Origin of the sequence: Nocardiopsis sp. CNT312, assembly GCF_000515115.1 — a bacterium.
Taxonomy (GTDB): Bacteria; Actinomycetota; Actinomycetes; order Streptosporangiales; family Streptosporangiaceae; genus Nocardiopsis.
On sequence record NZ_KI911537.1, the window covers coordinates 1 to 57192 of the forward strand.

Below are 57192 nucleotides of genomic sequence, written 5' to 3' on the forward strand. Positions count from 1 at the left end.
CCGCGCCGCAGGCGTCCGTTGAGGGTGGTGGAGGGCGACGGGCAGGAGGGAACCGCGCCGCAGGCGTCCGTTGAGGGTGGTGGAGGGCGACGGGCGGGCCTGTGAAGCGGCGTGAACGCTAGAACGCCATCCCCTGCGCCCTTCTGCGCACCTCGGTCCCGCGGTTCTCGCGCATGGCCTGGATGGGGGTGCCCGGCAGTGAGTCGTCGGGGGTGAACAGCCAGCGCAGCGCCTCCTCGGTGGAGAAGCCCGCGTCGGTGAGCAGCACCAGGGTGCCCGGCAGCCCCTTGACGAGGTCGGTTCCGTCGATGAACGCCGCGGGGATGGACAGTTCGCCGCCCCGGACCAGCCCCATCATCCGGTTCTCGCGGATCAGTGTCTTGATCCGGTTGGGGCTCACTCCCAGCGGCCCGGCCGCCTCCTTGAGCGTCAGCCACTCGCCGATCAGTGCGTCGATGTCGGGTTCGCTTCGTGTCACCCCTCCAATCTGCCACACGCGCCGCGAAGGCGCGCACCGTCGCGGCGAGGGGCGGGCGTTCGCGGGGGGTGAACCGCCTCGCAGCGCTGTCCCACGGCGTGTCGACTACGATGAGGTGGCAGAACACGAACGTCCCGCGGGAGCCGGGTGGACCCGGCTGAGAGGGAGGCCGGTCCGCCTCCGACCGCACGAACCTGATCCGGGTCATACCGGCGAAGGGAGTGGCACCGAAACCATGCCCACCTCCGATTCCGGCGTGGTCGTGGTCGGCGGCGGCCTCATCGGGCGCGTCACGGCTTGGCGCGCCGCGCGGCGGGGCCTGCCGGTCACCGTCGTCCAGCCCGCGGCCTCCGACGCGGGCGCCGCCTCCACGGTCGCGGCGGGCATGCTCACTCCAGCCACCGAGGCGGCCTTCGGGGAGGAGCCGCTCATGGAGTTCGGCCTCCGTTCGGCGGGTCTGTACGCCGACTTCGTCGCCGAACTGGAGGCCGCCAGTGGTGTGGAGGTGGGCTACCGCACCAGCGGGACCCTGCTGGTCGCCTTCGACCGGGACGACCTGGCCGTCCTGGCCGACCTCCGGGACCTCCAGGAGCGCCTGGGCGCGGCGGGCGAGCGCCTGACCGGCCGCGAGTGCCGCCGGCTGGAGCCGATGCTCGCGCCCTCGGTGCGCGGCGGTCTGCTCTGCCTCGACGACCACTCCGTGGACCCCCGGCGCCTGCTTCGGGCGCTGTCGGTGGCGGGCGGACGCGCCGGTGTGTCCGAGGTCGCCGACCGCGCCGTGGAGGTCCTCTCAGCCGGCCCGGGCGGGGCCCGGCTGGGTGTGCGCCTGGCCGGGGGGCGGACCCTGCCCGCGGACCAGGTGGTCCTGGCCGCCGGGTGCTGGGGCGAACGAATCGCCGTCCCCGAACCGGTGGTGCCGCCGCTGCGCCCGGTCAAGGGCCAGCTGCTGCGCATGCGCGGCCCGGAGGGCGAGCCGCCGATCGTCGGGCGGACCGTGCGGGGGCTGGTGCGGGGGTTCCCCGTCTACTTCGTCCCGCGCGGGGACGGAGAAGTGGTGGTCGGTGCCACCCAGGAGGAGCTGGGGCACGACACCGCGCTCACCGCCGGGGGGCTGTGGCAGGTGCTCAGGGACGCGCGCGAACTCGTGCCCGGGGTGAGCGAGCTGGAGGTCGCCGAGACGTGTGTGGGGCTGCGCCCGGGTTCGCCGGACAACGAACCGCTGCTGGGCCCCACCCGGGTCCCGGGGCTGCACCTGGCCGCCGGGCACTTCCGCCACGGCGTCCTGCTGACGCCGGTGACCGGTGCGGTGATGGCCGAGGTGCTCACCGGCGGGGCGCTGCCCGGCTACGCGCGCCGGTTCGCCGCAGACCGTGCGGACCGGGCTTCGACAGGGGAGGGACAGTGGAACTGATCGTCAACGGGGACCGGAGCGAGGTCCCCGAGGGTACGACCGTCGCGGACGTCGTGCGTGGCCTGACCGCCCCCGGCGGGGGCGAGGTCCCGGGCGGTATCGCCGCGGCCGTCAACGACGAGGTGGTCCGCCGGGCGGCGTGGGGGTCGACCCCGCTGTCCCCCGACGACCGCGTGGACGTGCTGACCGCCGTACAGGGGGGTTGAGGATGACCGACGCGTTCGACGACCCGCTGGTGATCGCGGGCACCGCCTTCGGCTCCAGGCTGATCACCGGCACCGGTGGCGCTCCGTCGCTGGAGGTGCTGGAGGAGGCGCTCACCGTCTCGGGTACGGAGCTGACGACCGTGGCGATGCGCCGGGTCTCTCCCGGCACCCGCGGTTCGGTCTGGGACGTGCTGGAGCGCAACAAGATCCGGCCCCTGCCCAACACCGCGGGCTGTTTCACCGCGGCCGACGCCGTGCGCACGGCCCGGCTGGGCCGGGAGGCGCTGGGCACCGACTGGGTCAAGCTGGAGGTGGTGGCGGACGAGCACACACTGCTGCCGGACCCCGTGGAGCTGCTGGAGGCCGCCGAGCTTCTGGTGGACGAGGGCTTCACCGTGCTGCCCTACACCAACGACGACCCGGTCCTGGCCCGGCGGCTGGAGCAGGCCGGGTGCGCGGCGGTGATGCCGCTGGCGGCACCGATCGGCTCCGGCCTGGGCATCCGCAACCCGCACAACCTGGAGCTGATCGTGGAGGGTGCGGGGGTCCCGGTGATCGTGGACGCCGGGATCGGCACCGCCAGCGATGCCGCGCTGGCGATGGAGCTGGGCTGCGACGCCGTGCTGCTCGCCACCGCCGTGACCCGTGCCCGGGAGCCCGTCCTGATGGCGGCGGCGATGCGCGACGCGGTCCGCGCGGGCCGGGCGGCGCGCCTGGCGGGGCGGATTCCGGTGCGCCGCCACGCGCGGGCCTCCTCGCCGACGGTGGACTGACGCCCGGCGCCTTGCGCCCGTCCTCTACCGTGGGTGGAGCGTGCGGCCGTCTCGGCGGCGCACGCCCGATGACAACCCAGGCGCGAGCGCCTCCCACGAGCGTGGTTCGGGCGACGCGACCGTGATCCGCGGGGCGGACGGGTACGTGCTTTCCGCTATCGTGTCCGTTCGACACCCGGTGTCGTGTACGCGCCTTCGGGCCGCGACCGCCCGTGCTCCCCGCAACAAGGACACTCTACCGCCGTGGACATGACGACTTCCGATCCCCTTGTAGGCGCGACACTGGACCGACGCTACTTCGTCGAGTCCAGGATCGCCGGTGGCGGGATGGCGACCGTCTACGTCGCCCACGATCTGAGGCTCGACCGGCGACTGGCACTGAAGGTCATGCACGCGTCGCTCGCCCAGGACCCGACGTTCGTCCAGCGCTTCATCAATGAGGCGCACTCCGTCGCCAAGCTCTCCCACCCCAACGTCGTCCAGGTCTTCGACCAGGGTGAGGACCGGGGGCACGTCTTCCTGGCCATGGAGTACGTTCCGGGGCTGACCCTGCGCGAGCACCTGAGGTCGCGCGGCCGCCTGCCGACGCGCGAGGCGCTCCAGGTGATGGCCCCGGTGCTGGCGGCCCTGGGCGCCGCCCACCAGGCCGGGATGATCCACCGCGACGTCAAGCCGGAGAACGTCCTCATCACCGAGGACGGCCGGGTGAAGGTGGCCGACTTCGGTCTGGCACGCGCCGTGGAGCAGTCGCAGCAGGGCCTCACCCGCACCGGCACCCTGATGGGCACGGCCGCATATCTGGCGCCCGAGCAGATCGAGCAGGGTGTGGCCGACGCGCGCACCGACGTCTACTCCGCGGGCATCATGCTCTACGAGCTGCTCACTGGCACACAGCCGCACACCGGTGAGACGCCGATCGCCATCGCCTACCAGCACGTGAACGAGGACGTCCCGCGCCCGTCGCAGTACCTGCCTCGGCTGTCCCAAGACGTCGACGATCTGGTGACCAAGGGCACCGAGCGCGATCCGCGGTACCGGCCAAGCAACGCGGGCCAGTACCTGGCCAAGCTCCTGGAGGTACTCGGCCGCATGCCGGAGCGCTCCGAGCCCGCCGCGGGGCCGATGCCGCCGGTGGGCCGACCCGGGGCACCGGGGTCCTCGATCACCGCGCCCGAGCTGATCGCGGGCGGCGCCGGGCCCGGTACGGAGAACGCCACGATGGTGGTGGACATGGGCGCGGCTCCCCCTCCCGGCGACTACGGCGACGGCTACGACGAGGAGGCCGACGACGGCCTGCGGCGGCGGCGCAACCTCCTGCTCGGTATCGGCGGCGCGATCGTGGCGATCGTGGTGTTCGTCGCCGGGTGGTGGCTGTTCTTCGGCCGATTCGAGCAGGTACCGGACGTGACGGGGTCGACGCTCAACTCCGCGCGGGAGCAGGTCCGCACCGAGGGCCTGGTGCTGGTGGAGGCCGAGGAGCGGGTCTACAGCGACGGTATCGAGGCGGGGCGGGTCGCCCGGACCGAGCCTGCGGCCGAGGAGCGGATGCTGCCGGGCGAGGAGGTCACGGCCTACGTCTCCCTGGGTCCGCGGGTCGTGGAGATGCCCGACCTGGAGGGCGAGGACATCGTCGACGCCCTCGCCGAACTGGAGGACCTGGGCTTCGGCGAGGACGCCGTCGAACAGGTGGACCAGGACGCCGAGGGGGTCACCCCCGGTGAGGTGATCTCTACCGAGCCCGCGCCCGGGGAGGAGGCCGACCGCGAGGAGGGCGTCACCGTCACGATCAGCCGCGGCATCGAGGTGCCTCCGCTGGTGGGCCAGGAGCAGGAGGAGGCCGAGCGGACGCTGCGCCAGCTCGACCTGAACATCGAGGTCGTGGAGCAGGACAGCGAGGAGGTTGAGAAGGGCCTGGTGATCAGCCAGAGCCCCGACTCCGGCCGCACGGTGGGGGCCGCGGGCACCATCACCATCACCGTCTCCACCGGCCCGCCCGGGATCGAGGTGCCCGACGTGGTCGGCATGAACGTGAACGAGGCGCGCCGGGCCCTGGAGGAGGCCGGGTTCAAGGTGAAGGTCGAGCGCATCGCGGGCGGCCGGACCGTGGTGCACCAGTCCCACGAGGACCAGGCACCCGAGGACACCGAGATCACGATCACCGCCACGCCGGGCGGTATCGAACTTCCCGGGATCGGTGGCGGCGAGGACGACGACTGACGACCGAGGGGGCCGCCGCGGTGTCGGAGGCGGTGCGGGTACTGGTGGTGGACGACCACCCGATGTGGCGCGACGCGGTCGCCCGCGACCTGGAGGAGGCGGGGCTCGACGTGGTCGCCACGGCGGGGGACGGCGCCAAGGCACTGCGGATCGCCCCGGCGGTGCGGCCCTCCCTTGCGGTGGTAGACCTCAACCTGCCGGACATGAGCGGGGTCGAGCTCACCGCCGGGCTGCTGGCGCTGGACGCGCCGCCCCGGGTCCTGGTGCTGTCCGCGAGCGGGGCCGGTGACGACGTCCTGGCGGCCGTGAAGGCGGGGGCCACCGGATACCTGGTCAAGTCCGCGAGCCGGGACGAGCTGCTGGAGGCGGTGCGCCGCGTGGACGCGGGGGAGGCCGTGTACACGCCCGGGCTGGCCGGTCTGGTCCTGGGCGAGTACCGGCGGCTGTCGGCCGCGGAGGTGCCTGCTGAGCCCGAGCCCGCCGCACCGGAGCTCACACCGCGCGAGACCGAGGTGCTGCGCCTGGTCGCCAAGGGCCTGGCCTACAAGCAGATCGCGCGGCGACTGGAGATCTCCCACCGGACGGTGCAGAACCACGTCCAGAACACGTTCACCAAACTCCAGCTGCACAACCGGGTCGAGCTGGCGCGCTACGCGATGGAGCGGGGCCTCGAAGAGGACCGGTGAATTCACCGGTTCAGGGTGGCCCCGGCCCGCCCCGGCCACTATGGTCTAGACCATATGGCGCTGTGCGCCCCGTCACCCAACACTCAACGTCGAGGAGAGTCGCATGCGAGTCGGTGTGCTGACCGGTGGAGGAGACTGTCCGGGCCTGAACGCGGTCATCCGGGCCGTGGTGCGCAAGGGGATCAAGGACCACGGGTACGAGTTCGTCGGCTTCCGGGACGGCTGGCGCGGCCCTCTGGAGGGCGACACCGTGGCGCTGGACGTGGAGTCCGTCCGCGGCATCCTGCCCCGGGGCGGGACCATCCTGGGCTCCTCCCGCACCAACCTGATGAAGATCGAGGGCGGCGTCGAACGGGTCAAGGACAACATGGCCGGACTGGGTGTGGACGCGCTCGTGGCCATCGGCGGCGAGGACACCCTGGGTGTGGCCCGCCAACTGCACGACCGCGGCGTCAAGGTCGTGGGCGTGCCCAAGACCATCGACAACGACCTCAACGCCACCGACTACACCTTCGGGTTCGACACGGCCGTCAACATCGCCATGGAGGCGATCGACCGCCTGCACACCACCGCCGAGTCGCACCACCGCGCGCTCGTGGTGGAGGTGATGGGCCGCCACGCCGGGTGGATCGCCCTGCACTCGGGCATGGCTGCGGGCGCCAACGTCATCCTCGTCCCCGAGCGCCCCTTCGACATCGAAGAAGTGGTGGGGCACGTCGAGAGCCGGTTCCGCACCCAGTACGCGCCGATCATCGTCGTCGCCGAGGGCGCCCACCCCAAGGAGGGCCAGATGGAGCTGGCCACCGGGGAGACGGACGCCTTCGGGCACGTGCGCCTGGGCGGTATCGGCCAGCGCCTGGCCGACGAGATCGAGCAGCGCACCGGCAAGGAGGCCCGTTCGGTGGTACTCGGCCACGTCCAGCGGGGCGGCACCCCCTCGGCCTTCGACCGCGTCCTGGCGACCCGCCTGGGCCTGCACGCGATCGACGCCGTCGCCGACGGGGACTTCGGACGGATGGTCGGCCTCCAGGGCACCGAGATCGTCCGTGTCGACCTGGCCGAGGCCACGGACACCCTCAAGACCGTCCCCGCCGGGCGGTACCAGGAAGCGGAGACCTTCTTCGGCTGAGCGCGGCCGGAGCGGTGGGCCCGGTGCTCGATACTGGAGGGTGCGGCGCGCGAACGGCGCCGCACCCGCACCAGACCCCCACCACCGGAGGTAGCCGCCATGCCCGCGCCGCTCGAATCCGTGCCGCCGCCCCAGGACCGGGACGGAGCCGGTTCCGGGCTGGGCGAGCTCTGCGTCCTGATGAAGCTCGGGGAGATCGTCCTCAAGGGCTCCAACCGCAAGCTGTTCGAACGGCGCCTGCACAACAACATCCGCAACTCCGTGCGGGACCTGGGGCAGATCCGCCTCTCCCAGCGCGGTTCGGGCGTGATCATCGTGCGCCGGCCCGGCGCCTCCGACGTCGAGGTGGCGCGGATCGCCGAGCGCATGGCCGACGTCATGGGCGTGGTGTGGGTCCACCTCGTGCGCCGGGTGGACAAGGACCTGGACACGATCACCGACGTGGCCGTGCGGTCCATGGCCGACCTGCAGGGCTCGTTCGCGGTCCGGGCCCGCCGCCGCGACAAGCGGTTCGCGATGACCTCCTCGGAGCTGGCCGGGCATCTGGGGTCGAGGATCGTCGAGGCGTACGGGTACCCGGTGCGCCTCAAGCGGCCCGACCACACCCTGTACGTGGAAGTGGACAAGGACGAGGCGTTCGTGTTCACCGACGGCACCCCCGGCCAGGGCGGGCTGCCCGCGGGGATGAGCGGCCGCGGGCTGGTGCTGATGTCGGGCGGGATCGACTCCCCCGTCGCCGCGCACCGGATGATCCGGCGTGGACTCAAGGTGGACTTCCTGCACTTCTCCGGGATGCCCTTCACCGGTCCCGAGTCCATCTACAAGGCCTACAGCCTGGTGCGCCAGCTCGACCGGTTCCAGGTGGGTTCGCGCCTGTTCGTGATCCCCTTCGGCAAGGCGCAGCAGCAGTTGAAGAGCTCGGGGGCCGAGCGCCTGCAGATCGTCGCCCAGCGCCGCCTGATGCTCAGGACCGCCGAGGCCCTCGCCGACGACCTGGGGGCGGAGTGCCTGGTCACCGGAGACGCGCTGGGCCAGGTGTCGAGCCAGACGATGGCCAACATCACCGCCCTGGACGACGCGGTGGACCTACCGATCCTGCGTCCGCTCATCGGCATGGACAAGACCGAGATCATGGACCAGGCGCGCAGGATCGGCACGCTGGCCATCTCGGAGCTGCCCGACGAGGACTGCTGCACCATGCTGACCCCCCGCCAGGTGGAGACCGCGGCCAAGATCGGTGACCTGCGCCAGATCGATCGGCGCCTGGACGCCGACGAGCTGGCCGAACACCTGCTCACCACGGCCCAGGTGCACAAGCCCAGCTTCCTGGGTGAGGCAGCCCCCGCCCGCGTCCGCGCCGCCGGGGCCTGAGTGAGCGGCCCCGCGGCGCGGACGCGCCCTACAGGGCCGCTGGTACGCGTTCGGGCGCGGGGGTGAGTGTGCGGCCGCTCAGTGTGGCCAGGGTGCCTGCCAGGTCCCGCAGCTCGTCCAGGTCTTCCTCGACCAGGGCCTGGGGGCCATCGCACAGGGCGCTTCCGGGGTCGGGGTGCACGTCCACGATCACGCCGTCCGCACCCACCGCGACGGCCGCGCGCGAGAGCGGCAGGACGAGGGAGCGCTTACCGCCCGAGTGGGAGGGGTCCACGATCACGGGCAGGTGCGACAGGTTCTGGGCGATTGGCACCGCGCTGATGTCGAGGGTGTTGCGGGTGGCCTTCTCGAAGGTGCGGATGCCGCGCTCGCACAGGACGATGTCGAGGTTGCCGCGCTGGGCGATGTACTCGGCAGCCATCAGCCACTCCTCGATGGTGGCGCTCATGCCGCGCTTGAGCAGCACCGGTTTGCCCGCGTCGCCCGCCGCCTGCAGCAGGGCGAAGTTCTGCATGTTGCGGGTGCCGATCTGGAGCATGTCCGCGTAGGAGGCGACCAGGTCGACGTCGGCGGCGTCCACGACCTCGGTGACGATCGGCAGGCCGGTCTCCTCGCGCACCTCGGCGAGGATCCTCAGGCCCTGCTCGCCCAGCCCCTGGAAGGCGTAGGGGGAGGTGCGGGGCTTGTAGGCACCGCCCCGCAGCAGCGCGGCGCCTGCCCTGGCCGCCATCCGGGCGGCCTCCAACGTCTGCTCGGGCGTCTCCACGGCGCACGGGCCGGCGATGACCGCCACGTGGTCGCCGCCGATCGGCACGCCGCGCACACTCACCACGGAGCGGCTGTGGTGGTTCTCCCGGCTCACGAGTTTGTAGGGGGCGGAGATGCGCAGGACGTCGGCGACGCCGGGCCTGGCGGCCAGGCCGAGGTCCCCGAAGCGCTCCACGTCCCCGACCAGGCCGATGATGGTGCGGCTCACACCGCGTGTCACGTAGGCCTCCCCGCCCGCGGAGGAGACGAGTTCGACGAGAGCGTCGATGTTGTCGGCGGTGGCGTCCGGCGCCATCACGATGACCATGTGTGCAGTCCCTGTTCGTCGGTGTGCGGCGGAACCACCGGGACGGTCGGGCCGGGGAACGACAGGAGCCCCGGGCCGTCCGGCCCGGGGCTCCTGGGAAGTCGTCCTTGTCAGCGCAGCACTGGCGAGGCGACCGTCCGGGAATCGGGCCGGTAGCCATAGAAAAAGCGCCAGGTGTTCCGCTGCATGGGGCGACTATAGCGCACCCGTGCCGCGCCGTCACGCACCCGGGTCCCGTGATCTGGCTCATGTCGCACCTGACAGGATGTCCCCATGCCGATCTTTCCCAGACGAGCGGGAGGCGCGTTGTCCTACGGAGCGGGGAGCGGTGATGGAAAAGGCGCCGACCGGGCACGGCTGCCTCCGGGGCAGGCCCTGCGCCACGAGCACAAGGCACTGCACTACGGCCCGGTACCGACCTTCCGCCCGCGCCGGTGGGACTTCCGGGTCATGGGGGTCACGGAGAGCCTGGGAACACACCGGTGGACCTGGGAGGAGTTCGAGGAGCTGCCCAGGAGCGACGCGGTGAGCGACTTCCACTGCGTGATGCGCTTCAGCGTGCCCGACGTGCGCTGGCGCGGCGTACGGGCGGTGGACCTGGTGCGCGCCGCGCCGCCCTCACCCGAGGTGACCCACGTGATGGCCTGGGGCGAGTACGGGTACAGCGCCAACCTGCCCCTGGAGACCTTCCTGTCGGAGGACGTCGTCCTGGCCACCCACCGCGGCGGGGAGCCGCTGCCCCCCGAGCACGGCTTCCCACTGCGGCTCGTGGTGCCCCGGCTGTACGGCTGGAAGAGTGTGAAGTGGCTGCGCGCGGTGGAGTACATGACCGCGGACCGGCGGGGCTTCTGGGAGGAGCGCGGCTACCACAACCGCGCCGACCCCTGGAGCGAGCAGCGTTTCTCCCACCAGGAGGAGCCGGGCCACGGCCCGCCCCTGTGACCACCCCTCAGGGGTGCCTCCGGGGCAGTCTCAGCTCCACCTCGGTGCCCTCCCCGGGCAGGCTCGTGACCTCGGCTGTGCCCCCCAGGTCCCTCAACCGCCCCTGAAGTGACTGGGCGACCCCCAGGCGGCCCTCGCGCCGGGCTTCCTCCAGGCGGCCGGGCGGGATGCCGGGCCCCTCGTCGCGGACGGAGACGGTCACCGCGTCGCCCTCGTCCTCCAGCAGAACCCACACGGGGGTGCCCTCGGGGCAGTGCCGGGCGACGTTGTCGAGTGCGGCCGAGGCCGCGGCGGTGAGACCGGCCGCTGCGGGCGCGGGCAGCAGGACGGGGGTTGCGGGGGCGGCCACCGACACGTGCACCGACTCCATGCGCCGGAGCCCCTCGCGCAGGTCGGTCCCCTCCTCCGGCCGGGGCGGTCCGGGACCGTCGGGGAGCCCGCCGCCGATGAGGGTGCGCAGCCGCATCTCCTGCTCCCCCGCCATCCGCCCCAGTTCGGCCGCTTCTCCCCCGGCTTCGGCACCGCGCCTGCTCACCAGGGAGAGCACTTGGAGGACGGAGTCGTGGATGGACCGCGCCAGCCGTTCTCGCTCGCGGATCCGCGCCTCCAGTGCCACGGCCCGCGCGAACCTGTGCTCGGCCCGCTCGGCGACCCCGGCCATGTACCCGACGGCCAGGCCCGCCAGCAGCAGGAGCACCACGCCCCGGGCGGTCGCCGAGGTGACGGGGGCACCCATCGACGAGCGCAGGACGATGTCGGCGCAGCCGTAGAGGAGGGCGACCGTGACCGCGCCGCGGCGCCGCCAGACGATGCCGGCCGACAGCGCCGCCCCGGCGAACCAGTAGCCGCTCAGCGGGGGCGCCTGGGAGAGGTAGAAGGGGGAGACGGCTGCGGCCGTGACGAACAGGCAGGCGAAAGCCGCACCGAGGTCGGCGGCCACGAAGGGGCCGGTGCGCCATCGGGGACGGGCATAGGCGTAGACGGTGAGTGCGGTCCACGCCCCCATGGCCACGAGCACGGTCCAGACCAGCCAGGGCCTGGCCAGGTGCTCTTGGTACTGGGCGGCCAGGACGAGGGAATAGACCAGGGAGGCCGCGCGGAAGACGGCGACGGCACGCCAGAGGGGGACGTCGAAACCCAGGGCTCAGACCACCGCCCCGTCGTCGGGGCCGTCTCCGTCGGAGCCGCCGTCGGCCATCCGCAGGATCAGCACCACGAATCCGGCCAGGAACGCCACGGTCACCAGGAGCATCAGCCAGCCGGGCAGGGGGATACCCGCGAAGAAGGAGCCGAAGATCAGGGCCGGCGCCCCCAGGGTGCCGCACCAGGCGGCGATGCCCACGCGGTCCCCTTGGAGCAGCGGCGGCGGAGGGGGCGGTTCGTAGTGGCCCTCCTGCTCGGCCCCGGACCTGCGGCGCGCCGCCTCGGCCGCGCGGTCGCGGTCGTCGGGCTCGCCGCCGGGCGGTCCGTCGGCGAGCAGGTCGCCGCCGCGGACACCCTCCTCGGACGGGTCGAGGTTCTCCGCGTCGGGCCAGTGGACGCGCCCGCGCTCGGCCGCGGTCTCGCCGTAGAAGCGGGCGACCAGGTCGTTGAAGACCTCGTCCTCGGGGAGGTGGCCGGCGGGGCCCTCCAGCAGGTCCCCGCCGGACGGCGGGCGGGGGGGCCGGGGCACCTCCCCGTCCGGGGCGAGGAGGCCGTCGGGGCCGGGCAGTTCCGTTCCCAGGAGCCGCTCGGCGGCGGCCCTCTCCTCGGCGTCCACGTACAGGTGGTCGGTGGGGGGTTCCCCGGCCCCGCCGGACGGCTCCAGGACGTCCTCCTCCAGAGGGACGGCGTAGGCGGCGATCCCGCTGCGCCGCAGCGCCTCCAGCATCCGGTCTGCCTGCCCGGGCGCGAGCATGGCCAGGGGGACGTAGGCGTCGGCGAGCAGTCCGTTTCCCCGGCGTCGTTTCATCGGATGGCCCCTTCCCCGCTCCTCCTCCACTCTCGTACGAAGGCGAGGCTTCCCTCGAGGATCACGTCCGCGTCGTGGTCGAGGGTGGCCACGTGGTAGCTGCGGTACAGGGGGTGGACCACCACCCGTGTGGCACCGGCCCCGCGGACGAGCAGGCGCAGGCTCCGAGGGCCGACGACGTGGTCCTCCAGGCTCCGGTAGGCCAGCACCGGGGCCCGCAGGTCGGGCAGGCCCGCGCGCACGGCGCGCCACAGCTTCGGGAGCGTGGCCGCGGCAGCGGTGGGCACCCGCGAGTACCCGCCCTCGACCACCCCGGTCTTGGCGACGTCGCTGCTCAGGCCGGGGGTGGAGGGCAGGATCCGCGCGACCAGCTTCCGGACCGGAGCGATGAGGGGGAGCCTGGGGTCCTCCAGTGCCAGCGACGGGTTGACGACCACGACGCCGCACACGAGATCGGGGTACTCCTGGGCCGCGCGGAGCGCGAGGGCGCCCCCCATGGACAGCCCCATGACGAACACCTCGTCGCACCTCGAGGCCAGTTCCATCAGCGCCAGTTCCACCGCCTCGTACCAGTCGTCGCTGGTCGTGAGGTTCATGTCCCGCCAGTGGGTGCCGTGCCCGGGAAGGAGCGGCACCTCCACGCTGTACCCGGCCGCGGCCAGGTGCTCGGCCCAGGGGCGCATGGAGTGCGGGGAACCGGTGAACCCGTGGCAGAGCAGGACACCGACCTCGGAGCCCCGGTGGCTGTAGGGCTCCGCGCCGGGGATCGGGGGAGTGTCGGCGGTCGGTCTCACTGAGCGGCTCCAGGGACTCGGGGCTGTGTGGGCGCGGGTGGCGGCGGTCCCGGCTCCAGGCGTGAGGTTAGCCGTTCGAAGGGGCCGTTGGCCATCACGCCCCCCGGAGGGCGGGCGGGTGCCGTGCGCCCGGCTCCGCCGACCGAACGGTATCCTCTACACGTGCCGGGCGCAGCCGTCCGCGGGGGGCGCTTCGGTGGCCGCCCTCGTACGATGCGAGGATGCGGGATGTCCGCGATGTTGTCGACCGAGCGGGACAGTGAGGCGTGGCAGACCCTGCCCAGATCTCCCCGCACGTGCAGGGGTGAACCGAGCAATGTTCTACTGGGTGGTCAAGGCGATCCTCGGGCCGATCATCGCGGTCCTGTGGCAGCCGCGTGCCGAGGGTGTGGAGAACGTGCCCAGGCGCGGTCCGGCGATCCTGGTCGGTAACCACCTGTCCTTCTCCGACCACTTCTTCGGCCCCCTGCCTCTGCCGCGCAAGATCACCTTCCTGGCCAAGTCCGAGTACTTCACCGGCACCGGGGTCAAGGGGCTGGCCAGCCGGGCCTTCTTCAGCGGTGTGGGACAGATCCCGATCGACCGCTCGGGCGGCAAGAAGAGCGAGGCGGCCCTGCGCACCGGACTGCGCGTGCTCAAACGGGGCGACCTCCTCGGTATCTACCCCGAGGGCACCCGCTCCCCCGACGGCAGGCTCTACCGGGGCCGTACGGGCGCGGCCCGGATGGCGCTGGAGGCGCGGGCCCCGGTGGTGCCCATGGCGATGATCAACGCCGACAAGATCATGCCGCCCGGCCGCACCGTCCCCAAGCTGGGCATCCGTCCCAAGGTCGTGTTCGGCAAGCCGCTGGACTTCTCCCGCTACTACGGGATGGAGCGCGACCCCCGGGTGCTGCGCGCCGTGACCGACGAGATCATGTACGCACTGATGGAGCTGTCCGGCCAGGAGTACGTGGACCGCTACGCCCAGACGGTCAAGGCCGAGCTGGAGGCCGAGGCCAAGGAGGCCCGGCGTGAGCAGGCCACCGATGAGAAGGACCGCAGGCGCGCCGAGCGGGCCCGCCGCAAGGAGGAACGCCGCGCCCGCAAGGATGGGGGGAAGGACCAGCGCTCCTCCGAGGCGTGACCTCAGCGTCGGGCGAGGTCGCCGGCGCCGACGATGCCGGCCTCGCCCCCGAGTTCAGCGAGCCGCACCCGCGCCATCCTGCGGTAGGGGCGCCCGGAGACGTGGCGGGCGAACGAGGAGCGGACCGGGTCCAGGAGTACGGACCCGGCGTCGGAGACGCCTCCGCCGATCACGAAGCACGCGGGGTCCAGGATCGCGGCGAGGTCGGCCAGGCCCAGGCCCACCCACTCCCCCACCGCGGCGAAGCACTCCAGGGCGGCGGCGTCGCCCTCCAGGGCCGCCTGGGTGACGACGGGCCCCTGGACCCGTTCGATCTCCCCCTCGGCGAGTTTGAGCATCCGCTCGGCGGCCTGGGGATCGGTCCGGGCGCGGTCCTGCGCCTCGGCGACCAGGGCTCGGCCGCTGGCGTACTGCTCCCAGCAGCCGTGGTTGCCGCACGCGCAGCGGCGTCCGTAGGGGACGACGCGGTAGTGGCCCACCTCCGCGGCGGCTCCGAAGTGCCCGCGGTACAGCTCCCCCGCCAGGACCACGCCACCGCCGATCCCGGTGCCGAGGGTGACGCACACGATGTGGTCGTTCCCGCGTCCGGCCCCGAACCGGGCCTCGGCCCACGCGGCGGCGTTGGCGTCGTTCTCCACGACCACGGGGAGGCCGACGCGGTCCTGGACGCTGTCCCTGAGGGGGTAGCCGTGCAGGCCCAGGTTGACCGCGACCTGGACCGTGGCCCGGTCCTCGTCCACGAATCCGGCGACGCCGACGCCGACGGCCCCGCACTCGTGTCGGCCGCGCAGCTCGTGGACGGCGTGCGCGACGACGTCGGCCAGGCCCTCCGGGTCGTGGGAGGGAGTGGGGTACTTGACCTTGTCCAGGATCCGGCCCTCGTCGTCCACGGCACCGGCGGCGACCTTGGTCCCGCCGATGTCCACACCGATGGTCAGCATGAGGGCCTCTCCTTCGCACTTACGCCCGAACTCTGACATAAGTGTCCGGGTTCGTGACAAGTATCTTCCTAATAGGTCGATTAAACCAGGCCACGACCCCCGGAGACAGCACTGCGGCCCCTACTCCCTCCGCGTGCGTTCGAGGGAGCGCTCGAATACGTCCCACGTGCGCCCGAGCGCGGACGCCGCGGCCACCCCCGCCCGCCCGAGGTGGCCGGCGACCTCGGGCACGGCGGTGCGCACGATGTCCAAGACCTCCTCGGCCGGCGGGCGTTCCCGCCCGGACTCCAGGCGTATCGCCTCTCCCCACACGTCGTCCCTCTTCGGCGGCGCGGTGACCGATTTGACCCCGGCAGCCAGCAGCCTGCGCTGGAGGGTGTCGACCAGGCGCAGTGCGTCGTCGACGATGTCGCCGTCCTTGTTCTCTGTCGTCATGAGCAGACCTCCTGGGAATCAAGGTAACCGGCGCACCACCGCCGGACTCCCCCCCCCTCAGGGAAGGACCAGGGGAGAACCAGGGAGTACCATCAAAATCAAACATTCACCCCACGGGGCACAAAAGATCACATAGTTCACTTGGATGGCGGCCCCGCCGAGCGCGGGGCGCGCCCCACGGTGCGCGTCCGCCCATGTCAAAGGCCAGATGCCGGTCACCGTTGGGTACCGAACGAGCCGTGACTCTACTCACAAGTAGCATGGTGTTGTTACGGTCATCACGTTTTCATCCTTCCGCAATCCGTCTATGCCCAGGAGACCCAACGTGCGCGAATACAGCTCTCCCCCCGTCACCGAGATCTCCGATGACGCGCGGCTGACCGACACGCTCTACGCGCGCGCGGCCGAGGAGCCCGACGCCGTCGCGGCCCGTCGCCAGGAGTCCGGCCAGTGGCGGGACGTCACCACCGCGGAGCTGCGCGGCGACGTCGCCGCGTTCGCCAAGGCACTGATCAACGCGGGCGTCGAGCACGGCGACCGGGTCGCCCTCATGTCGCGGACCCGCTACGAGTGGACCGTCGTCGACTACGCCATCTGGTCCGTCGGTGCGGTCACCGTCCCGATCTACGAGACCTCCTCGGCCGAGCAGATCGGATGGATCCTCTCCGACTCCGGCGCCAAGGCCGCCTTCGTGGAGACCACCGAGCACGCCGAGCGCGTGGAGTCGGTGCGCACCCCGGACCTGGCCCACCTGTGGACCTTCGAGGGCGATCTGGAAGAACTGCGCCCCACCGGCTCCGAGGTCTCCGACGAGACGCTGGAGGAGCGCCGCAGGGCGGTCAGGGTCGACGACCTCGCCACTCTCATCTACACCTCCGGGACCACCGGGCGTCCCAAGGGCTGCAAGCTCACCCACCGCAACTTCCTCTTCATCGCGCACCAGTCGCTGGAGGGCCCCGCCCGGCAGATCCTGCGCGAGCACCCCGACCCCTCCACCCTCCTCTTCCTGCCCCTGGCCCATGTCTTCGCCCGGTTCGTCCAGGTCATGGTCCTGGAGGGCAAGGGCGTCCTCGGCCACTTCCCCTCCACCGGCCCCGAGCTGATCGAGGAGTTCGCGGTCTTCCGCCCGACCTTCCTCCTCGCGGTCCCCCGCGTGTTCGAGAAGGTCTACACCAAGGCGGAGCAGAAGGCCACGGCCGAGGGCAAGGGCAAGATCTTCGCCGCCGCCGCGGACACCGCCATCGCCTACAGCAAGGCGCTGGACACGGGCCGGGTCCCCTTCGGCACCAAGCTCAAGCACGCCCTGTTCGCCAAGCTCGTCTACGGCAAGCTCCTCGCCGCTTTGGGCGGGAACGCGCAGTACGCGGTCTCGGGCGGCTCGGCGCTCGGCGCCCGCCTCGGCCACTTCTTCCGGGGCATCGGCTTCACCATCGTCGAGGGCTACGGCCTGACCGAGACCACCGCGCCCAGCACGGTGAACAGCACCGACTTCAACAAGATCGGCACGGTCGGCCAGCCGCTGCCCGGCACCTCCGCGAGGATCGCCGAGGACGGCGAGGTCCTCGTCAAGGGCGACCACGTCATGGTCGGCTACTGGAAGAACGAGAAGGCCACCGAGGAGGCCTTCTCCGAGGACGGCTTCTACCGCACCGGCGACCTCGGTTCCCTGGACGAGGACGGCTTCCTGAGCATCACCGGCCGCAAGAAGGAGATCATCGTGACCGCGGGCGGCAAGAACGTCGCCCCCGCGGTGCTGGAGGACCGTATCCGGGCCAACGCCCTGGTCAGCCAGTGCATGGTTGTCGGCGACAACCGCAAGTTCATCGCCGCGCTGGTCACGATCGACCCCGACTCCTTCGAGCAGTGGCGGGAGGCCAACGGCAAGAGCGGACAAATCGCCGACCTCGCCGAGGACCCCGACCTCAACGCGGAGATCCAGAAGGCCGTCGACCATGCCAACCAGGCCGTGTCCAAGGCCGAGGGCATCAAGAAGTTCCGTATCCTGTCGACGGATTTCACCGAGGAGAACGGGGCGCTCACCGCCTCCCTCAAGGTCAAGCGCCACGTGGTGAACAAGACCTGGAGTCAGGAGATCGAGGACATCTACGCCGGCTGACCCGCGCCCCCGGAGCGCCCGAAGGCCGACCACCGGCGGGTGGTCGGCCTTCGTCGTGCCCTGCGGCCTCCGGCGGCCGGGCCTCCCGGGCCGGCCCGGGAGGCCCGGTGAGAGAGGGGCGGGCCCGGGCCGCTGACCGCGGCCCGGGCCCGCCCCGGTGTCGGAGCGCTCCGGCGCCTAGTGTGCGCCCGAGCTCTCGCTCTCGGAGTGGTGCAGGTGGTGGCCGCTGTGCGGCTCCACGTCGTCCACCGACACGTTGTCCTTCGTGTACCAGTGCGCCAGGGCCCTGCGGAACCGCCCCTTGGCCTTGCGGGCCTCGGGGTTCTCCACACCCTTGTCGTCGGTGTCCTCGACCAGCGCGGTGGAGGTGATGGTGGGCTTGCTCTGGAGCACGTCGACCGTGTCCTGAGAGCTCTCCTTGTGCACCTCGACGAACTCACCGCCCGACAGCTGCCGGATGGTCCCGCTCTCGTACCCGTGCTCCAGGGTCTCGCGGTCGCGCCGCTGCAGGCCCAGACAGATCCGCTTGGTGACGATGAACGCCACGATCGGACCCACGATGAAGAGCACCCGGAAGATGTAGGTGGTCAGGTACAGGTTGATGGAGAAGGTCTCCGACAGGATGTCGTTCGACCCGGCCAGCCACAGGACACCGTAGGCGACGACCGCGGCGACGCCCAGCCCGGTGCGGACCGGGGCGTTGCGCGGACGGTCGGCGACGTTGTGCGCCCTCTTGTCCCCGGTGATCCACGCCTCCAAGAACGGCCACACGCCCATCACGCCGAACAGCAGGCCCATGGCCCCCAGCCCCGGCACGAGCACGGCCACCGGAACCGCGTACCCGAAGATCTGGAAGTCCAGGGTGTTCGGGAAGATGCGCAGCGCGCCCTCCATGAAGCCCATGTACCAGTCCGGCTGGAGGCCGGAGGTGATGGAGGTTGGTGTGAACGGACCGAACAGGTGGATCGGGTTGATCTGGACGAACCCGCTCAGCCCCGCGATGACGGCGAACGTAAAGAAGAAGAACCCGCCGGCCTTGATCGCGAAGCCCGGCCACATCGGCGTTCCCACGACCGTCCTGTTGGACTTGCCGGTCCCCGGGTACTGAGTGTGCTTCTGGTGCCACAGGATCATGAAGTGCGCCACGATCAGCGCCAGCAGAATCGCCGGGAGCAGCAGGATGTGCAGCATGTACAGGCGCGCGATGATGACGTCCCCGGGGAACTCGCCCCCGAACAGGAACATGGAGATGTAGGTCCCCACCACCGGCAGGGCCAGCATCACGCCCTGGAGGATGCGCACGCCCATACCGGAGGGCAGGTCGTCCGGCAGCGAGTAGCCGAACAGGCCCTCGATCATCGCGATGGCGAAGATCGCCACTCCGATGAGCCAGTTGATCTCGCGCGGCTTGCGGAACGCGCCCGTGAAGAACACGCGCAGCGCGTGCACCACGAGCGAGGCCACGAAGATGAGCGCGGCCCAGTGGTGGATCTGCCGGACGAGGAACCCACCGCGCACATCGAAGTCGATGTACAGGGTGGAGGCGTAGGCCTCGCTCATCTCCACGCCCTGGAGGCGCTCGTAGGAGCCGTCGTAGACGATCTCGGCCATGCTCGGCTTGAACCACAGCGTCAGGAAGACGCCCGTGAGGAGCAGGATGATGAACGAGTACAGCGCGATCTCGCCCAGCATGAACGACCAGTGGTTCGGGAAGACCTTGCGCAGGTTCTTCTCGCCGGTCTTGGCCAGGTGGAAGCGGTCGTCGATGAAGTTCCCGACGCCGCGCAGAGCCTTGGGTGCTTGCGTGGTCTTACTCATCGACTAGTCCTTCGCATAGTCCCAGAACGTCGGACCGGGGGCTTCGGGGAAGTCACCGGTCGCGATGAGGTAGCCCTCGTCGTCGACCCCGATCGGCAACTGCGGCAGCGGCCGGTGCGCCGGGCCGAAGACCACCTTGGCGCCGTCGGCGGCATCGAAGGTGGACTGGTGGCACGGGCACAGGATGCGGTGCGTGGTCCGCTCGTACAGGGCCGCCGGGCAGCCGACGTGGGTGCAGATCTTCGAGTAGGCGACGATCCCGTCGTAGGTCCAGTTGAGCCTCGACTGGTCGCCCTCGACGTTCTCGTTCATCCCCGGCTTGTAGTCGGCCTCGGGGATCTTGATCAGCAGGATGACGGACTTGGCCTTCTCGTTGAGGCTCAGGTGGTGGCCGCCGTCGCCGTGGCCCTCCTCCCCACCGTGCCCACCCGGGTCGGGCAGGGCGCTGATCATGCCGTTGGGGGCGTTCTCCAGGTCCTCCGCCTTGATCTGGCGGTCGGTGCCCTCCACCACCATCCGCATGCCGTCGGCCCAGATGGTGTTCTTCAGCTTGTCGCCGGGCAGGGGGCCCGTGTCGCGCAGCAGCACGATCGGGGCCAGGCCCAGCGGCAGCATGGCCGCGATGAGCGTCCGCCGCATCAGCGGGCGCTTGGTGATGCCGCTCTCGTCGGCCCCCCGCATGAAGAAGGCCCCGAAGGAGCCCTTCTCCTCCTCGCTGGAAGGCAGCTCGTCGTAGGGCGAGGAGACCTCGTAGTGGGGCATCACGTTGCGCGCCCACACGGTCATCCCGGCACCGATACCGAACATCGCCAGGGTGAGCGATCCGCCCAGGAGCATGTTCGAGTACTGGGCGATCTGCGGGTCCGCGATCGCCGGAGTGCCCTGCGCGTTCGGGGGGAACAGGAAGTAGGAGACCAGGAACCCGACACCGCCCAGGAAGGCGAGGACGAACCACACCGCGGCGATCCGCTCGCCCCGGCGCTGCTGCTCCTCTGGGTGCGCGTGGGTCTCCGACGCGGGGTAGGGCCCCTCGTGCGCGGCGTCCGTCGCGGACACGGCGGCGACCGCCCTCTCCTCGGAGGACTCGGAGGGGGTACCGAGCACGCGCTCGGGCCCCTCGGCCCGGTTCTTGTCGTTGCTGTTGTCAGTCATGTGCACGCTGCTTCGCGGTGATCCAGATCGCGCAGGCGACGATCAGGGCCAGACCGATGGTCCAGGAGATGAAACCCTCCGCGACCTGGCCGACACGCTCCAGGTCGAAGATGCCGCCGGCGTTGGGCTCGGCCTGCAGGGTCTTCACGTAGGAGATGAGCTCCTGCTTCTCGTCCGAGGTGATGACCATGTCGTTGAACATCGGCATGGCACCGGGTCCGGTGACCATGGCCTCGTAGATCTCACGGGGCGTGGCCTCGTGGATCTCGGGGGCCCACCGGCCGTCGGTGAGGGCACCGCCGCCGCCGGACCAACCGTGGCAGTGCGCACAGTTGGTCAGGTAGAGCTGCATACCCATCTCGGTGTCGTCGGCGCCCTCGATGTACTCGTCGTAGGCGGCCTCGTACTCGGCGAGCGCCGCCTCGTACTCGGTGTGGGCCTCCTCCTCGGCCTCGTCGAAGGCCTCCTCGGAGTCGTAGTCGGCCCGGTTGGGCTCGAAGTCCTCCGGCTGGGGGGCGGAGCCCGGGATGCCGTAGGGGACATCGGCCCCGCTCTCGCCGTCCCTGATCTCGGCGTTGTAGTACGCGATCAGATGGTCCAGGTCCTGCTCGGACATGACCATGTCCCGGCGCGGCATCTGGACATCCGGGTTCACCGACGGCATACGGCCGGTACTGACCTGGAAGTCGATCGCGGCGGAGCCGACCTCGCGCAGGTCCGGTCCGGTGTCGCTGCCGGAGCCGTCCAGGCCGTGGCACGAGGCGCACGTCTGGTCGAAGACGGTCTTGCCCTCGGCGATGTCCACGTCGTCGGGCGACGGGGCCTCAGCGGCGAGGGTCTGCGCTTGGGCCTGGTCGGAGGTGGGGGCCAGGGCGGCGTACCCCACCCCGAACAGGGCGAGCGCGAGGATGACGACGGCATACCCCGCGAGGGGATGCCGTCGCCGCGCGGTAATCCATTTCACGGTTTCCCCGTTCCGGGTTACTGGATGAAGTAGATGGTTGCGAACAGAGCGATCCAGACCACGTCGACGAAGTGCCAGTAGTAGGACACGACGATCGCACTGGTCGCCTGCTGGTGAGTGAAGCGCTTCGCGGCGTACGTTCGTCCCAGCATGATGAGGAACGCGATGAGGCCACCGATGACGTGCATCCCGTGGAAGCCCGTGGTCAGGTAGAACATCGACCCGTAGGCGCTCGACTGGAGTGTCAGCCCCTCGTGGACGATGAGCTCGTAGTACTCATAGGCCTGGCCCAAGACGAAGAACAGGCCCATGAAGAACGTCAGGAAGAACCACGCGCGCAGCTTCTTGACGTCACCGCGCTCAGCGGCCCAGACGCCGAACTGCGCGGTGAAGCTGGAAGCCACCAGGACGATGGTGATCGCGCTGGCCCAGGGCACGTTGAGGTGCGTGTCCGGCCACGCGCCGAGCTCCGGGTTGCCGTTGGTCACCGATCGGATGGTGAAGTACATCGCGAACAGCGCTGCGAAGAACATGAGTTCGTTGGACAACCAGACGATGGTTCCAACGCTCACCAGGTCAGGACGCTTTGCCGCACCATGCGCTGGTGTCGGTGCTGTTTTGGGGTTCGCGGTTGCTGTCGCCACGGGAGCATTATTACGGCATCTCGCGAAGACCCGTATCCGACCCCCCGTAAGGGAGCGGATCGGTACCGGTCATGGACCGTCAGGCCTGCCGGAGCGGGGCGTTCACCGTGACCCGGGCGTTACTGTAGCGGCTCGGGGCCCGTTCCCGGCCCCGCGACGCGCCCACGGGCGGCGGCGGGCGCTGTTTCCGGCGCGGGCACGGCGATCCCTACCCCCCTGCGGGCACCCGAACCCGACCCGTGTCACCCAGCGGCATCAAAAGTATCACTGTTGGGCAACGCACCCCCGAAGCGGCTGGAACACGGCAGCGCACGGTGCCGGCCTCCCCCGGACGGGGATGCCCCGCACCGCTGTCTGGGCAGCCGGGCCGCGAGGCAATAGAGTCGTGGGAACAACAGCCGACAAGGGCCCCAGCCGCATCCGCGGACGGCCCGGGACAGACGTGATGGGACGGTTGCGCGATGGTGGACAGCGGTACGGAGACGGGTTCCAGGATGCGCGTGCTGGTCTACAGCGACAAGGCCGACACCCGCGAGCAGGTCCGGCTGGCCGTCGGCCGCCGACCTGCCGCGGACGTGCCCAAGGTGGAGTTCGTGGAGTGCGCGACCGCCCCGGCGGCCCTGCGCCGACTGGAGTCGACCGACCGGGCCGAGCGGATCGACATCGCCCTCCTCGACGGCGAGGCCGCCCCGGTGGGCGGCATGGGCCTGTGCCGCCAGATCAAGGACGAGATCTACCACTGCCCGCCGGTGCTGCTGCTGGTCGGCCGCCGCGACGACGGCTGGCTCGCGACCTGGTCGCAGGCCGAGCAGGTGGTGAGCCACCCGATCGACCCGGTCGCCCTGGCCGAGGCCCTGGCCGACCTCATGCGCCGGCGCACCGCGGCCCTGAGCGGCTGACCCGGAGGACCGCCGACCCGCACCGGGCGGCCACGCGCCACCGCCCGCCCCGTCCCGCACCGTGGAGCCCGAGGAAACCATGAACACCGCCCCTGCCGACGCCCCCTCCGCCGTCACCGAGCGGAGTTGGCCCGCCCTGATCACCGCCCTGTTGGACGGCGTGACACTCAGTGCCTCCGACACCGGTTGGGCGATGAACGAGATCATGTCCGGCTCGGCGACCGACGCCCAGATCGCCGGGTTCGCCATCGCCCTGCGCTCCAAGGGGGAGGGCGTGTCCGAGGTGACCGGCCTCGCCCGCGGCATGCTCGACAACGCCGTCCGGATCTCCGTCTCCGGACCGACCCTGGACATCGTGGGTACCGGAGGCGACCGGGCCCACACCGTGAACGTGTCGACCATGGCCTCGATCGTGGCCTCGGCGGCGGGCGCGCGCGTGGTCAAGCACGGCAACCGGGCCTCCTCCTCCTCCTGCGGGACGGCCGACGTCCTGGAACGGCTCGGCGTGGTCCTAGACCTGGCACCGGAGCTGACCGCCCGGGTCGCCGAGGAGACCGGCATCACCTTCTGCTTCGCCCCGGTCTTCCACCCCTCGTTCCGCTTCACCGCCAAGCCGCGCCGCGAACTGGCGGTCCCCACCGTCTTCAACTTCCTGGGTCCGCTGACCAACCCGGCACAGACCACCTCCGCCGCGATCGGCGTGTTCGACGCGCGCATGTGCGAGGTCATCGCGGGCGTGTTCGCCGAGCGCGGCACCTCCGCGGTGGTCTTCCGCGGCGACGACGGCCTAGACGAGCTCACCACGGCGACCACGTCGACCGTGTGGGTGGTGCGTGACGGCCGCGCCCGCAGGGAGAGCCTGGACCCGCTGGAGCTGGGCATCCCCCGTTCGGAGCCCGACGCCCTGCGCGGCGGCGACGTGGAGTTCAACGCCCAGGCGGTCCGCGACATGCTCGCGGGGCGCGAGGGGCCGGTCCGGGACGCGGTGCTGCTCAACGCCGGGGCTGCGCTGGCCGCCGTCGAGGGCGTGGGCGGCTCCCTCACCAAGGCCGTACGCATCGGCTACGAGCGCGCCGCCGCCGCCGTCGACAGCGGGGCGGCCCGGCGCACGCTCGACACCTGGGTGGAGACCACCCAGGGCCTGGCCAAGGAGTAGTTGTGTTTATGGTCCCTCGCAGGCTCGGGACGTGCTCGCGGCGTGGAGAACCGGCCTCTTCGTCGTCGCTACCGCCCCTGCTCGTTCCTCGCAGCTGCGGAGACTCCTCCTGCAGACACCGGGGGCGCGCGCACCGGGCAGCGGTCTACCAGCCCAGGGCGAAGGCCGACTCCAGGTCGTGCCTGGAGTAGGCCTGGAACGAGATGTGGGTGTCGGAAGAGATCACGCCCGGGACCCTGTTCACGCGGCCGGGGATCACCTCGGCCAGCTCCTCGTGGCGGCGGACCCGCACCATGGCGACGAGGTCGACGCCGCCGGTCACCGAGTACACCTCGCTGACGCCGTCGATCCCGGCGATCGCCTCGGCGACCTCGGGGATGCGGTGGACCTCGGCCTTGATCATGACGATCGCGGTGATCACTGTTTCCTCCAGGAGCGGGTCTGGCACGGGCTGGCGCACCGGGCGCGGGCACGCTCAGTAGACGTCGGAGAGCCGCGTCCCGGAGCGCCATCGCAGCCGGTAGACCACCAGTCCCACGGCCGCCCCGGCGACGAACCCGTACACGTGCGCGGCGTAGGCGACGTTGGACCCGCTGCCGGGGGTGTTCGACGTGGTGACGTAGAGAAGGTACTGGAAGGCGAAGTAGCTTCCCACCACCGCCCAGCCGGGCAGCCGCAGCGGGACCAGGCCGAACACCAGCGTGGTGACCCTGCTGCGGAACTGCACGACGAGGTAGGCACCGAGCACACCGGAGATCGCACCGGAGGCCCCCACCATGGGTGCGGTGCCCTCGGTGGAGGTCAGCGCGTACCCGTAGGCCGCGGCCACCCCGGTGAGCAGGTACAGGACCAGGAAGCGGATCCGCCCGATCCGGTCCTCCACGACAGGGCCGAACACGAACAGGTAGACCATGTTGCCCAGCAGGTGGGCGGCGCCGCCGTGCAGGAACATGGAGGTGAACACTGACAGCCACACGGCCTTGCCGTCGAGGCCGCCGCACTCGGGCGTCGGCGGGGGCGCGAGGGCGGCCCGGCCGAGCATCTCGTCAGGGACCGCTCCCCAGAGCATGATGTAGTCGTCGATGGCGCAGTACCGGCCCACGACGTCGCTCGGGTACCACACGGCGGTCGTCGCCAGCGGGGAGGCGAGGTAGACGAGGACGTTCACCGCGATCAGCGTGAAGGCCACCACCGGGGCGCGGCGGACCGGGTAGTCGTCATTGAGCGGGAGCGCGGCCATGCGCCCAGTGTGTCATCCGGGGGTGCGCCTCGGCTCCGCGCAACGGGCAGGTCCACTCCCCTTCGATCTCGACGATCCGGACCGCGGGGTGTTCGAGCCAGGCCAGCACCGCCTCGGTCTCCTCGGCGGTGGCCCGCGGGACGGGACCGTACCCGGCGTCCACGCGCTCGGCGGTGGCGGTGAGGGAGGCGAGGAAGGCCGCCGGGTCGGTCCCCGGGGCCAGCACGGCGGCACCCGCGAGGCGGCCGTGGCGGACCACGCACGTCTCCCAGCCCGCGGTACCGGGGCGGGAGGCCACCAGGTGCGGGACGGCGGCGATGGCCGACAGGCGCTGGGCGCGCCGTGCTCCGCGCAGGAAGGCCGCGAGCCGGTCGCGGTGGCCGGCGGCCTCCTCGTAGCGCAGGTCGGCGGAGAGCGCGGTGATGCGTTCGGTGTGGGCGGCCACGACCGGACCGGGGTCGCCGGTCATGGCCGCCCGTGCGGCCTCGGCGTGGACGGTGTAGTCCTCCAGGGACTCGGTGCCGTCGCAGGGTGCCCCACAGCGCCCCAGTTGCGCGAGCACGCACGCCGCCACGGGTGCGGCGGCGGAGAAGGTGTGGGTGCACTGGCGCAGCGGGAAGGCGTGCAGCAGGGCCTCCTTGGCGCGTCCGGCCTCGTGGGCCGAGGTGTAGGGGCCCAGGTAGGGGGCGCCGTCGTCGTGGACCGTGCGCGCCACCGACACCCGGGGGTAGGCGTCGGTGGTGAGCGTGACCCAGAAGGCGCGCTCGGGGTAGCGCGACCTGCGGTTGAAGGGCGGTTTGCGCTCGGCGATGATCCGCAGTTCGCGGACGGAGGCCTCCAGTTCGGTGGTGCACACCAGGGGTGTGACCCCCTCCACGAGCCCGGCCATCTCCCGGATGCGCCGACGGTTCTCGGCCGCGGTGAAGTAGGACGCCACGCGGCGTCGGAGGTTGGCGCTCTTGCCGACGTAGAGGACGGTGCCTCGCGCGTCGGTGAACATGTACACACCGGGCTTCTCCGGCAGGCCGTCGGCGAGGTGGCGCCTGGCGCGCTGGGCGCGGCTGGCGGGTTTGGTGACCGCCCGCAGCTCCTCCAGGCTGTGCACCCCCATGGGTGCGGCGCGGTCGATGAGGCCGCGCAGCACGGCCACGGTGGCACGGGCGTCGTCCAGGGCGCGGTGGTTGGGCGCGGTGGGTGCTCCGAAGAACGCGGCGAGAGTGGCGAGCCTGTGGTTGCGCACCTGGGGACGAACCAGCAGGGCACGGGCCAGGCGCAGGGTGTCCACGACCGTGGGGGCGGGCCACTCCAAGTCCAGGCGTTCACAGGCGGCCTTGAGGAATCCGGTGTCGAAGGGGGCGTTGTGCGCGACGAGCGCGGTGCCGGGGCCGGTGGCTAGGAAGTCCAGCAGGCGGGGCAGGGCCTCCTCCAGGGGAGGGGCGGTGGCCACCATGGACTGGGTGATGCCGGTCAGGAGGGTGATCTCGGCCGGGATCGGGACCCCGGGGTCCACCAGGGTGGAGAACTCACCGAGGACGTCGGCGCCGCGCACCTTGACGGCACCGATCTCGGTGATCCGCGACCGCTGTGCGCTGGTGCCCGTGGTCTCCAGGTCCACGACCACGAAGGTCGTCTCGGCCAGCGGGGTACCGAGGTCGGTGATGCTGGTCTGGACGCCGGAGGGCCCGGCGGAGTCGGCAGCCACCCGACCAGGGTAGTCGGAGCCGATGACCGAACGGCTGGGGATCGGGGCTGACCTGCCCGGCATGGAAAGATGAGGGTGAGGGGGCGGAAGTGTCGTTGCGTCCCGAGTTGAGCGCGATCAGAGGAGGAAGCCGTGGGGATCACGAAGCCGGGTGACGGTGAACGGTGGCGGTGCGCCGGTTGCGGGAATCTCACGCGGTTCGACGTGACCCGCGCTGTCCGGTCCCGGGACTACGTCCACCAGGACCTGGCCGGCCACGGTGTGGTGGAGGAGCAGGCCGTGCTCACTGAGACCGTGGAGCGGGTCGCCTGCCGCTGGTGCGGCGCCACGGACAGCATGGAGGTCGTCGCCCGCCCCGGCGCCGGGGCACCGGACTCCGGTGGCGCGGCGGAGAGCACGACGGGTCGGTCATGAGCTCCCGCCCGGAGACGGGCGGCGACTCCGAGCCCGCCGGGGCCTCCGGCGCGGCCGACGGCGGCCCCGGCGCCGAGGGGCTGAGCCGCCCCCTGCCGGAGCAGGTGCGGGCCAGGGTGATCGAGTACGGCTCGGACGTGCTCGGCGGTATGCGCACCAATGAACTGCCCCCGCTGCTGCGCCGGGTGGCCCGGTTCGAGCCGCGCCGCCGGGCCCGGCTGGCCGGGCCCCAGATCGCCGCCCAGTTGGAGACCGACGCAGGGTTCCGGGGCCGGGTCGGGGAGCGGGTGGAGCGCGTGTGGCCCGAGCTGGCCGAGGGGCTGCGGTCGGGGGTGGTCCCCCCGGCCGCCGACCCCGTGGCCGTGGCGGCCTGCGCCTACCTGCTGCGGCCCCGGGGATGGCCGGGGATCATCGAGGGGGTGCGCGAGGAGCTGGAGCGCCGGACCAGCGCGAAGGAGGCCGACGAGGCCGTCGAGGAGCTGGACTCGGTCCGCAGGAGGCTGGACGAGAGCAGGCACGCCCACCGCGCCGACCTCGAACGCCTGCGCGCACGGGTCCGCGACCAGCGGGCCGAGATCACCGAGCTGCGGCGCAAGGTGCACGACGAGCGCCACCGCGCCAAGGAGGCCAGGGAGCGGGCCCAGCGGGTCCTGGAGGAGACCGCCGCCAGGGAGAGCGATTCGGTGAGCCAGGTGGGTGCCCTGGAGGCGGAGAACCGGCGGCTGCGCTCGCGGGTGGAGGCGGCCGAGGCGCAGGTGGAGAACGCGCGCCGGGCGGCACGTACGGGGCGCAACGCCGACGAGGCCCGGCTGCGGGTACTCCTGGACGTCCTGGTCGAGGCCTCCCACGGACTGCGCCGTGAACTGGCCCTACCCACGTCTCTGGAGGCACCCGCCGACCACGTGGCTGAGGCGGGGCAGCGCAGGGTGTCACTCGGAGGGCTGCCCGACGACGATCCGGGGCTGCTGGAGCGGCTGCTGACCGCTCCCCGCGTGCATCTGCTGGTCGACGGCTACAACGTCACCAAGACGGGGTACGGGACGCTGCCCCTGGCCGACCAGCGCACCCGGCTGCTGAACTCCCTGGAGGGCCTGGCCAGCCGCACCAAGGCCGAGATCACGTGTGTGTTCGACGGCGCGGACGTGGACACCCCTCCGGCGCTGGCCGCGCCCCGCAGGGTGCGGCTGCTGTTCAGCGCGCCCGGGGAGACCGCGGACGCACTGATCGTGCGCCTGGTGGGTGCCGAACCGCCGGGGCGTCCCATCGCGGTGGTGACCTCGGACCGGGAGATCGTCACGGCGGTGCGCCGCGCCGGGGCGCGGGCGGTGTCGTCGTCGATCTTCCTGCGGCGGCTAGAGTAGCCGCGGCCCGGTGCCGCCCTCCGCACCTCCCGGGACCTGGGGTGAGGCCCCTGTGCCTCGAGCGGTGGGGGCGCACGGCACGGTGCCGTGCGCCCCCACCGCTTGAGGTGCAGGGGCCCGTCCGCTAAGTTCTTCCCGAGCGTGAGTGATGTATCCGGATAAAACGGGACGGTTGTGTCTCCCATTCCGGTACGAACCCCTCGTTCACGCTGTGTCCGGCCTGTGGCACGGACCGTCTTGTCGACGTCCCCCGCACCCTCGCGCGGTGTCCCTACCCCAAGGAGCGTGGACCTCCATGAACGACGCCGGTGGTCGGCGCACAGCTCGCCGCCTCGCCTCGACCGGGCTCGGTGTGGCCATCGCCGGAAGCCTGGTCTCCCCCGGCACCGCCTACGCGGAGCCGACCCAGGACGAGGTCGAGGACCGCATCGCGGAACTCAACGAGCAGGCCTCCGACAAGGTCGAGGCCTACAACCAGGCGGAGGAGGACCACGAGGTCGCCCTCGCCCAGTACGAGGAGCTCGAAGAGCAGGTCGGCGACGAGGAGGAGACCTACAACGAGCTGCGCTCTCAGGTCCAGCGCTTCGCCGCCGCTGCCTACCAGTCCGGCGGCGTGGACGCGACCGCCAGCATCCTCACCTCCGACCGTCCCGAGGAGGTACTGGAGCAGGACGCCGACATGAACTACCTGTCGGAGAGCCAGCTCGCCCAGTTGGACGAGTTCGGTGAGTCCGCCGAGCGCCTGTTCGCCCTCAAGGACGAGGCGGAGGAGGCCCTGGAGGCCGCCGAGGAGGAGCTGGAGGAGGCCGAGGAGGCCAAGGAGGAAGTCGAGGAGGCGATCGCCGAGCAGGAGGCCCTGCTGGCGCAGTTCCCCTCGTCCGACCCCACGGCGGAGGGTGCCAGCAGCGCGGGCGGCGCGGACTACACCGGGAGCGCCACCGGGAGCGCGGGCGCCGCGCTGGACTTCGCCTACGCCCAGGTCGGCAAGCCCTACGTCTGGGGCGGCACCGGCCCGAACGGCTACGACTGCTCCGGCCTGGTCCAAGCCGCGTGGCGCGCCGGCGGCGTGAACCTGCCGCGCACCACCTACTCGCAGGCCAACGCGGGGCCGCGCATCTACGACATGAGCGCCCTCCAGCCCGGTGACATCATGTTCTTCTACGGCGGGCTGAGCCACGACGGCCTCTACGCGGGCAACGGGCAGATGGTCCACGCCCCGAGCAGCGGCCGCAACATCGAGATCGTGGGGCTGGCCGCCTACTGGGCGGGCCAGTTCCAGTTCGCGGTCCGTCCGTAACCCTGCTCCGTTCTCAGGGGCCGCCGCCGATCCGCTCGGCGAGCGGCCCCTTCCTGTTCTCCCCTGCGCAAAGCATCTGTGGAATTTCGGATCATTTGCTTTATCCCAACAAACGTAACGAACCAGTTGAGAGTCCACGAAGTCATGTACTAGGGTTCAGCACCGAACGTGGCCGTTCTCCGTACACCGCCCCGTGGCGGTGGCGGCCGCGTCCGGGTCGGGCGTTCCCCACACCCCGGCCGTTCCCGTTTCGGACGGCCCCGCGACCCACCCGGCGCAGTCCCTCGGCTCCCCCGACCTCCTCGGGCCGAGGGCAGGAAAGGTGGTACAGCGTGTCCTCTCCCCGTTCCCCCCGCAGGCGCAGCACGGCCGTCGTGGCCTCCCTGGCCGCGGGCTCGCTCCTCCTCCCCGCGTCCGCGGCCCACGCCGAGCCGACGATCGACGACGTCCGCGCCGAGATCGAGGCTCTGGAGGAGGAGTACGCCTCCCTCAACGCGGAGTACAACGAGGCCCAGGAGACCCACGAGGCCGCCGAGGAGAACCTGGAGGAGATCCAGGAGAACCTGGAGGAGGCCCAGGAGACCGTGGACGAGCTGGGGTCGAACGTGCGCACCCTGGCCAACCTCACCTACACCGGTGTCGACCTGACCTCCCCCGCCCACATCATCGGTGCCACCGGTCCCGAGGACGTCCTCTCCCACCAGGCGGACCTGACCTACCTCTCCGAGCAGCAGAACGCGGGCCTGGATCGCTACGTCGAGGAGCTGGCGCACCTGGAGAGCCTGGAGGCGGAGGCCGCCGACACCGAGGAGGAGGCGGCCGAGGCCCTGGAGGCCGCCGAGGAGGCCGAGGAGGAGGCCGCCGACGCCATCGCCGAGCAGGAGGCACTGCTGGCCGACCTGACCGCGGAGCAGGCGGCCGCGGCCACCGAGAACGTCTCCAACGACAGCGGCGGCACCACCAGCAGCGGGGGCGGGGGCGGTGCCACCTACACCGGCCCGGCCACCGGCAGCGCGCAGACCGCACTGAACTTCGCCTACGCCCAGGTCGGCAAGCCCTACGTCTGGGGCGGCACCGGCCCGAGCGGCTACGACTGCTCCGGCCTGACCCAGGCCGCGTGGGCCGCCGCGGGCGTGAGCCTGCCACGCACCACCTACAGCCAGGTCAACGCGGGCACCCGGGTCTCCTGGGACAACATGCAGCCCGGCGACCTCATCTTCTTCTACGGCGGGCCCGACCACGTCGGCATGTACGCCGGCGACGGCGTCATGGTGCACGCCTCCAACTCCTCCAAGCCGATCGGCACCGTCACCCTCAACAGCTACTACCGCCAGAACTTCTACGCCGCCGTCCGCCCGTAGCGAGGGACCCGTTCCCTGCCTCCCCACGGAGGCCGTGGGACGGCAGGGGTCGGGGTTCGTCCCACGGCGCGACCGAGCGCCGGAGCTCCCCCCACCCCCGGCCGCCGCGAAATCCGGGAGCCGCGCCGCACGCGTGCGTTGAGGCCGGTCCGGGAGGCCTTCTAGACTCACCCCGTGCCGCGAACCCTGATCATCACCAACGACTTCCCTCCCAAGGCCGGGGGCATCGAGTCCTTCGTGCACGCAATGGCCCTGCGCCGACCCGAGGGTTCGGTGATGGTGTACTGCTCCTCGCCGTCACCGCGTGAGGCCGCCGCCGACCCGGACTTCGACCTGCGTCAGCCCTTCCCCGTCGTACGCGACGCGGCGCGCGTGCTGCTGCCCACTCGGCGCGTGGCCGCCCGGGCCCGCACCATCGCCGAGCTGGAGGGGTGCGACTCGGTGCTCTACGGCGCCGCCGCACCGCTGGGGCTGCTCGCGCCCGGCCTGAGGGAGGTGGTGCGGCGGCAGGTGGCCATCAGCCACGGGCACGAGGCCTGGTGGGCGGCGCTGCCCGGTTCCCGGCAGGCACTGCGCCGGATCGGCGACTCCGTGGACACCGTCACCCACCTGGGCGACTACACGCAGCGCCGCCTGGCCCGAGCGCTCTCCCCCGAGGCCGCAGCCCGGATGCGCAGGCTCGCCCCGGGGGTGGACACCGACCTCTTCCGTCCCGGCTGCGGCGGAAGCGAGGTGCGGCGGCGGCTTGGCCTGGAGGGGCGCCCCGTGGTGGTGTGCGTGTCCCGTCTGGTGCCCCGCAAGGGGCAGGACACGCTGATCCGGGCCTGGCCGCGCGTCCTGGCTGAGGTACCCGACGCCGCCCTGCTCGTCGTCGGCGACGGCCCACACCGCGCGAGGCTGCGGGCGGCAGCGCGCGGCATGGACTCGGTGGTCTTCACCGGCTCCGTGCGCCACGACCGCCTGCCGCCCTACCTCGACGCCGGGGACGTCTTCGCCATGCCCTGCCGCACCCGCAGGGGCGGCCTGGAGGTGGAGGGACTGGGCATCGTCTACCTGGAGGCCTCGGCCGTGGGACTGCCCGTGGTGGCGGGCGACTCGGGAGGGGCCCCGGACACGGTCGCCGACGGCGAGACGGGGTACGTGGTCGACGGTTCGATGCCGGGCCCCGCCGCGCGGGCGATCCTGCGTCTCCTGCGCGACCCGGAACACGCCGCGAAGATGGGCGCACGCGGCCGTGAGCGTGTCGCCCGGGAGTGGACCTGGGAGAGCGCGGCAGAGCGCCTGGACGCGCTCCTGGCCGCCCCCTGAGGCCTCCCGGTACAGGACCCCGGACACGGGGAAGGCCCCGGCGTCCGGACCGCTCCCGTGGACACGGGAGGCGTCCGGACGCCGGGGCCGCAACGCTCGGGCGGGGCGCCCTCTAGTGCTGGAACTCCTTGCGGTAGTACTCGAAGACCCAGCCGATGGCGGTGAGGGTCACGGCCAGGGCACCGATGAACACCATCCACCAGCCGATCGCCACGCCCACCGCCATGAAGGCGACCGCCAGGGCCACGAACATCGGCCACCAACTGTGCGGGCTGAAGAAGCCGTACTCGCCCTCGTTGTCGTCGATCTCGCCGTCCAGGCGGTCCTCCGGCGGCAGGCCGTGGAAGTGCTCACTGCGGCGGGCGGCCTGCCAGAGCCAGAAGCCCATCATCCACCCGAAGCCGATCGCGACGATGAGCGCCGTGGAGCCGGCCCACTCGATACCGCCGGTGTCCTGGTAGGACCAGTACATGTACAGCAGGGCGGCCAGACCGAAGAAGGTCGAAACGCCCATGAACAGATAGGCCTGCATCTTCACGTGGTGTCCGCCCTATTCCTTCGTGGCGACCGCCGGGACGGCGCCCGGGGCCGCGGCGTGCGGGTGGTTGAGGTCGAAGGCCGGACGCTCGGACCGGATCCGCGGCAGCGACGTGAAGTTGTGCCGCGGCGGCGGGCAGGAGGTCGCCCACTCCAGGGAGCAGCCGTAGCCCCACGGGTCGTCCACGGTGACCTTCGGCGCCCTCTTCGCCGTGACGTACACGTTCCAGAAGAACAGCAGCGTGGACGCGGCGAGCACGAACGAGGAGATCGAGGAGAACTGGTTGAGCCCCGTGAAGCCGTCGCCCGGCAGGTAGTCGGCGTAGCGGCGGGGGAAGCCCATGGCGCCCAGCCAGTGCTGCACCAGGAACGTGCCGTGGAAGCCCAGGAACAGCAGCCAGAAGTGGATCTTGCCCAGCCGCTCGTCGAGCATCCGCCCGGTGAACTTGGGCCACCAGAAGTAGAAGCCCGCGAACATCGCGAACACCACGGTGCCGAACACCACGTAGTGGAAGTGGGCCACCACGAAGTAGGAGTCGGTGACGTGGAAGTCGATGGGCGGGGAGGCCAGCAGGACGCCGGTGAGGCCGCCGAAGAGGAAGGTCACCATGAAGCCGATGGTGAACAGCATCGGGGTCTCGAAGCTGAGCTGGCCCCGCCACATCGTGCCGATCCAGTTGAAGAACTTCACACCGGTGGGCACCGCGATGAGGAACGTCATGAACGAGAAGAACGGCAGCAGCACCGCGCCGGTCGGGAACATGTGGTGCGCCCACACGGTCACGGACAGGCCGGCGATGGCGATCGTGGCGCCCACGAGGCTCTTGTAGCCGAAGATCGGCTTGCGGCTGAACACCGGCAGGATCTCCGTCGCGATACCGAAGAACGGCAGCGCGATGATGTACACCTCGGGGTGGCCGAAGAACCAGAACAGGTGCTGCCAGAGGATGGCGCCGCCGTGCGCCGGGTCGAACACGTGGGTGCCGACCATGCGGTCGGCGCCCAGCGCGATGAGCGCGGCGGTCAGGACCGGGAACGCGATGAGGACCAGCAGGCTGGTGAGCATCGTGTTCCAGCAGAAGATCGGCATGCGGAACATCGTCATACCGGGGGCGCGCATGCACAGGCCGGTGGTGATGAAGTTGACCGCGCCGAGGATGGTGCCCAGACCGGACACGGCCAGGCCCATGATCCACAGGTCACCGCCCAGACCCGGGGAGCGGACCGCGTCCGACAGCGGGGTGTAGGCGAACCAGCCGAAGCTGGCCGCGCCACCCGGGGTGAGGAACCCGCTGACGGCGATGAGGCTGCCGAACAGGAAGAGGTAGTAGCCGAACAGGTTGATCCTGGGGAAGGCCACGTCGGGGGCGCCGATCTGCAGCGGCATGATGATGTTGGAGAACCCGACGAACAGCGGGGTCGCGAACATCAGCAGCATGATCGTGCCGTGCATGGTGAACATCTGGTTGAACTGCTCGTTGGACAGGACCTGCATGCCCGGGTAGAACAGCTCGGCCCGCATGAGCAGGGCCAGGACGCCACCGAAGAGGAAGAAGGCGAACGAGGTGATCAGGTACATGTACCCGATCACCTTGTGGTCGGTCGACGTCAGCCAGTTGACGATGATCGACCCTTTGCGCGTCGGGGCCTGGGCACCGGCGCGGGGTTCACTGGTCGTCGTGGTCATTACGCGTCATTCTCCTCGGCTCGGGCCTCTTCGGAGGCCGCGGCCTCCTGTTCCTGGGCCCACGCCTCGTACTCGTCCTGGGGGAGGACCTCGACGTTGAAGAGCATGCGGGTGTGGTCCACACCGCACAGCTCGGCGCATCGGCCGACGTACTCGCCGGCGGTGCCCTCGTCGATCCGCACCTGGAAGGCGTTGTCCCGCCCGGGGACGACGTCCATCTTGAACGCGAACGCCGGGACCCAGAACGAGTGGATGACGTCGGGCGAGTGGAGGTCGAAGTGGACGACCGAGTCCTCGGGGAGGACGAGGGTGGCCTGGGTGGAGCGGTCGGCGGTGCCGTCCGGGTTGGGGATGCCGACCTCGGAGTGGAGCACCTCGCCGCCGTCGTCCTCGGCGGCGTCCATGTAGTTGAACTGCCAGGCCCATTGGAAGGCCACAACCTGGACATGGACATCCGCCGGCTCCTCGGTGTCGAGGAGGTACGCCTGGTCGCGGGCGGTGAAGTAGAAGAGCACCGAGATGACGACGATCGGCAGGATGGTGTAGAGCGCTTCGATAGGCATGTTGTACCGCACCTGGGGCGGCAACTGCTCAGAGCGCTTGCGGTGGAAGATGATCGACCAGATCATCAGCCCCCATACGAGAATGCCGACCGCGAAAGCCGCCACCCAGGAGCCCTGCCAGAGCGAGAGAACCCGCTCGGCCTGCTCGGTGATCGGCGCCGGCATGCCCAAACGAGTGAGCTCGTTCGACGCGCAGCCGGTCGCGGCCAGCCCCAGCACGGCGAGCGCGGCGCCGCGTGGTGCCCATCGGCGCGCAGTGGAGCGCCGATTGTCTTGGCGGGTCGGACTCACGGATTGCCTTCCCAGCGGTGTAGCCCGCGGATCGCCCGCGGGCGGCCTAAGTATCCAAAGCTTGTCAGGGGGAAACATTATCGCGAACCTTCCGACGTCCCGTTCAGGGGCAGACCTGGTCAGCGTGTTGCCAGACGGCCCGGATCCGAACGCGGGGCGCCCGCGTAGAGCCGGGCCTGTCCACCCGCGCGGAGGGAGGACCTCCCGGCTGGCGACGAGGCGCGGCCCGGCGTTCCCCCGGGCTCCCGACCGCGATGCGCGGGCCGTTCCAGCAGGGGAACGTTCCGGTATTACGGTCGGGACCAAGGCGAGCGTATCGCTGGGTTTACCGCGCCCTTAACCGGGTTCGACTTAACGGCCGTCCCAGGTCAAGATTGGGCTACGGGAGAACCTCCCGACGAGGACCGCGCCACGGGGAGTGACCGTGCCCGAATACCAGGACCGTCGGCCTCTGGTGACCGTCGAGGCCGTGGGACGCAAGTGCCCGATACCGATCCTCATGCTCGCCCAGCGCCTGCACGAGGTCCCCATCGGATCGGTCATCGCGGTCACGGCCGACGATCCGGCCGCCAGGTCGGACATCCCCGCATGGTGCCGGATGAAGATGCACGAGTTCGTCGTGGAGGAGCCCCTGGGCCGGGGCAGTGCGTACCATATCCGCCGCAAGTACTGACGCGGTGCGGCGGCGGGGTCCGGACGCGGCGCGGGGCCGCGCGGACCTCTCGGTCCGTGCGGCCCCGCGGCACACCCGGGCTCTCCGGGCCGTGCGGCCCGGCGGTTCCTAGCGGGCGTAGAACTCGACGACGAGCTGCTCGTCGAACGGAACCGGGATCTGCTCGCGCTTGGGGCGGTCGACGACCGCCACACGCAGGTCCTGGTGGCTGACGGCGAGGTGGCCGGCGATCTTGTCGTCGGCGTGGACGCCCTCGGCGGCCTCGACGAACGGGACCATCTGGCGGGACTTCTCCCGCACGCTGACGATCTGGCCCGGCTTGACCTGGTACGACGGGATGTCGACCTTCTTGCCGTCCACGGTGATGTGGCCGTGGTTGATGAACTGGCGGGCGGCGTAGATGGACGCGGCCAGACCGGCGCGCAGGACCACCGTGGCCAGGCGCATCTCCAGCTCGGCGAGCATCTCCTCACCGGTGCGGCCGGAGCGCTTCTTGGAGTTCTCGTAGACGCGCAGAAGCTGCTTCTCGGTCAGGTCGTAGTACCAGCGCACCTTCTGCTTCTCCGCCTGGCGGACGGCGAAGTCGCTGCTGTTGCGGCGCACACGGCGGCCGTGCTCACCGGGCGGGTACGGACGCTTCTCGAAGTAGCTGACCGCCTTACGGGTCAGCGGGGTACCGGCGCGCCGGGACAACCGCACCTTCGGTCCGGTGTAGCGCATGCGTAGTCCTTTCTGGATGCATCAGGGAATCCCAGGTAAGGCTGGCCTAGATCTGGGAGGCGCTCAGGGCGCCCGAGTCCCACGGCCCCGTGGGAGGGGCGGGTGGAAGCGGGTTCCCCACCGCCGCGGCGACCCTGCGCGGACGGCTCGGGCTCGGTCACCGGCACGCGTTTCAGCGCACCGGGCGGCACGGGGCTCCCCGTGCTGGTCGGCGGTGCCGACCGATTCGGGCAGCGGCCCGACCCTCGGGGGCCGGGTCGTGCGGGTCGCGACCACCCACTCTACGACGTCCCGGGCACTGCCCGGGCCAGGAGCGCCCGTGCCCTCACACGAACGGCGCGATCTCCCGCGCGGCCTCGGCGCCGTAGGAGCGCTCCAGCCGGTCGAGCAGGGACTCGGCGGTCATCCGGTACTCCTGCGGACCGTCCGCCTCCAGGCAGTGCACCGCCGTGGCGTTGCCCACCTGGGCGGCGCGCTCCAGCGGCAGGCCCCAGGAGTGCGCGGCCAGGAACCCGGCGCGGAACGCGTCACCCACGCCCGTGGGGTCGACGGGGTCGCCGACGACGACGGCGGCGGGGACGTGGACGGCCGGCTCGCCGACGCGGTCGATCCGCACACCCTTGGCACCCAGGGTGGTGATCCGGGTGCCCACCCGATCCAAGACCTCCGCCTCGGACCAGCCGGTCTTCTGCTCGGCGAGGGCCTTCTCGTAGTCGTTGCAGAACAACAGGTCGGCACCCTCGATCAGGCCGCGGACCCGAGGGCCCTCCATCCGGGCGAGCTGCTGGGAGGGGTCGGCGGCGAAGGGGGTGCCCAGGGTGCGGCACTCCTCGCTGTGGCGGACCATCGCGTCCGGGTCGTCCGCGCCGATGAGGACCAGGTCCAGTCCGCCGAGGCGGTCGGCAATCGGCTTCAACTCGATGTTGCGCGCCTCGGCCATGGCCCCCGCGTAGAAGGAGGCGATCTGGTTCTGGTCGAGGTCGGTGGTGCAGATGAAGCGGGCGGTGTGGCGCAGTTCGGAGATGCGCACAGCCGAGGTGTCGACACCGTGGCGGTCGAGCCAGGCGCGGTACTCCTCGAAGTCGGCTCCGGCTGCACCGACCAGGACGGGGCCAAGGCCGAGCACCCCCATGCCGAAGCAGATGTTGGCGGCCACGCCGCCGCGCCGGACGTCCAGTTCGTCGATCAGGAACGAGAGGGACAGGCGCTGGATCTGGTCCGGGATGATCTGTTCGGCAAACCGGCCCTGGAAGGTCATCAGGTGGTCGGTGGCGATGGATCCGGCAACCGCGATACGCACGGGACGAGGGCTCCTTGCTCGGGACGCTTGGGTCGGGTCCAGCGCGGGCTCGGAAGGGAACGCGGCCCGGGCCGGACCGCCCCAGGGTATCGGGGCCGCACCGTCCCTCGGCTGGAGACCGGCCGGACGCGGCGGAGGGGAGGGCGGTGGTGTCCGCCCTCCCCTCCGAGGTGCCGTCGCCGATGCGTCGGGGCCGCCGACGCCCCTAGTTGAAGGAGTCGCCGCAGGCGCAGGAGCCGGTGGCGTTGGGGTTGTCGATGGTGAAGCCCTGCTTCTCGATGGTGTCGACGAAGTCGATGGTGGCGCCCACGAGGTAGGGGGAGCTCATCCGGTCGGTGACGACCTCCACCCCGCCGAAGTCGGAGACCACGTCGCCGTCGAGGTCGCGCTCGTCGAAGTAGAGCTGGTAGCGCAGGCCCGAGCAGCCGCCGGGCTGGACGGCGACGCGCAGCCGCAGGTCGTCCCGCCCCTCCTGCTCCAGGAGGGCCCGGACCTTCGCGGACGCCTCGTCGGTGAGGATGATCCCCTCGGTGACCTCGCTCTGAACCGTCATGTTGTCAAGCTCCTCTAGAAAGGGGTAGCGGCTGCCCGGCCACCCCGGGCGGGTGGCGGGACGGACTCCGTCGCGGGGTCCGCTCCTTCTCAACGTGTGTCAACGTCCGGGGCCGGTACCGCATTCCGCCGTGCGGCCTCTGTGTTCTCCCTGCGGGTGCGGCCTTTCCGCCAAGGCGGCGGCCACCGGTCCGCACGAGCCGTTCGTGCCTTCCCAGCGTAGTGTCGCCGGGCCCGGGACGCCATCTCGACCTTCCGTCACGCGGTGCCCTTCAGCCCCGGGGCGCCGTAGACGGGGAACCAGCGGGACCGGTCCCGCTCCAGCGGCAGGTCCGAGCCGATCGCCGCCTCTACCCGCAGTTCGAGCGCGGTGTCGCGCCGGTCCGTGCCCACCGGGGCGAAGGGGTAGAAGGTGCCGCGCTTGTAGAGGTAGACCAGTGCGACGGTGCGTCCCTCGGCGTCGGCGAACCCGACAAGGGAGCACAGCAGAGAGGGCCCGTAGCCCGCCGACTCCAGGGTGGAGTTGACGGCGTGCAGGTCGGTGACCAGGCCGGTGATCCCGGATTCGGCCTCCCCCGCGGCGCGCACCACCAGCCAGGTGTAGCCGTAGTCGTCGAAGACCTGTTCCACGGGCGGCCCCTGGTCGGCGTCGAGCAGCGCGGTGATGTCGCGTTGCAGGTCGGCGAAGGCGGCGCCCTCGCCCGCACGGAAGGCCACCGAGCCGGTGCCCGTGGGGCCGAACCCGGCCGTGGCCCGCAGGGTGACGGCCGCCGGTGGCAGGCCGAACAGGGCGTCCAGGTCGGGCCGGGCCGGTTCAGAACGGCCCAGGAGCGTGTTCCACAGGCTCTTCAACAAAGCGTCATCCCTCTCGGTCCGGTCAGGAGCCCTGGCCCAACTGGCGGGAGATCTCCGACAACTGGGCCAAGCGCTGGTCCACCGGCGGGTGGGTGGCGACCAGTCGACTCACGTTGAACCCCTTGCGCGAGAACGCGGGGGCGAAGAAGAAGGCGTTGAAGGGCTCGGCCTGGCGCAGGTCGCGCGTGGGGACTCGCGCCATGTCGCCGGTGATCTTGATGAGGGCGCTGCCGAGCGTGGAGGGGCGGCCGGTGAGATAGGCCGCGGCGCGGTCGGCGGACAGTTCGCGGTAGCGGGACAGGGCGCGGGTGAGCAGGAAGCTCAGGACCCAGGCGACGACGCTGACCAGTACGACCAGGAGAGCGACGACGGCCGGGGCCGGGCCGCCGTTGTCGCTGCGGCCTCCGGCCATCCCGCCGAAGGCGGCGAACCGCAGTCCGGCCTGGGTGAGGAAGCCCGCGACGATGCCGAGGAAGCCGGCGACGGTCATGACCGCCACGTCGCGGTGCGCGACGTGGGACAGTTCGTGCGCCAGGACGGCCTCCAGCTCCGGGCCGTCCAGGCGCCGCAGCAGGCCGGTCGTGACGCAGACCACGGCGGCCTTCTCGCTGCGCCCGGTGGCGAAGGCGTTGGGCACGTCGGTGTCGGCGATGCCCACGCGGGGCTTGGCCATGTCGGCCAGGGCGCACAGGCGGTCGATCGTGCCGTGCAGCTCGGGTGCCTGGACGGGTGACACCTCACGGGCACCCATGGAGAACAGGGCGATCCGGTCGGAGGTGAAGTAGGACAGCAGGGCGAAGCCGCCCACGAGGGCCAGGACCAGCACGATGTTCATGCCGACCACGACCAGCGCGACCACGAACACGACGTAGACGAGGGCGAGCAGCCCCATGGTGGTGACCATGCGGACGGTGAGCCCGCGGTCCGGTCTGAACTTCGAACCCGCCACGGCGGCACCTCCCCTCCCCTGCCTGAAAGTCTAGTTCGCGCAGGTCGGAATGGGTCAACCAACACCTCGGCCGCCGCGATCGCGTTCAGATCGCGGCAGCCGGGGGTCGAGCGCGCACACGGGGACACGGGTGCCCCGGGCCCGGGCCGGGCCCGGTTAGCCGGGGATGAGGCCGTCGTCCTGGAGCATGTCCCGGACCTCTTCCATGGTGGCGTCGGCCGGGGGAAGGATGAACTGGGACGGTTCGAGGGCGTCGGCGGCCAGCGGGCTGCCGTGCTCGCGCACCTTGGCCAGCAGGTCGTGCAGCGCCTGGCGGAACGCGTCCTCGTCGCCGGACTCGATCGCCCCCTCCAGCGCGGAGTCGAAGGAGTTCAGCAGGTCGAGGTCGGCGTCGGTGAGGTCGAGCTGGCCCTCACCCATAATCCGGACGATCATGAGCCCTCCTTGGTGTTGCCGCCCTCGATCTGCCGGGTGGTGGAGGCGTCCCCCTGGCCCAGCTCCGACTTCATCCGCTCCAGCTCGGCGTCGACGCCGGTGGTGCTGGCCATGCGGTCGAGCTCGGCCTGGATGTCGTCCCTGGACTCGCCGGTGACGTCGTCCAGGGCTCCGGAGGCGAGGAGTTCGTCGACGGCGCCCGCGCGGGCCTGCATCTGCGCGGTCTTGTCCTCGGCGCGCTGGACCGCCATGCCGACGTCGCCCATCTCCTCGGAGATGCCGGAGAAGGCCTCCCCGATCTGCGACTGGGCCTGGGCGGCGGTGTAGTTGGCCTTGATGGTCTCCTTGCGCGTGCGGAAGGCGTCCACCTTGGCCTGGAGGCGCTGGGCCGCCGTCGTGAGCTTCTGCTCCTCGTTCTGGAGGTTGGCGTGCTGCTCGCGCAGGCCGGTGATCTGGCTGTCGAGGCCGGAGCGGCGCGTGAGGGCCTCGCGGGCGAGGTCCTCACGGCCCTGCTCCAGTGCGGCACGGCCCTGGTTCTGAAGCTTGTCGGACTGCTGCTCGAGCTGTTGGATCTGGAGCTCGACGCGCTTGCGGGAGGTGGCGACGTCCGCCACACCGCGGCGCACCTTCTGCAGCAGCTCAAGCTGCTTCTGGTACGAGTAGTCGAGGGTCTCCCGAGGGTCCTCGACCGAGTCCATGGCCTTGTTGGCCTTGGACTTGAAGATCATGGAAAGTCGCTGAAACACGCTCATCCGCGTGGCCGTCCCCTTCTCGGTGCGTATATCGGCTGTTCCCAGAGGGCGCTTCGCCCAACCCTACGCGGTCTGGCCCACGGTCGCCATAAAGCCGTGACCGGCTACCCTGAGGGTGTGTTCCGACGTCGCTCCACTTCCGCAGCCCCGGATTCGTCCTCTTCCGAATCCGCCAGCCACGAGTCCGCTGAGGCCACCCAACCTAAGGGATACACGCCCAAGAAGGGCGTCCCGACCCCGAAGCGCAGGGAGTCCGAACCAGACCTGCGCAGGCCGCACAAGGTGCCCGAGAACCGCAAGGAGGCCTACCGGGCCTACCGCGAGCGCCTGGAGCGCCAAGGCGGGAAGGGCGGCCGGGGGGCCACGGCCCGCCGCATGCCCGGTGTCCCGCAGGGCGAGGAGAAGTACTTCCGCCAAGCCGATCTGGGGGAGGCGCGCGCCTACGCGCGCGACTTCGTCGACTCCCGTCGCAGCGCCAGTGAGTTCTTCCTTCCCTTCTCGATCCTCATCGTTGTCCTGTTGTTCGTCGAGATGCCGCTCTTCCAGATCGGTGTGGCCTACGTCCTGTGGCCGCTGATGATGGTGACGATCCTCGTCGAGGGGTTCTTCGTGGGGCGCACGGTCAAGCGGCGCGCTGCCGCGTACTTCCCCGACGACCCCATGGTCAGGGGGGTAGGCATGTACGCGGCCATGCGCCAGCTCCAGTTCCGCCGCTTGCGCCTGCCCAAGCCCCGGATCAAGGTCCGCGAGGACCCCACGCCGCACGGCGCGCGCTGAGGCGGCCCGACCCCGAACGCGAGCAGGGCCGGTGCACCGCACCGGCCCTTCGCCGTGCCGGTGGCGCCCCACCTGTTGGGAGCGTTCCCACACGCCGGTGTCCCAGCCGCGCCCGACGGGCCGCACCCGGTTACAGTGCTGCCCATGGACTTTCGGCACCTTGGCAGCACCGGCCTGATCATCAGCGAGATCGCCTACGGCAACTGGCTCACCCACGGCTCCCAGGTCGAGGAGGAGACCGCCCTGGCCTGCGTCCGCGCCGCGCTGGACGCGGGCATCACCACGTTCGACACCGCCGACGTCTACGCCCAGGGCAGGGCGGAGGAGGTCCTGGGGCGAGCGCTCAAGGGCGAGCGCCGCGACGGATTGGAGATCTTCTCCAAGGTCTTCTGGCCCATGGGCGAGGGCAGGAACGACAAGGGCCTGTCGCGCAAGCACATCATCAGGGGCGTGGAGGACTCCCTGCGCCGCCTGGGCACCGACTACCTGGACCTCTACCAGGCGCACCGGTTCGACTACACGACCCCGCTGGAGGAGACCATGCGGGCCTTCGAGGACCTCGTCCGCCAGGGCAAGGTCCTCTACGTCGGGGTGTCCGAGTGGCGCGCCGAGGAGATTGAGCGCGCGCTCAGGATCGCCGACGAGATGGGCTTCGACCGCATCGTCTCCAACCAGCCGCAGTACAACATGCTGTGGCGGGTCATCGAGTCCGAGGTGGTACCCCTGTGCGAACGTGAGGGGCTCGGCCAGATCGTCTGGTCGCCCATCGCCGGCGGCGTGCTCAGCGGCAAGTACAAGCCGGGCCGGGAGGCCCCGGCCGGGTCACGGGCGGCCGATCCCAAGCACGGCCACTTCGTCGCCGGGCTGACCGGGGACGAGGCACTGCTGGAGAAGGTCCAGCGGCTGGAGCCGCTGGCCGCCGAGGCGGGGCTGTCGCTGCCGCAGCTCGCCGTGGCCTGGGTCCTGCAGAACAGCAACGTGTCCGCGGCCATCATCGGCGCCTCCCGCCCCGAACAGGTGGAGGACAACGTCCAGGCGGCCGGGGTGAAGCTGGAGGCCGACCTGCTCGCCCGCATCGACGGCGTGCTGGGCGAGAGCGTCAAGCGCGACCCAGCCCTGACCGTGAGCCCGGAGAACGTCCGCGGCCGGTAAGTGCGCCGGCCCTCCCGGCCGCGCGCCGGGAGGGCCGCGAGGTCACTGGACGGCTTCCAGGCTCATCTCGTAGACCTCGCGGTCTCCGTCCAGCAGGACGACCCGGCCCACACCGCCGTCGCTGAGCGTGCGCCAGTGCTCCCCCAGCCAGCTCTCCGCGTCGCCGCGCGAGGGGAACTGCTCCGAGGACGGCTCACCCTGTGCCGGAGCCCCTCCGTCGGCCGTGAGGTATCGCCAGGTCCACGCCATGTCCGACCGCCCTTCGTCGCGAATGTCACAGTGCCGGTCACCGCTTCGCGGTTTCGAGCTTAACGAAGGTTCGGCCTCCGATGCTGTTTACTGCTCGCGTGCGTATCCGATTCCTGGGCACGGCGGGCCAGGCCGGCTGGCCGGCCCCGCAGTGCACCTGCTCGTCCTGCAACCTGGCGCAGGCGGAGCGCCGCCTGCCCCTGCGTGTGACCGTCGACGACGGCTTCCGTATCCGTGAGGAGGGGGCCGTGGGAACGGTCCCGCCCGCCTACACGGTCACCCCCACCCCGGACGGCACCCTGGTGGAGGGGCCCAGCGGCGGCCGCCTCCTGTACGCGCGTTCCACACCGGGTCCGCTGCCCGAGACACCGCCCGTGTGGGAACGCCCCGGCGACGCCCCCTCCTCGTCCTTCACGGCCCCGCCCCAGCAGGTGGACACGGTGATCGTCGACGCGGCCCGACGGCCCGAGGTGATCGGTGAACTGCGCCGTTCCGGGGTGATCGGGACGACCACCGCCGTGGTGGCGGTGGGGGGCGACCACCGGGTCCGCTCCCCCGCCGAGTTCGCCCGCCGCGCCCGCCTGTGGGGCGCCTTCGCCCCCAGCGACGGCCACGTCCTCTCGTGTCCGCCCGCGGTCTGGCCCGACTCGCGGCCCCACGGCCCGCACCGCGTCCTGGTCACCGGTGGGGTCCGGTCGGGCAAGTCCACCGAGGCGGAACTGCGCCTGACCGCCGAGCCCCGGGTGGCCTACGCCGCCACGGGCCCCTCCGCCGACCCCGAGAGCGACCCCGAGTGGGCCGAGCGGGTCGCCCTGCACGTCCGGCGCCGCCCCTGGTGGTGGACGACCGAGGAGACCACCGACCTGGTGTCGCTGCTCGAAGGGGCGCGCGGTGCGGTCCTGGTGGACTGCCTGGGCACCTGGCTGACCGACGCGATGGGGCGGCACGGGCTGTGGCGGGCAACGCCCCCCGCCGATGCCGAGGAGCGGCTGGAGGACGAGCTGCGGGCCCTGGTGGAGGCCTGGCGGTCCACACGGGCCTACGTGGTGGGGGTGACCAACGAGGCGGGCTCGGGCGTGGTCCCCATGACCCGCGCCGGACGGCTGTTCCGGGACCGGCTGGGCACGCTCAACCAGTGGGTGGCGGCCGAGTCCGAAGAGGTCGTGCTGACGGTGGCCGGGCGCGTGCTGGAGCTTCCGTGAGCGGCGACGCCGCCGCGGGCGCGCGGATGGCCCTGGGCACGTTCACCGTGGTGCCGGTGCGGGTGGAGCGCGTGGACCGCGCCGTGGCGGGGTGGGCGATGTTCTGGTCCGCTCCGCTGGGCGCGCTCCTGGGCGCGGTGGTCGGAGCGGTCGCGGCGGCCGGCGCGGCGGCCGGGCTGTCGGACACGCTCGCCGCGCTGCTGGGCGTCGGCCTGGGGGCGCTGCTGACCCGGGGCCTGCACCTGGACGGTCTGGCCGACCTGGCCGACGGCCTGGGCAGCGGTCGGCCCGCCCCAGGGGCCCTCGAGGTGATGCGGCGTTCCGACATCGGACCGTTCGGGGTGGTCACCCTGGTAGTGGTCCTGGGCGCCCAGGTGCTGGCCCTGGGGCAGATGATCGGAGCCTCTCCCGCGGCGGCCGTCGCCGGAGCGGCCTCGGCATGGGCTGCCGGGCGGCTGGCGGTGACCCTGGCGTGCACGCCGCGGGTGCCCTCGGCCCGTACCGACGGGCTGGGGGCGATGGTGGCGGGAACGGTGCGTGCCCCGGCGGCGGCGGCGGCGTGCGCGGTCACGGCGGCGGTGTGCGCGGCGGGAGGGGCGCACGCGCCGTGGACGGCGGCGGCCTGCGCCGCGGGGGTGGTGGCCGCACTGGCGGTGGCGGGCGTGCTGCTGCGGCGCGCGGTGCGCCGCCTGGGCGGTGTGACGGGCGACGTACTCGGAGCGCTCGCGGAGTCCGGGGGTGCGTCCGCACTGGTGGTAGCGTCCGCCGTCGCCTCCTGGAGCTGACGGGGCCGCCTCCGGGACCCCACCGTGATCCGGCGGACCCGGGAGTCGGTGTCACCCTGGTCACATTTTTTCACAGCGCCCCTGGACGCGCCCCGGACCGGTCCGGGGCGCGTCCAGGAACCCCCTGTGACACCCTTCACCAGCGGCCAGAGCCCCCCTCGCGGGGCACGCACGAGAGGGCCGCCCCGGCCCCCGGCCGGCCTCCCCTCCCCCTCGGAGTGCCGCGCCAGGGGCCCCGGGGGCACGGGGTGCCGCGTCGCCCGCGTGTACGCGGGACGACTAGCATCGGGGATGTGAGCACGTCGTTGTCAGTAATTACGGAGTCCCCCAGTTCGCTCGACGCCGACGCGGTCGTCGTCGGCTACCACTCCGGAGGTGAGGCTCCGGAGCCAGCATCGGGCGCTCGTGACGTCGACGCCGCCTTCCCTGGCGGCCTCGGCACGACCCTGTCGCTCCTGGGAGCGAGCGGCGCCCCCGAGGAGGTGCACACCCTTGCTTCCCTCGGAGTCGTAACGGCCCCGGTCGTGGTCGCGGTCGGTCTCGGACCGGCCCCCGACGACGGCACCGTCGACCCCGAAGTCCTGTCCCGTGCCGCCGGGGCCGCCCTGCGGTCCCTGGCCGCACGCCCTGAGGGCGCGGGCCGCGTCGCGCTGGCCCTGCCCGCCGACACCGCCGCGGAGGCGGGTTCGGCGGCGCTCGGAGCACGTCTGGGCGCCTACTCCTACGACCGGTACCGCACCGCGGGGAAGGCGGAGTCCGCGGGCGAGCGGAACACCTCCCTGAGCGTGGTCTCGGGTGCCGACGGCGCCGCCGAGGCTGTGGAGCGCGCCGAGGTCCTGGCCGATGCGGTCTGCCTGACCCGCGACCTCGTCAACACGGCCCCCGCCGACCTGGTTCCCGAGGACCTGGCCACCGCGGCACGGGAGGCCGCCGCGCAGGCCGGTCTGGCGATCGAGGTCCTGGACGAGCGGGCACTGGCCGAGGGCGGCTACGGTGGCCTGACCGGGGTCGGCCAGGGTTCGGTGAACCCGCCGCGCCTGGTCCGCCTGGCCCACTCCCACCCGGAGGCGACCAAGACCATCGCCTTCGTCGGCAAGGGCATCACCTTCGACTCGGGCGGCCTGTCCCTCAAGCCCGCGGGTGCGATGGACTGGATGAAGTCCGACATGGCCGGCGCCGCCGCCGTGCTCGCGGCGATGCGCGCCATCGCCGCCCTGAAGCTGAAGGTCAACGTCGTCGGCTACCTGGCCGTGGCGGAGAACATGCCCAGCGGCACCGCGCAGCGGCCCTCCGACGTCCTGAGCATCTACGGCGGCAAGACGGTGGAGGTGCTCAACACCGACGCCGAGGGGCGCCTGGTGATGGCCGATGCCCTGGTACGCGCCCAGGAGGACGGGCCGGACCTGATCGTGGACATCGCCACGCTGACCGGCGCGCAGCTCGTCGCGCTCGGGGCCCGCGTGTTCGCGGTCATGGCCAACGGCGACGAGGTGCGCGAGCGAGTCACCGCCGCGGCCGGTACCGCGGGCGAGTCCGCTTGGCCGATGCCGCTCCCGGCGGAGCTGCGCTCGGGCCTGGACTCCTCCGTCGCCGACATCGCGAACGTGTCCGCGGAGCGCTGGGGCGGCATGCTCTCCGCCGGCGTGTTCCTCAAGGAGTTCATCGAGGAGGGCGTCGCCTGGGCACACCTCGACGTCGCGGGACCGTCCTTCAACCAGGGCGGCCCCCACGGCTACACCCCCAAGGGAGGTACCGGTGCGGGCACCCGCACCCTGGTCCGCCTCGCCGAGGAGTACGCCGCCATGTGACCCCCGGGGCGGGGCGTCGCTTCCATGAGCCGGAGTGACGCCCCGCCCCGTTCCCCGCGGCCTGGGCGCCGTCCCCCCGACGCCCGCTCCGGGTCCGCGTCCAACCCGGCAAGCACCAGCCACTGAACAAGGAGTTCGTTCCCGTGAGTGAGAGCGGCGGCACATTCGACCTCGTCGTCCTCGGCGGCGGCAGCGGCGGCTACGCGGCCGCCCTGCGCGCCGCGGAGCTCGACATGAGCGTCGTCCTGATCGAGAAAGACAAGCTGGGCGGCACCTGCCTGCACCGCGGCTGCATCCCCACCAAGGCGCTCCTGCACTCGGCCGAGGTCGCCGACTCCGCCAAGGAGAGCGAGGCCTTCGGTGTCAAGGCCACCTTCGAGGGCATCGACATCGAGGCGGTCCACAAGTACAAGGGCAAGGTGATCGGCGGTCTGCACAAGGGCCTGACCGGTCTGGTCAAGTCCCGCAAGATCACCGTGGTCGAGGGCGAGGGCAAGCTCACCGGCACCGACGAGGTCACCGTGGACGGGGCGGTCTACAAGGGCCGCAGCATCGTCCTGGCAACGGGTTCCCAGCCCAAGACCCTGGGCCTGGACATCGACGGCGAGAAGGTGATGACCAGCGACCAGGCCCTGGACCTGGACCGCGTCCCCGAGTCCGCCATCGTCCTGGGCGGCGGTGTGATCGGTGTGGAGTTCGCCAGCGTATGGCGCTCCTACGGCACCGACGTCACCATCGTCGAGGCCCTGCCCCACCTGGTCCCGGCCGAGGAGGAGTCCAGCTCCAAGCTTCTGGAGCGGGCCTTCCGCAAGCGCAAGATCAAGTACGAGCTGGGCACCCCCTTCGAGTCGGTCAAGACCACCGGCTCCGGTGTCACCGTCACCCTCAAGGGCGGCAAGACGCTGGAGGCCGAGGTCCTGCTGGTCGCCATCGGCCGCGGCCCGGTCTCCGAGGGGCTGGGCTACGAGGAACAGGGCATCGCGCTGGAGCGCGGCTTCGTCACGGTGGACGAGAACCTGCACACCGGTGTCGGCGACGTCTACGCCGTGGGCGACCTGATCCCGACCCTTCAGCTCGCCCACGTCGGCTTCGCCGAGGGCATCTTCGTCGCCGAGCACATCGCCGGGCAGAACCCGCCCGCCATCGACTACGACGGTGTCCCGCGTGTCACCTACTGCGAGCCGGAGGTGGCCTCGGTCGGCCTCACCACCAAGACGGCTCAGGAGCGCGGCCACGACGTCGTCGAGATGAACTACAACCTCGCGGGCAACGGCAAGAGCCAGATCCTGCAGACGCAGGGCGCGGTGAAGGTCATCGCCGAGAAGGACGGGCCGGTACTGGGGGTCCACATGGTCGGCAGCCGGGTCGGCGAGCTCATCGCCGAGGGCCAGCTGATCTACAACTGGGAGGCGCTGCCCGCCGAGGTCGCACAGCTCCTCCACCCGCACCCGAGCCAGTCGGAGGCGCTGGGAGAGGCGCACCTGGCGCTCGCGGGCAAGCCGCTGCACGTCCACGACTGACCGCACCACCCGGGGGGCGGGCCCCGGCGGCCCGCCCCCCGCCACATTCGCGCTGCCCAGTCAAGGCGTTGGGCAGATTCCGCGCCCAGACCCAACGAGGAACCCATGCCGACTTCCGTTTCCATGCCAGCCCTGGGTGAGAGCGTCACCGAGGGCACCGTCACCCAGTGGCTGAAGAACGTGGGCGACACCGTCGAGGTAGACGAGCCGCTCCTTGAGGTCTCCACCGACAAGGTGGACACCGAGATCCCCTCCCCCGTCGCGGGCGTACTCACCAAGATCCTCGCCGAAGAGGACGAGACCGTGGAGATCGGCACGNNGATCGCGGTCATCGGCGGCGAGGGCGCCGCCCCCGCGGCCGAGTCCGCTCCGGAGCCGGAGCCCGCCGCGGAGAAGCCTGCCGAGAAGCCCGAGCCCGAACCCGCGCCGGAGCCCGAGCCGAAGGCCGCCCCTTCCAGCGGCCCGGAGACCGAGGTCACCATGCCGGCCCTGGGTGAGAGCGTCACCGAGGGCACCGTCACCCAGTGGCTGAAGAACGTGGGCGACACCGTCGAGGTAGACGAGCCGCTCCTTGAGGTCTCCACCGACAAGGTGGACACCGAGATCCCCTCCCCCGTCGCGGGCGTACTCACCAAGATCCTCGCCGAAGAGGACGAGACCGTGGAGATCGGCGCGAGGATCGCGGTCATCGGCGGCGAGGGCGCCGCCCCCGCGGCCGAGTCCGCTCCGGAGCCGGAGCCCGCCGCGGAGAAGCCTGCCGAGAAGCCCGAGCCCGAACCCGCGCCGGAGCCCGAGCCGAAGGAGAGCCCCGAAGACTTCGGCGGGGCTCCCTCCGTGGACATCGAGACCCTCAGCGGGACCGGGCGCGCCTCGGGCACCGACGCCGTCACCGAGGCGTACGTGACACCGCTGGTCCGCAAGCTGGCCGCCGAGCACCGCGTCGACCTCAGCCGCGTCCAGGGCAGCGGCGTGGGCGGACGCGTCCGCAAGCAGGACGTGCTCAGGGCCGCCGAGGAGCGCAAGGCCGCAGCCGCGCGCGCCTCGGCCCCCGCCGCCCCCTCCTCGGCCACGCGCAAGGGCGCCACCGACACCTCGCTGCGCGGGCGCACCGAGAAGATGAGCCGCCTGCGCCGCTACATCGCCGACCGCATGGTGGAGTCGCTCAACACGGCGGCCGAGACCACCCAGGTCATCGAGGTGGACGTCACGAAGATCGCGCGTCTGCGCGAGCAGGAGGGCCCGGCCTTCACCGAGCGCACGGGGGCTCCGCTGGACTTCTTCCCCTTCTTCGCGCTGGCTGCCGTCGAGGCGCTGCGGACCAACCCCAAGCTCAACGCGGTGGTCGAGGACGAGGAGATCAACTACCACGACGTGGAGAACCTGGGTGTCTCGGTGGACACCGACCGGGGCCTGCTGGTCCCGGTGATCAAGGAGGCCGGCGCTCTGGGCCTCAGCGACTTGACCCTCGACATCCGAGCGGTCACCGAACGCGCACACACCGGGAACCTGACTCCGGAGGACCTGCGGGGCGGGACGTTCACCATCGCCGAGACGGGCGGCAGCGGCGCCCTGTTCGGCACGCCGATCATCAACACGCCGCAAGTAGCGATCCTGGGCACCGGCGCGGTCGTCAAGCGGCCGGTCGTGGTGGAAGACCCGGCGGTGGGCGGTGAGGTGATCGCGGTCCGCTCGATGGTGTACCTGTCCCTGTCGCACGACCACCGCCTGATCGACGCCGCCGACGCGGGCCGCTTCCTCCAGCAGGTGAAGGACCGCCTGGAGGAGGGCGCCTTCGAGGCCGACCTGGGCCTGTAGGGGCACCGCTCCCCCGTCACAGCGGGCCGGATGCCGCCAACGGCGTCCGGCCCATCGCGTCGGGCCGGTGTGCCCGGCTCCCGCAGAACGGAGAACGGGGCGGTGCCGTGGCACCGCCCCGTTCCTTACCCCACCAATCACCATCCCCTGATGATCCCCATCATCAAAGGTCTGCGGGGAAGGCACGCCCGCTGCGACGGCGGTTGCCCAAGGTGACTTCGCGTTGACGCGGAGTTCCTTGCCCCACACACAACCTAGAAGAGCCGGAGCCTCTCCGCAGGGCTTTCGCCGAAAAAGACCGAGAAAAATCCGCGGGTGCCGCTCGAACGCCTCGGGGGGGCGAGCTTATTCCCCCGTGCGCCCCGGGGCCGGTAGTGCGCTATCCGACATCGCGGCCCGACCGCGCTTCCCTTCCGGCGCGTAAGGTTGAGGGCGTGAGTGATCTCGTTTACGCGTGGATGGGCCGTGTGCCGGTCCCGTACCACCAGGGCTGGGCCCTCCAGAAGCGGCTGCACGAGCGCCGTGTGGCCGACGAGGTGGCCGACACGGTCCTGCTGCTGGAGCACGAACCGGTGTACACGGCGGGCAAGCGCACCGGTGCGTGGGACCGTCCCCTGACCGACCCGGGTGCGCCGGTCGTCGACATCGACCGCGGCGGCAAGATCACCTGGCACGGCCCGGGGCAGTTGACGGTGTACCCCATCGTGAGGCTGCGCGACCCCATCGACGTGATCGCCTACGTCCGCATGCTGGAGGAGGCCGTCATCGGCACCATCGCGGAGTTCGGCCTGGCCGGGCGGCGGGTGGAGGGCCGGACCGGGGTGTGGCTGGACGCCGACCCCGGGCGCGGGCTCATCGAGCGCAAGATCGCGGCGATCGGTTGCCGTATCGCCCGCAAGGTCGGTATGCACGGGCTCGCGTTGAACTGCGATAATGACTTGTCATGGTATGACCGGATTGTTCCGTGCGGGATCTCCGACGCCGACACCACATCGATCACCGCCGAGCTCGGCCGTGACGTGCCCGTCTCCGAGGTGCGGCCGCACCTGGAACGGCACCTGGCGGACGCCCTCGGCGCGGAGAGCTACAGCCACACCGACGGTGCCGGGCTGCTCGCCGGCGCCGCCGCCCGCGGATGACCGTCCGGACCGCACGAGCCACCGGCCCCGGCCGGGGTACACACGGCCCCCACGAGGGGTGCGGGCCCCCGGTGCGGGGCACAGAAGGGAACGGGTTCACGTTGACCATCGCTCCTGAGGGCCGCAAGCTGCTGCGCGTGGAGGCGCGCAACAGCGAGACCCCCATCGAGAAGAAGCCGCCGTGGATCAAGATCAAGGCGCACATGGGGCCGGAGTACACCGAGCTCCAGTCGCTGGTGAAGAAGGAGGGTCTGCACACCGTCTGCCAAGAGGCCGGGTGCCCCAACATCTACGAGTGCTGGGAGGACCGGGAGGCCACGTTCCTCATCGGCGGCGACCAGTGCACCCGGCGCTGCGACTTCTGCCAGATCGCCACGGGCAAGCCCAGCCCACTGGACCGCATGGAGCCGACCAAGGTCGCCGAGTCCGTCCGGACGATGGGGCTGCGCTACGCCACGGTGACCGGCGTGGCCCGCGACGACCTGGACGACGGCGGCGCGTGGCTGTACGCCGAGACGGTCCGCAAGATCCACGAGCTCAACCCCGGGACCGGGGTCGAACTGCTCATCCCGGACTTCAACGCCGACGGCGAGCAACTGGCCGAGGTGTTCGGAGCGCGCCCGGAGGTGCTGGCCCACAACGTGGAGACCGTGCCGCGGATCTTCAAGCGCATCCGTCCCGGGTTCCGCTACGAGCGCTCCCTGGAGGTCATCACCCGGGCCCGCGAGGACGGACTGGTCACCAAGTCCAACCTCATCCTGGGCATGGGCGAGACGACGGAGGAGGTGGTCGAGGCCATGCGCGACCTCCACGGGGCCGGGTGCGACCTGCTGACCATCACCCAGTACCTGCGCCCCTCCAAGCTGCACCACCCGATCGACCGCTGGGTGAAGCCGCAGGAGTTCGCCGAACTGGGCGAGGAGGCCGAGAGGATCGGCTTCGCCGGGGTCATGTCCGGGCCGCTCGTGCGCTCCTCCTACCGTGCCGGCCGCCTGTACAAGCAGGCGCGGGAGAAGCGGGACACCGAGGCCACTTCTACAGCGAACGCCACACTCTAGGCCATATCACCACAGTCGTAACCAAGCTGGAACGGTGGCTCCCGGGCCACCGTTCCGCACCCCCGCGAGCGGCCGCCTATCCTGGTGGGGTGAGGCGCCCGGCTCGTTGGCGCCCGATGGCGCCGCACACAGGTCGACCGCGAAGAGGAGGCAAGGCAGCCCAGGGACGCCCTTCCCCGCCGACACCGTCGGTGCACGCTGCCTGAGAGCACGATGGCGAAAAAACAGGGTTCCGAGAAGACGGCCGACCAGCAGCCCGGGCGGCTCAAGCAGATCGGCATGGTCGCCAAGGTCGTCCACCAGCAGAGCCCGCGCACGATCCCGATCGCCGCCGCGGTCGCGGTCCTCATCCTCGCGGTGTTCGTCGTGATCGGCATCTGGACCGGGTCGTGGATCATCTGGCCGCTCACCGGTGTCCCGGTGGCGCTCCTGGTGGGCTTCATCATCTTCACGCGGTCGGCACAGCGCGTCCAGTACACGATGCTGGACGGCCGCCTGGGCGCCGGGATGGCGATCCTGGAGAACATGCGCGGCAACTGGACCATGGAGGCCGGGGTGGCCGCCAACAAGCAGATGGACGTGGTGCACCGAGTGGTCGGCCGACCCGGCGTGATCCTCGTCGGCGAGGGCGACCCGAACCGGCTGCGCGGCCTGATCGCCGGGGAGAAGAAGCGGGTCTCACGCGTGGCGCACGACATCCACATCTACGACTTCAAGGTCGGCAACGGCGAGGGCCAGGTGCCGCTGGACAAGCTCCAGAGGACGCTGCTCAAGCTGCCCCGCACCCTGGACAAGTCCATGGTCGCCGAACTCATCTACCGGCTCAAGGCGCTGCCCCCGGCCATGCAGATGCCCAAGGGCCCCATGCCCCGGAACGCCAAGATGCCCCGGGGGATGCGCGGCCAGGCCGGCTGATCCACACGTTCCCCGAGCGGGGCCGCCGAACGTCGGCGGCCCCGCTCTCCCGTGTGCACGGACCGGGTGTCACTGGCAGGAGACGGTGTCGGCGTCGGCCGAGACCGCCTCCAGCCCGGCCGGGAGGCCGTCCGGAGCCTGCGACGGCACGGCCGGGGGTGCACCCGAGGGGGTGGAGTGCGCGGAGGGGGTAGTGTCCCCGGCACCGGGCAGGGCCCGCCCCGTCGCCACCGCCGTGAACAGGGCGGTCGCCGCGGGCTCGTCGAGGACGACCTTGTTCGGGTTCCAGGGGTGGTCGCGCACCGGCGCCGTCACCGTGGTCATCCGGGACAGGTCGGTCCCGCGCATCGCGGCCGCCAGTTCCGCCATCGCCTTCACCGTGAGGCGGTCGTCGGTCACCATGTGGTCGGTGACCGTGTCGACGAAGGCGTACAGCGCCGCCGGGCTGGACATGACCTCGCCCTCGGTCACCTCGCGCAGGAGGGCGCCGATGAGCCGCTGCTGAGTCCGGATGCGCCCCAGGTCGCTGCCGAACTCGGTGCTGGCGCGCGAGCGGGCCAGTCCCAGCGCCTGGCGCCCGTCGAGCTCCTGCTCCCCTGGATCGAGCCGCAGTTCGGCCCCGGGGTCGTCGATCGGCTCGGGTACGCACAGGGTGACCCCGCCCAGGGTGTCCACCATCCGTTCGAAGGCGGCGAAGTCCACCGCGACCATGTGGTCCAGGTGCACGCCGGTGACCGACTCCACCGTGCGCCCCTGGCAGTCCAGGCCGCCGTAGCGCAGGGCGTGGTTGATCTGGTCCTGTCCCCCCGGCCAGCCGCCGTACCCCCGCGCGGCCGGACAGGGCGGGAGGTCCACGATGAGGTCGCGCGGCAGGTTGACCATGGTCACGGCTCCGCGGTCGATGTCGACACCGACCAGGACCAGGACGTCGGGCCGGACACCGTGCTCGCGGCTGTAGGCGGCGTGCTCCGGCGCCCGCTCGTCGGTGCCCAGTACCAGGACGGTGCGCATGCCCTCGATACGGACGGGGCGGTCGCCCCAGGCGTCGGTGTCGACCTCCTCGGTGCGGACGCCGAGGGCGGCGTAGCCCAGGTAGGCGACCAGGCCCGCGACGACGAGTACGGCGGCGACGGTGAGGGCGGCCCACCGGGCGGGGCCCGCTCCGGCCCCGGGGGCGGTGAAGGGGGAGAGCGTTCTGCGAGCCACGCGAGCACCTGTGATCCGGTCTGGGGCGGGAAGGGGCGTCCGCGGGGGCACGGCTCCGAGGGTGCGGCGGACGTACCGCCGGATGTTACCCCAACAGCACGACTCGTGTCAGATCGTGACCGCCAACCGCCTCTTCCACGCCCTCCCCCCACCACCCGTTTCCACAACCGCCGCGCCCGGCAGGGGCGCGGCGCACCGCCGTGGGGGAAGGGCGCCGGGAGTGCTACGCGTTGGCCTCCGCCTCGATGAGGTCGGCCGCGTAGGAGGTGCCGCCCTCCTGGAGCCGGGCACTGATCCCGGCCAGCCGCTCGGCCACGTCCGGGTCCGAGACCAGTTCGAGCAGGGCCGCGCGCAGCGTCTCTGCCGTGGCGTCTTCGGTGTCGATCCGGCGGGCCACCCCGGCCTCCTGGAGGCGGTCGGCGTTGTCGAACTGGTCGACCGCCTGGGGCACCGCGATCATCGGTGTGGCCGTGTACAGGCCCTCGCTGGCGCCTCCCATCCCCGCGTGGGTGACGAAGGCGTCCGCCTGCCGCAGGATGTCCAACTGCGGCACCCAGGGGTGCACCTCGACGTTGGCCGGGACGTCCCCCAGTTCGTCTCCGCCCACGTGCTCGCCGACCTGGAGCACCACGTGCCAGCCGGGCAGGTCGCCGAAGGCCCTCAGACACTCCCGGTAGAACCCGGGCAGGTTGGTGTAGGCCGACCCGAGGGAGACCAGGAGGACGTGCTCCGCACCGGCGGGCCTGGTCCAGGTGCCCTGCTCCTCTCGCCGACCGAGGCAGGGGCCCACGAACGTCACGGCGTCGGAGACGGTGTCGGCGTGCGGCTGCATCTCACGCGGTATCAGCGCCAGGGCCCGGTCCGGCGCCCCGGCGAAGTTCGAGTGGTCCAGGTCCGTGATCCCGTTCCCGGCCAACCAGGCATCGAATTTGGCGTAGTGCTCGGCCGCACCGGGCTGCGTGCGCAACCACTCCATGACGGTGTCGCCGTAACCCGCCCAGGCCACGTAGGTCGGGGAGAGCTGGATGGAGGGAATGCCCCAACCGATCGCCAGGACCCGGGCGGAGTAGCCGCCGATGTCGTACAGGAACACGTCGGGGCGGTCGCCGTCGTAGAAGTCCCGCAGGACCGGCAGGGAGTTGATCGCGTCGTCGAGGAAGATGTCCATCCCCTCGATCGGATCGTCGGCCCACTCCTTGTCCCCGATGGGGAGGGTAGTCGTGAAGCGGACGAGTTCGGCACCGGTCGAGGCGATCAGCTCTCCGACACGGTCCACGGGGTCGTT

At 71.4% G+C, this 57192-nt stretch carries 54 protein-coding genes, 1 pseudogene and 1 riboswitch (1 of these 56 only partly in view); of the genes and pseudogenes, 28 read left to right on the forward strand and 27 right to left on the reverse strand.

Annotated features, from left to right (window positions below; all coding sequences use genetic code 11):
* Positions 1-118 precede the first annotated feature (118 nt).
* Positions 119-478 carry an Rv2175c family DNA-binding protein gene (locus tag B042_RS0118820; protein WP_028649635.1) on the reverse strand — a complete coding sequence of 120 codons (360 nt, stop codon included), beginning with the start codon at positions 476-478 and terminating at the stop codon, positions 119-121.
* 126 nt (positions 479-604) lie between these two features.
* A riboswitch (TPP riboswitch) is annotated at positions 605-716 on the forward strand.
* Between B042_RS0118820 and thiO the strand changes: the two genes are divergently transcribed.
* The 7 genes from thiO (at position 714) to thiI (ending at position 8271) form a co-directional block, all read left to right on the forward strand.
* Positions 714-1889, forward strand: coding sequence for a glycine oxidase ThiO (gene thiO / locus B042_RS0118825; RefSeq protein ID WP_028649636.1), 1176 nt, complete (start codon positions 714-716; stop codon positions 1887-1889). It overlaps the preceding riboswitch by 3 nt.
* A complete protein-coding gene (gene thiS / locus B042_RS0118830; protein ID WP_028649637.1) occupies positions 1880-2095 on the forward strand; it encodes a sulfur carrier protein ThiS in 216 nt (71 codons plus the stop codon). The genes thiO and thiS overlap by 10 nt, the downstream gene beginning before the upstream one ends.
* A gap of 2 nt (positions 2096-2097) precedes the next feature.
* Entirely contained in the window at positions 2098-2868 is a 771-nt protein-coding gene (locus B042_RS0118835; protein ID WP_028649638.1) for a thiazole synthase, read from the forward strand.
* Between the two features lie 243 nt (positions 2869-3111).
* The gene (pknB, locus tag B042_RS0118840; RefSeq protein WP_028649639.1) at positions 3112-5085 is read left to right on the forward strand and encodes a Stk1 family PASTA domain-containing Ser/Thr kinase; all 1974 of its coding nucleotides are present in this window, start codon (positions 3112-3114) and stop codon (positions 5083-5085) included.
* A gap of 62 nt (positions 5086-5147) precedes the next feature.
* Positions 5148-5771: a response regulator transcription factor gene (locus B042_RS0118845; protein ID WP_051415827.1), complete on the forward strand. Its 624-nt coding sequence runs from the start codon at positions 5148-5150 to the stop codon at positions 5769-5771.
* A 103-nt stretch (positions 5772-5874) separates the two neighbouring features.
* Positions 5875-6900 carry a 6-phosphofructokinase gene (locus B042_RS0118850; protein WP_028649641.1) on the forward strand — a complete coding sequence of 342 codons (1026 nt, stop codon included), beginning with the start codon at positions 5875-5877 and terminating at the stop codon, positions 6898-6900.
* A 99-nt stretch (positions 6901-6999) separates the two neighbouring features.
* Positions 7000-8271: a tRNA uracil 4-sulfurtransferase ThiI gene (thiI, locus tag B042_RS0118855; protein ID WP_028649642.1), complete on the forward strand. Its 1272-nt coding sequence runs from the start codon at positions 7000-7002 to the stop codon at positions 8269-8271.
* A gap of 28 nt (positions 8272-8299) precedes the next feature.
* On the opposite strand, the gene aroF is transcribed toward thiI, so the two are convergent.
* Entirely contained in the window at positions 8300-9346 is a 1047-nt protein-coding gene (gene aroF, locus B042_RS0118860) for a 3-deoxy-7-phosphoheptulonate synthase (protein WP_028649643.1), read from the reverse strand.
* A 273-nt stretch (positions 9347-9619) separates the two neighbouring features.
* On the opposite strand from aroF, the gene B042_RS0118865 reads away from it, so the two are divergent.
* Entirely contained in the window at positions 9620-10288 is a 669-nt protein-coding gene (locus B042_RS0118865) for a molybdopterin-dependent oxidoreductase (protein WP_081748881.1), read from the forward strand.
* 7 nt (positions 10289-10295) lie between these two features.
* Here the strand turns inward: B042_RS0118865 and macS are convergent, their stop codons facing one another.
* Genes macS through B042_RS0118880 form a run of 3 tightly spaced genes read right to left on the reverse strand, consistent with a single transcriptional unit; the run spans position 10296 to position 13033 of the window.
* Positions 10296-11429, reverse strand: a complete 1134-nt coding sequence (gene macS, locus B042_RS0118870; RefSeq protein WP_369797735.1) for a MacS family sensor histidine kinase — start codon at positions 11427-11429, stop codon at positions 10296-10298.
* 3 nt (positions 11430-11432) lie between these two features.
* The gene (locus B042_RS0118875) at positions 11433-12239 is read right to left on the reverse strand and encodes a hypothetical protein (RefSeq protein WP_028649646.1); all 807 of its coding nucleotides are present in this window, start codon (positions 12237-12239) and stop codon (positions 11433-11435) included.
* A complete protein-coding gene (locus B042_RS0118880; protein WP_028649647.1) occupies positions 12236-13033 on the reverse strand; it encodes a carboxylesterase in 798 nt (265 codons plus the stop codon). Before B042_RS0118880 ends, B042_RS0118875 begins: the two co-directional genes overlap by 4 nt.
* 316 nt (positions 13034-13349) lie before the next feature.
* On the opposite strand from B042_RS0118880, the gene B042_RS0118885 reads away from it, so the two are divergent.
* Entirely contained in the window at positions 13350-14159 is an 810-nt protein-coding gene (locus B042_RS0118885) for a 1-acyl-sn-glycerol-3-phosphate acyltransferase (protein WP_028649648.1), read from the forward strand.
* 2 nt (positions 14160-14161) lie between these two features.
* Here the strand turns inward: B042_RS0118885 and B042_RS0118890 are convergent, their stop codons facing one another.
* Positions 14162-15100 carry an ROK family glucokinase gene (locus B042_RS0118890; RefSeq protein ID WP_028649649.1) on the reverse strand — a complete coding sequence of 313 codons (939 nt, stop codon included), beginning with the start codon at positions 15098-15100 and terminating at the stop codon, positions 14162-14164.
* Between the two features lie 123 nt (positions 15101-15223).
* Positions 15224-15535, reverse strand: a pseudogene (locus B042_RS23860) (hypothetical protein); the annotation flags it as partial.
* A gap of 325 nt (positions 15536-15860) precedes the next feature.
* On the opposite strand from B042_RS23860, the gene B042_RS0118900 reads away from it, so the two are divergent.
* The gene (locus B042_RS0118900) at positions 15861-17651 is read left to right on the forward strand and encodes a long-chain fatty acid--CoA ligase (RefSeq protein ID WP_028649650.1); all 1791 of its coding nucleotides are present in this window, start codon (positions 15861-15863) and stop codon (positions 17649-17651) included.
* Between the two features lie 177 nt (positions 17652-17828).
* Here the strand turns inward: B042_RS0118900 and B042_RS0118905 are convergent, their stop codons facing one another.
* The 4 genes from B042_RS0118905 to B042_RS0118920 all read right to left on the reverse strand — a co-directional run bounded on the left by B042_RS0118905 (position 17829) and on the right by B042_RS0118920 (position 22157).
* Complete coding sequence (locus tag B042_RS0118905; RefSeq protein ID WP_028649651.1) at positions 17829-19469, reverse strand: cytochrome bc complex cytochrome b subunit; 1641 nt, start codon at positions 19467-19469, stop codon at positions 17829-17831.
* Between the two features lie 3 nt (positions 19470-19472).
* Positions 19473-20621, reverse strand: coding sequence for a ubiquinol-cytochrome c reductase iron-sulfur subunit (locus B042_RS0118910; protein ID WP_028649652.1), 1149 nt, complete (start codon positions 20619-20621; stop codon positions 19473-19475).
* On the reverse strand, positions 20614-21507 hold the full coding sequence (locus B042_RS0118915; RefSeq protein ID WP_028649653.1) for a cytochrome c: 894 nt from the start codon (positions 21505-21507) through the stop codon (positions 20614-20616). The genes B042_RS0118910 and B042_RS0118915 overlap by 8 nt, the downstream gene beginning before the upstream one ends.
* A gap of 95 nt (positions 21508-21602) precedes the next feature.
* Positions 21603-22157: a heme-copper oxidase subunit III gene (locus B042_RS0118920; protein ID WP_081748883.1), complete on the reverse strand. Its 555-nt coding sequence runs from the start codon at positions 22155-22157 to the stop codon at positions 21603-21605.
* Between the two features lie 533 nt (positions 22158-22690).
* Between B042_RS0118920 and B042_RS0118925 the strand changes: the two genes are divergently transcribed.
* On the forward strand, positions 22691-23128 hold the full coding sequence (locus B042_RS0118925) for a response regulator transcription factor (RefSeq protein WP_028649655.1): 438 nt from the start codon (positions 22691-22693) through the stop codon (positions 23126-23128).
* Between the two features lie 79 nt (positions 23129-23207).
* Entirely contained in the window at positions 23208-24284 is a 1077-nt protein-coding gene (gene trpD, locus B042_RS0118930; RefSeq protein ID WP_028649656.1) for an anthranilate phosphoribosyltransferase, read from the forward strand.
* Positions 24285-24429: 145 nt separating this feature from the next.
* Here trpD and B042_RS0118935 read toward each other — a convergent pair whose 3' ends face one another.
* The 3 genes from B042_RS0118935 to B042_RS0118945 are packed head-to-tail and all read right to left on the reverse strand — an operon-like array spanning position 24430 to position 27289.
* Positions 24430-24705 carry an Lrp/AsnC family transcriptional regulator gene (locus tag B042_RS0118935; RefSeq protein WP_028649657.1) on the reverse strand — a complete coding sequence of 92 codons (276 nt, stop codon included), beginning with the start codon at positions 24703-24705 and terminating at the stop codon, positions 24430-24432.
* A 54-nt stretch (positions 24706-24759) separates the two neighbouring features.
* Complete coding sequence (locus tag B042_RS0118940) at positions 24760-25524, reverse strand: rhomboid family intramembrane serine protease (protein WP_028649658.1); 765 nt, start codon at positions 25522-25524, stop codon at positions 24760-24762.
* On the reverse strand, positions 25502-27289 hold the full coding sequence (locus B042_RS0118945) for a DEDD exonuclease domain-containing protein (protein ID WP_081748884.1): 1788 nt from the start codon (positions 27287-27289) through the stop codon (positions 25502-25504). Before B042_RS0118945 ends, B042_RS0118940 begins: the two co-directional genes overlap by 23 nt.
* 69 nt (positions 27290-27358) lie before the next feature.
* Between B042_RS0118945 and B042_RS0118950 the strand changes: the two genes are divergently transcribed.
* The 5 genes from B042_RS0118950 (at position 27359) to B042_RS0118970 (ending at position 32967) form a co-directional block, all read left to right on the forward strand.
* Positions 27359-27640 carry a hypothetical protein gene (locus tag B042_RS0118950; RefSeq protein WP_028649660.1) on the forward strand — a complete coding sequence of 94 codons (282 nt, stop codon included), beginning with the start codon at positions 27359-27361 and terminating at the stop codon, positions 27638-27640.
* Positions 27637-29001 (forward strand): NYN domain-containing protein, encoded by a 1365-nt coding sequence (locus tag B042_RS0118955; RefSeq protein WP_028649661.1) that lies wholly within the window; start codon positions 27637-27639, stop codon positions 28999-29001. The genes B042_RS0118950 and B042_RS0118955 overlap by 4 nt, the downstream gene beginning before the upstream one ends.
* A 295-nt stretch (positions 29002-29296) precedes the next feature.
* Positions 29297-30298, forward strand: a complete 1002-nt coding sequence (locus B042_RS0118960) for an NlpC/P60 family protein (RefSeq protein ID WP_028649662.1) — start codon at positions 29297-29299, stop codon at positions 30296-30298.
* A 332-nt stretch (positions 30299-30630) separates the two neighbouring features.
* Entirely contained in the window at positions 30631-31659 is a 1029-nt protein-coding gene (locus B042_RS0118965) for an NlpC/P60 family protein (RefSeq protein WP_028649663.1), read from the forward strand.
* 174 nt (positions 31660-31833) lie between these two features.
* Positions 31834-32967, forward strand: coding sequence for a glycosyltransferase family 4 protein (locus tag B042_RS0118970; protein ID WP_028649664.1), 1134 nt, complete (start codon positions 31834-31836; stop codon positions 32965-32967).
* A gap of 112 nt (positions 32968-33079) precedes the next feature.
* Here B042_RS0118970 and B042_RS0118975 read toward each other — a convergent pair whose 3' ends face one another.
* The 3 genes from B042_RS0118975 to coxB are packed head-to-tail and all read right to left on the reverse strand — an operon-like array spanning position 33080 to position 35919.
* A complete protein-coding gene (locus B042_RS0118975) occupies positions 33080-33505 on the reverse strand; it encodes a cytochrome c oxidase subunit 4 (RefSeq protein ID WP_028649665.1) in 426 nt (141 codons plus the stop codon).
* Positions 33506-33517: 12 nt separating this feature from the next.
* A complete protein-coding gene (gene ctaD / locus B042_RS0118980) occupies positions 33518-35191 on the reverse strand; it encodes a cytochrome c oxidase subunit I (protein ID WP_028649666.1) in 1674 nt (557 codons plus the stop codon).
* Complete coding sequence (gene coxB / locus B042_RS23865) at positions 35191-35919, reverse strand: cytochrome c oxidase subunit II (RefSeq protein ID WP_051415794.1); 729 nt, start codon at positions 35917-35919, stop codon at positions 35191-35193. The genes ctaD and coxB overlap by 1 nt, the downstream gene beginning before the upstream one ends.
* 550 nt (positions 35920-36469) lie before the next feature.
* On the opposite strand from coxB, the gene B042_RS0118990 reads away from it, so the two are divergent.
* Entirely contained in the window at positions 36470-36718 is a 249-nt protein-coding gene (locus tag B042_RS0118990) for a sulfurtransferase TusA family protein (protein WP_028649667.1), read from the forward strand.
* Positions 36719-36826: 108 nt separating this feature from the next.
* On the opposite strand, the gene rpsD is transcribed toward B042_RS0118990, so the two are convergent.
* From rpsD to B042_RS0119025, 7 genes are all read right to left on the reverse strand, one after another.
* Positions 36827-37438 carry a 30S ribosomal protein S4 gene (rpsD, locus tag B042_RS0118995; protein WP_028649668.1) on the reverse strand — a complete coding sequence of 204 codons (612 nt, stop codon included), beginning with the start codon at positions 37436-37438 and terminating at the stop codon, positions 36827-36829.
* Positions 37439-37763: 325 nt separating this feature from the next.
* The gene (locus B042_RS0119000; protein ID WP_028649669.1) at positions 37764-38738 is read right to left on the reverse strand and encodes a carbohydrate kinase family protein; all 975 of its coding nucleotides are present in this window, start codon (positions 38736-38738) and stop codon (positions 37764-37766) included.
* A 205-nt stretch (positions 38739-38943) separates the two neighbouring features.
* Positions 38944-39291, reverse strand: coding sequence for an iron-sulfur cluster assembly accessory protein (locus tag B042_RS0119005; protein WP_028649670.1), 348 nt, complete (start codon positions 39289-39291; stop codon positions 38944-38946).
* Between the two features lie 257 nt (positions 39292-39548).
* Positions 39549-40142 carry a hypothetical protein gene (locus tag B042_RS0119010; protein ID WP_028649671.1) on the reverse strand — a complete coding sequence of 198 codons (594 nt, stop codon included), beginning with the start codon at positions 40140-40142 and terminating at the stop codon, positions 39549-39551.
* Positions 40143-40167: 25 nt separating this feature from the next.
* Complete coding sequence (htpX, locus tag B042_RS0119015) at positions 40168-41094, reverse strand: zinc metalloprotease HtpX (RefSeq protein WP_028649672.1); 927 nt, start codon at positions 41092-41094, stop codon at positions 40168-40170.
* Positions 41095-41250: 156 nt separating this feature from the next.
* Positions 41251-41529, reverse strand: coding sequence for a hypothetical protein (locus B042_RS0119020; protein ID WP_028649673.1), 279 nt, complete (start codon positions 41527-41529; stop codon positions 41251-41253).
* The gene (locus tag B042_RS0119025) at positions 41526-42281 is read right to left on the reverse strand and encodes a PspA/IM30 family protein (protein ID WP_036555623.1); all 756 of its coding nucleotides are present in this window, start codon (positions 42279-42281) and stop codon (positions 41526-41528) included. Before B042_RS0119025 ends, B042_RS0119020 begins: the two co-directional genes overlap by 4 nt.
* 117 nt (positions 42282-42398) lie before the next feature.
* Here B042_RS0119025 and B042_RS0119030 point away from each other — a divergent pair, with 117 nt between their 5' ends.
* Both B042_RS0119030 and B042_RS0119035 read left to right on the forward strand, forming a co-directional pair.
* Positions 42399-43058 (forward strand): DUF3043 domain-containing protein, encoded by a 660-nt coding sequence (locus tag B042_RS0119030; RefSeq protein ID WP_231494147.1) that lies wholly within the window; start codon positions 42399-42401, stop codon positions 43056-43058.
* 144 nt (positions 43059-43202) lie between these two features.
* Entirely contained in the window at positions 43203-44210 is a 1008-nt protein-coding gene (locus B042_RS0119035) for an aldo/keto reductase family protein (protein WP_028649676.1), read from the forward strand.
* Between the two features lie 42 nt (positions 44211-44252).
* Here B042_RS0119035 and B042_RS0119040 read toward each other — a convergent pair whose 3' ends face one another.
* A complete protein-coding gene (locus B042_RS0119040; RefSeq protein ID WP_028649677.1) occupies positions 44253-44459 on the reverse strand; it encodes a hypothetical protein in 207 nt (68 codons plus the stop codon).
* A gap of 206 nt (positions 44460-44665) precedes the next feature.
* Here B042_RS0119040 and B042_RS0119045 point away from each other — a divergent pair, with 206 nt between their 5' ends.
* The 8 genes from B042_RS0119045 to B042_RS0119080 all read left to right on the forward strand — a co-directional run bounded on the left by B042_RS0119045 (position 44666) and on the right by B042_RS0119080 (position 54701).
* The gene (locus B042_RS0119045) at positions 44666-45661 is read left to right on the forward strand and encodes a bifunctional adenosylcobinamide kinase/adenosylcobinamide-phosphate guanylyltransferase (RefSeq protein WP_028649678.1); all 996 of its coding nucleotides are present in this window, start codon (positions 44666-44668) and stop codon (positions 45659-45661) included.
* A 26-nt stretch (positions 45662-45687) separates the two neighbouring features.
* Entirely contained in the window at positions 45688-46446 is a 759-nt protein-coding gene (locus B042_RS0119050) for an adenosylcobinamide-GDP ribazoletransferase (RefSeq protein ID WP_051415832.1), read from the forward strand.
* 293 nt (positions 46447-46739) lie between these two features.
* Positions 46740-48254, forward strand: coding sequence for a leucyl aminopeptidase (locus tag B042_RS0119055; RefSeq protein ID WP_081748885.1), 1515 nt, complete (start codon positions 46740-46742; stop codon positions 48252-48254).
* 143 nt (positions 48255-48397) lie between these two features.
* The gene (gene lpdA / locus B042_RS0119060) at positions 48398-49774 is read left to right on the forward strand and encodes a dihydrolipoyl dehydrogenase (RefSeq protein WP_028649681.1); all 1377 of its coding nucleotides are present in this window, start codon (positions 48398-48400) and stop codon (positions 49772-49774) included.
* 105 nt (positions 49775-49879) lie between these two features.
* A complete protein-coding gene (gene sucB / locus B042_RS0119065; RefSeq protein WP_081748886.1) occupies positions 49880-51589 on the forward strand; it encodes a 2-oxoglutarate dehydrogenase, E2 component, dihydrolipoamide succinyltransferase in 1710 nt (569 codons plus the stop codon).
* 434 nt (positions 51590-52023) lie between these two features.
* Complete coding sequence (lipB, locus tag B042_RS0119070; protein WP_028649683.1) at positions 52024-52728, forward strand: lipoyl(octanoyl) transferase LipB; 705 nt, start codon at positions 52024-52026, stop codon at positions 52726-52728.
* A 101-nt stretch (positions 52729-52829) separates the two neighbouring features.
* Positions 52830-53786 carry a lipoyl synthase gene (gene lipA, locus B042_RS0119075; protein WP_028649684.1) on the forward strand — a complete coding sequence of 319 codons (957 nt, stop codon included), beginning with the start codon at positions 52830-52832 and terminating at the stop codon, positions 53784-53786.
* 213 nt (positions 53787-53999) lie between these two features.
* Positions 54000-54701 carry a DUF4191 domain-containing protein gene (locus tag B042_RS0119080; protein WP_028649685.1) on the forward strand — a complete coding sequence of 234 codons (702 nt, stop codon included), beginning with the start codon at positions 54000-54002 and terminating at the stop codon, positions 54699-54701.
* Positions 54702-54770: 69 nt separating this feature from the next.
* On the opposite strand, the gene B042_RS23870 is transcribed toward B042_RS0119080, so the two are convergent.
* Together B042_RS23870 and B042_RS0119090 are read right to left on the reverse strand one after the other, a co-directional pair.
* On the reverse strand, positions 54771-55907 hold the full coding sequence (locus tag B042_RS23870) for an LCP family protein (protein WP_051415796.1): 1137 nt from the start codon (positions 55905-55907) through the stop codon (positions 54771-54773).
* A 223-nt stretch (positions 55908-56130) separates the two neighbouring features.
* Positions 56131-57192, reverse strand: partial view of a macrolide family glycosyltransferase gene (locus B042_RS0119090; protein WP_028649686.1) — the 3' portion only. Its footprint extends 114 nt past the window's final position; 1062 of the gene's 1176 nt are visible here — the last part of the coding sequence; its start codon lies off the right edge, out of view; the stop codon is at positions 56131-56133.

Coding starts and splice junctions, on each gene's coding strand:
- thiO (WP_028649636.1), top strand. CDS start 714: ATGCCCACCTCCGATTCCGGCGTGGTCGTGGTCGGCGGCGGCCTCATC.
- B042_RS0118835 (WP_028649638.1), top strand. CDS start 2,098: ATGACCGACGCGTTCGACGACCCGCTGGTGATCGCGGGCACCGCCTTC.
- B042_RS0118845 (WP_051415827.1), top strand. CDS start 5,148: ATGTGGCGCGACGCGGTCGCCCGCGACCTGGAGGAGGCGGGGCTCGAC.
- B042_RS0118850 (WP_028649641.1), top strand. CDS start 5,875: ATGCGAGTCGGTGTGCTGACCGGTGGAGGAGACTGTCCGGGCCTGAAC.
- thiI (WP_028649642.1), top strand. CDS start 7,000: ATGCCCGCGCCGCTCGAATCCGTGCCGCCGCCCCAGGACCGGGACGGA.
- aroF (WP_028649643.1), bottom strand. CDS start 9,346: ATGGTCATCGTGATGGCGCCGGACGCCACCGCCGACAACATCGACGCT.
- B042_RS0118865 (WP_081748881.1), top strand. CDS start 9,620: ATGCCGATCTTTCCCAGACGAGCGGGAGGCGCGTTGTCCTACGGAGCG.
- B042_RS0118875 (WP_028649646.1), bottom strand. CDS start 12,239: ATGAAACGACGCCGGGGAAACGGACTGCTCGCCGACGCCTACGTCCCC.
- B042_RS0118885 (WP_028649648.1), top strand. CDS start 13,350: ATGTTCTACTGGGTGGTCAAGGCGATCCTCGGGCCGATCATCGCGGTC.
- B042_RS0118890 (WP_028649649.1), bottom strand. CDS start 15,100: ATGCTGACCATCGGTGTGGACATCGGCGGGACCAAGGTCGCCGCCGGT.
- B042_RS0118905 (WP_028649651.1), bottom strand. CDS start 19,469: ATGAGTAAGACCACGCAAGCACCCAAGGCTCTGCGCGGCGTCGGGAAC.
- B042_RS0118910 (WP_028649652.1), bottom strand. CDS start 20,621: ATGACTGACAACAGCAACGACAAGAACCGGGCCGAGGGGCCCGAGCGC.
- B042_RS0118925 (WP_028649655.1), top strand. CDS start 22,691: ATGGTGGACAGCGGTACGGAGACGGGTTCCAGGATGCGCGTGCTGGTC.
- trpD (WP_028649656.1), top strand. CDS start 23,208: ATGAACACCGCCCCTGCCGACGCCCCCTCCGCCGTCACCGAGCGGAGT.
- B042_RS0118940 (WP_028649658.1), bottom strand. CDS start 25,524: ATGGCCGCGCTCCCGCTCAATGACGACTACCCGGTCCGCCGCGCCCCG.
- B042_RS0118945 (WP_081748884.1), bottom strand. CDS start 27,289: ATGCCGGGCAGGTCAGCCCCGATCCCCAGCCGTTCGGTCATCGGCTCC.
- B042_RS0118955 (WP_028649661.1), top strand. CDS start 27,637: ATGAGCTCCCGCCCGGAGACGGGCGGCGACTCCGAGCCCGCCGGGGCC.
- B042_RS0118960 (WP_028649662.1), top strand. CDS start 29,297: ATGAACGACGCCGGTGGTCGGCGCACAGCTCGCCGCCTCGCCTCGACC.
- ctaD (WP_028649666.1), bottom strand. CDS start 35,191: ATGACCACGACGACCAGTGAACCCCGCGCCGGTGCCCAGGCCCCGACG.
- coxB (WP_051415794.1), bottom strand. CDS start 35,919: ATGCCGGCGCCGATCACCGAGCAGGCCGAGCGGGTTCTCTCGCTCTGG.
- rpsD (WP_028649668.1), bottom strand. CDS start 37,438: ATGCGCTACACCGGACCGAAGGTGCGGTTGTCCCGGCGCGCCGGTACC.
- B042_RS0119005 (WP_028649670.1), bottom strand. CDS start 39,291: ATGACGGTTCAGAGCGAGGTCACCGAGGGGATCATCCTCACCGACGAG.
- B042_RS0119020 (WP_028649673.1), bottom strand. CDS start 41,529: ATGATCGTCCGGATTATGGGTGAGGGCCAGCTCGACCTCACCGACGCC.
- B042_RS0119025 (WP_036555623.1), bottom strand. CDS start 42,281: ATGAGCGTGTTTCAGCGACTTTCCATGATCTTCAAGTCCAAGGCCAAC.
- B042_RS0119035 (WP_028649676.1), top strand. CDS start 43,203: ATGGACTTTCGGCACCTTGGCAGCACCGGCCTGATCATCAGCGAGATC.
- B042_RS0119040 (WP_028649677.1), bottom strand. CDS start 44,459: ATGGCGTGGACCTGGCGATACCTCACGGCCGACGGAGGGGCTCCGGCA.
- B042_RS0119050 (WP_051415832.1), top strand. CDS start 45,688: ATGGCCCTGGGCACGTTCACCGTGGTGCCGGTGCGGGTGGAGCGCGTG.
- B042_RS0119080 (WP_028649685.1), top strand. CDS start 54,000: ATGGCGAAAAAACAGGGTTCCGAGAAGACGGCCGACCAGCAGCCCGGG.